The organism is Acinetobacter sp. Brlt_5 (assembly GCF_051949055.1).
Taxonomy (GTDB): Bacteria; Pseudomonadota; Gammaproteobacteria; order Pseudomonadales; family Moraxellaceae; genus Acinetobacter; species Acinetobacter indicus.
Genome location: NZ_JAYJLP010000001.1, coordinates 227,890 through 285,560, shown reverse-complemented (window position 1 = coordinate 285,560; position 57,671 = coordinate 227,890). Strand labels below are relative to the sequence as shown.

General features: G+C 45.6%; 55 protein-coding genes and 1 riboswitch (1 of these 56 running past the window's edge). Of the genes, 31 read left to right on the top strand and 24 right to left on the bottom strand.

Annotated features, from left to right (window positions below; all coding sequences use genetic code 11):
• The first annotated feature begins 211 nt into the window (after positions 1-211).
• Positions 212-1,006: a type I methionyl aminopeptidase gene (gene map, locus VF685_RS01420; protein WP_163170068.1), complete on the top strand. Its 795-nt coding sequence runs from the start codon at positions 212-214 to the stop codon at positions 1,004-1,006.
• A 222-nt stretch (positions 1,007-1,228) separates the two neighbouring features.
• Here map and VF685_RS01415 read toward each other — a convergent pair whose 3' ends face one another.
• Positions 1,229-2,128: a LysR substrate-binding domain-containing protein gene (locus tag VF685_RS01415; protein ID WP_286384791.1), complete on the bottom strand. Its 900-nt coding sequence runs from the start codon at positions 2,126-2,128 to the stop codon at positions 1,229-1,231.
• A 176-nt stretch (positions 2,129-2,304) separates the two neighbouring features.
• Here VF685_RS01415 and VF685_RS01410 point away from each other — a divergent pair, with 176 nt between their 5' ends.
• Positions 2,305-2,640, top strand: a complete 336-nt coding sequence (locus VF685_RS01410) for a hypothetical protein (RefSeq protein ID WP_005177579.1) — start codon at positions 2,305-2,307, stop codon at positions 2,638-2,640.
• Between the two features lie 51 nt (positions 2,641-2,691).
• Here VF685_RS01410 and glnG read toward each other — a convergent pair whose 3' ends face one another.
• Both glnG and glnL read right to left on the bottom strand, forming a co-directional pair.
• Entirely contained in the window at positions 2,692-4,167 is a 1,476-nt protein-coding gene (gene glnG, locus VF685_RS01405) for a nitrogen regulation protein NR(I) (protein WP_163141959.1), read from the bottom strand.
• Positions 4,154-5,263, bottom strand: a complete 1,110-nt coding sequence (gene glnL, locus VF685_RS01400) for a nitrogen regulation protein NR(II) (RefSeq protein WP_005177582.1) — start codon at positions 5,261-5,263, stop codon at positions 4,154-4,156. The genes glnG and glnL overlap by 14 nt, the downstream gene beginning before the upstream one ends.
• Before the next feature lie 350 nt (positions 5,264-5,613).
• On the opposite strand from glnL, the gene rimO reads away from it, so the two are divergent.
• The 14 genes from rimO (at position 5,614) to VF685_RS01330 (ending at position 20,710) form a co-directional block, all read left to right on the top strand.
• Positions 5,614-6,957, top strand: a complete 1,344-nt coding sequence (rimO, locus tag VF685_RS01395) for a 30S ribosomal protein S12 methylthiotransferase RimO (protein ID WP_286384792.1) — start codon at positions 5,614-5,616, stop codon at positions 6,955-6,957.
• Between the two features lie 48 nt (positions 6,958-7,005).
• Positions 7,006-7,734: a UMP kinase gene (gene pyrH, locus VF685_RS01390; RefSeq protein WP_005177594.1), complete on the top strand. Its 729-nt coding sequence runs from the start codon at positions 7,006-7,008 to the stop codon at positions 7,732-7,734.
• Positions 7,735-7,813: 79 nt separating this feature from the next.
• On the top strand, positions 7,814-8,368 hold the full coding sequence (gene frr / locus VF685_RS01385; protein ID WP_286384794.1) for a ribosome recycling factor: 555 nt from the start codon (positions 7,814-7,816) through the stop codon (positions 8,366-8,368).
• A gap of 6 nt (positions 8,369-8,374) precedes the next feature.
• Entirely contained in the window at positions 8,375-9,127 is a 753-nt protein-coding gene (gene uppS, locus VF685_RS01380; protein WP_163170071.1) for a polyprenyl diphosphate synthase, read from the top strand.
• A gap of 3 nt (positions 9,128-9,130) precedes the next feature.
• The gene (locus tag VF685_RS01375; protein WP_016658203.1) at positions 9,131-9,955 is read left to right on the top strand and encodes a phosphatidate cytidylyltransferase; all 825 of its coding nucleotides are present in this window, start codon (positions 9,131-9,133) and stop codon (positions 9,953-9,955) included.
• Positions 9,956-11,152 (top strand): 1-deoxy-D-xylulose-5-phosphate reductoisomerase, encoded by a 1,197-nt coding sequence (ispC, locus tag VF685_RS01370; protein WP_005177604.1) that lies wholly within the window; start codon positions 9,956-9,958, stop codon positions 11,150-11,152.
• Between the two features lie 3 nt (positions 11,153-11,155).
• Complete coding sequence (rseP, locus tag VF685_RS01365; protein WP_163141956.1) at positions 11,156-12,511, top strand: RIP metalloprotease RseP; 1,356 nt, start codon at positions 11,156-11,158, stop codon at positions 12,509-12,511.
• 42 nt (positions 12,512-12,553) lie between these two features.
• Positions 12,554-15,055: an outer membrane protein assembly factor BamA gene (gene bamA / locus VF685_RS01360; protein WP_286384795.1), complete on the top strand. Its 2,502-nt coding sequence runs from the start codon at positions 12,554-12,556 to the stop codon at positions 15,053-15,055.
• A 42-nt stretch (positions 15,056-15,097) separates the two neighbouring features.
• The gene (locus tag VF685_RS01355) at positions 15,098-15,595 is read left to right on the top strand and encodes an OmpH family outer membrane protein (protein ID WP_163170073.1); all 498 of its coding nucleotides are present in this window, start codon (positions 15,098-15,100) and stop codon (positions 15,593-15,595) included.
• A gap of 3 nt (positions 15,596-15,598) precedes the next feature.
• Positions 15,599-16,669: a UDP-3-O-(3-hydroxymyristoyl)glucosamine N-acyltransferase gene (gene lpxD, locus VF685_RS01350; protein WP_075174889.1), complete on the top strand. Its 1,071-nt coding sequence runs from the start codon at positions 15,599-15,601 to the stop codon at positions 16,667-16,669.
• A 5-nt stretch (positions 16,670-16,674) separates the two neighbouring features.
• Positions 16,675-17,160 (top strand): 3-hydroxyacyl-ACP dehydratase FabZ, encoded by a 486-nt coding sequence (fabZ, locus tag VF685_RS01345; RefSeq protein WP_087662207.1) that lies wholly within the window; start codon positions 16,675-16,677, stop codon positions 17,158-17,160.
• Positions 17,157-17,945, top strand: a complete 789-nt coding sequence (gene lpxA / locus VF685_RS01340) for an acyl-ACP--UDP-N-acetylglucosamine O-acyltransferase (RefSeq protein ID WP_016658197.1) — start codon at positions 17,157-17,159, stop codon at positions 17,943-17,945. Before fabZ ends, lpxA begins: the two co-directional genes overlap by 4 nt.
• 141 nt (positions 17,946-18,086) lie before the next feature.
• A riboswitch (glycine riboswitch) is annotated at positions 18,087-18,173 on the top strand.
• 132 nt (positions 18,174-18,305) lie between these two features.
• Complete coding sequence (locus VF685_RS01335) at positions 18,306-19,556, top strand: D-amino acid dehydrogenase (protein WP_286384796.1); 1,251 nt, start codon at positions 18,306-18,308, stop codon at positions 19,554-19,556.
• A 245-nt stretch (positions 19,557-19,801) separates the two neighbouring features.
• Positions 19,802-20,710: an AEC family transporter gene (locus tag VF685_RS01330; RefSeq protein WP_104488970.1), complete on the top strand. Its 909-nt coding sequence runs from the start codon at positions 19,802-19,804 to the stop codon at positions 20,708-20,710.
• A 14-nt stretch (positions 20,711-20,724) separates the two neighbouring features.
• On the opposite strand, the gene VF685_RS01325 is transcribed toward VF685_RS01330, so the two are convergent.
• Complete coding sequence (locus VF685_RS01325; protein WP_005177627.1) at positions 20,725-21,375, bottom strand: A1S_1983 family putative colistin resistance protein; 651 nt, start codon at positions 21,373-21,375, stop codon at positions 20,725-20,727.
• Positions 21,376-21,472: 97 nt separating this feature from the next.
• Here VF685_RS01325 and ispF point away from each other — a divergent pair, with 97 nt between their 5' ends.
• Complete coding sequence (gene ispF, locus VF685_RS01320) at positions 21,473-21,961, top strand: 2-C-methyl-D-erythritol 2,4-cyclodiphosphate synthase (protein ID WP_005177629.1); 489 nt, start codon at positions 21,473-21,475, stop codon at positions 21,959-21,961.
• Here the strand turns inward: ispF and VF685_RS01315 are convergent.
• The 3 genes from VF685_RS01315 to VF685_RS01305 all read right to left on the bottom strand — a co-directional run bounded on the left by VF685_RS01315 (position 21,949) and on the right by VF685_RS01305 (position 24,647).
• Positions 21,949-22,473 (bottom strand): protein tyrosine phosphatase family protein, encoded by a 525-nt coding sequence (locus VF685_RS01315; RefSeq protein ID WP_016658194.1) that lies wholly within the window; start codon positions 22,471-22,473, stop codon positions 21,949-21,951. The two genes, ispF and VF685_RS01315, sit on opposite strands and share 13 nt — an antisense overlap.
• Positions 22,474-22,537: 64 nt before the next feature.
• Entirely contained in the window at positions 22,538-23,629 is a 1,092-nt protein-coding gene (locus VF685_RS01310) for a 3-deoxy-7-phosphoheptulonate synthase (protein WP_286384798.1), read from the bottom strand.
• Positions 23,630-23,756: 127 nt separating this feature from the next.
• The gene (locus VF685_RS01305; protein WP_104490724.1) at positions 23,757-24,647 is read right to left on the bottom strand and encodes a sulfite exporter TauE/SafE family protein; all 891 of its coding nucleotides are present in this window, start codon (positions 24,645-24,647) and stop codon (positions 23,757-23,759) included.
• Between the two features lie 632 nt (positions 24,648-25,279).
• Between VF685_RS01305 and lpxB the strand changes: the two genes are divergently transcribed.
• A complete protein-coding gene (gene lpxB / locus VF685_RS01300; protein WP_016658192.1) occupies positions 25,280-26,449 on the top strand; it encodes a lipid-A-disaccharide synthase in 1,170 nt (389 codons plus the stop codon).
• On the opposite strand, the gene VF685_RS01295 is transcribed toward lpxB, so the two are convergent.
• Complete coding sequence (locus VF685_RS01295; protein ID WP_016658191.1) at positions 26,439-27,377, bottom strand: AraC family transcriptional regulator; 939 nt, start codon at positions 27,375-27,377, stop codon at positions 26,439-26,441. The two genes, lpxB and VF685_RS01295, sit on opposite strands and share 11 nt — an antisense overlap.
• A 193-nt stretch (positions 27,378-27,570) precedes the next feature.
• Here VF685_RS01295 and VF685_RS01290 point away from each other — a divergent pair, with 193 nt between their 5' ends.
• On the top strand, positions 27,571-28,776 hold the full coding sequence (locus tag VF685_RS01290) for an alkane 1-monooxygenase (RefSeq protein ID WP_168381374.1): 1,206 nt from the start codon (positions 27,571-27,573) through the stop codon (positions 28,774-28,776).
• A 91-nt stretch (positions 28,777-28,867) separates the two neighbouring features.
• On the opposite strand, the gene VF685_RS01285 is transcribed toward VF685_RS01290, so the two are convergent.
• The 5 genes from VF685_RS01285 to VF685_RS01265 all read right to left on the bottom strand — a co-directional run bounded on the left by VF685_RS01285 (position 28,868) and on the right by VF685_RS01265 (position 34,062).
• Positions 28,868-29,356 carry a GNAT family N-acetyltransferase gene (locus VF685_RS01285; protein ID WP_253096885.1) on the bottom strand — a complete coding sequence of 163 codons (489 nt, stop codon included), beginning with the start codon at positions 29,354-29,356 and terminating at the stop codon, positions 28,868-28,870.
• Positions 29,357-29,471: 115 nt separating this feature from the next.
• Positions 29,472-30,671, bottom strand: a complete 1,200-nt coding sequence (locus VF685_RS01280) for an acyl-CoA dehydrogenase family protein (protein WP_440203520.1) — start codon at positions 30,669-30,671, stop codon at positions 29,472-29,474.
• A 26-nt stretch (positions 30,672-30,697) separates the two neighbouring features.
• Entirely contained in the window at positions 30,698-31,993 is a 1,296-nt protein-coding gene (locus VF685_RS01275; RefSeq protein ID WP_286384804.1) for an acyl-CoA dehydrogenase family protein, read from the bottom strand.
• Between the two features lie 224 nt (positions 31,994-32,217).
• Positions 32,218-33,591 carry an ABC1 kinase family protein gene (locus tag VF685_RS01270; RefSeq protein ID WP_005177645.1) on the bottom strand — a complete coding sequence of 458 codons (1,374 nt, stop codon included), beginning with the start codon at positions 33,589-33,591 and terminating at the stop codon, positions 32,218-32,220.
• Positions 33,592-33,756: 165 nt separating this feature from the next.
• Positions 33,757-34,062: a hypothetical protein gene (locus VF685_RS01265; RefSeq protein WP_005177647.1), complete on the bottom strand. Its 306-nt coding sequence runs from the start codon at positions 34,060-34,062 to the stop codon at positions 33,757-33,759.
• 197 nt (positions 34,063-34,259) lie between these two features.
• On the opposite strand from VF685_RS01265, the gene VF685_RS01260 reads away from it, so the two are divergent.
• The 3 genes from VF685_RS01260 (at position 34,260) to aroC (ending at position 36,922) form a co-directional block, all read left to right on the top strand.
• Complete coding sequence (locus VF685_RS01260; RefSeq protein ID WP_286384805.1) at positions 34,260-34,637, top strand: lysozyme inhibitor LprI family protein; 378 nt, start codon at positions 34,260-34,262, stop codon at positions 34,635-34,637.
• 168 nt (positions 34,638-34,805) lie between these two features.
• Positions 34,806-35,816 carry a 50S ribosomal protein L3 N(5)-glutamine methyltransferase gene (gene prmB / locus VF685_RS01255; RefSeq protein ID WP_163141929.1) on the top strand — a complete coding sequence of 337 codons (1,011 nt, stop codon included), beginning with the start codon at positions 34,806-34,808 and terminating at the stop codon, positions 35,814-35,816.
• Positions 35,817-35,830: 14 nt separating this feature from the next.
• Positions 35,831-36,922, top strand: coding sequence for a chorismate synthase (gene aroC, locus VF685_RS01250; protein WP_016658184.1), 1,092 nt, complete (start codon positions 35,831-35,833; stop codon positions 36,920-36,922).
• Positions 36,923-37,285: 363 nt separating this feature from the next.
• Here the strand turns inward: aroC and VF685_RS01245 are convergent, their stop codons facing one another.
• The 8 genes from VF685_RS01245 to VF685_RS01210 form a co-directional block, all read right to left on the bottom strand.
• On the bottom strand, positions 37,286-37,588 hold the full coding sequence (locus VF685_RS01245) for a cyd operon YbgE family protein (protein WP_005177656.1): 303 nt from the start codon (positions 37,586-37,588) through the stop codon (positions 37,286-37,288).
• 3 nt (positions 37,589-37,591) lie between these two features.
• Entirely contained in the window at positions 37,592-37,693 is a 102-nt protein-coding gene (cydX, locus tag VF685_RS01240) for a cytochrome bd-I oxidase subunit CydX (protein ID WP_002120988.1), read from the bottom strand.
• A gap of 26 nt (positions 37,694-37,719) precedes the next feature.
• On the bottom strand, positions 37,720-38,865 hold the full coding sequence (gene cydB, locus VF685_RS01235) for a cytochrome d ubiquinol oxidase subunit II (RefSeq protein ID WP_005177659.1): 1,146 nt from the start codon (positions 38,863-38,865) through the stop codon (positions 37,720-37,722).
• Positions 38,862-40,448, bottom strand: a complete 1,587-nt coding sequence (locus VF685_RS01230) for a cytochrome ubiquinol oxidase subunit I (RefSeq protein WP_005177660.1) — start codon at positions 40,446-40,448, stop codon at positions 38,862-38,864. Before VF685_RS01230 ends, cydB begins: the two co-directional genes overlap by 4 nt.
• A complete protein-coding gene (cydP, locus tag VF685_RS01225) occupies positions 40,448-40,639 on the bottom strand; it encodes a cytochrome oxidase putative small subunit CydP (RefSeq protein WP_005177663.1) in 192 nt (63 codons plus the stop codon). Before cydP ends, VF685_RS01230 begins: the two co-directional genes overlap by 1 nt.
• Before the next feature lie 701 nt (positions 40,640-41,340).
• Positions 41,341-41,958 carry an OB-fold-containig protein gene (locus VF685_RS01220; RefSeq protein ID WP_016658183.1) on the bottom strand — a complete coding sequence of 206 codons (618 nt, stop codon included), beginning with the start codon at positions 41,956-41,958 and terminating at the stop codon, positions 41,341-41,343.
• A gap of 27 nt (positions 41,959-41,985) precedes the next feature.
• A complete protein-coding gene (locus VF685_RS01215) occupies positions 41,986-42,294 on the bottom strand; it encodes a Rieske (2Fe-2S) protein (protein ID WP_171065079.1) in 309 nt (102 codons plus the stop codon).
• 14 nt (positions 42,295-42,308) lie between these two features.
• Positions 42,309-43,313, bottom strand: coding sequence for an adenosine kinase (locus tag VF685_RS01210; protein WP_016658181.1), 1,005 nt, complete (start codon positions 43,311-43,313; stop codon positions 42,309-42,311).
• 136 nt (positions 43,314-43,449) lie between these two features.
• Here VF685_RS01210 and VF685_RS01205 point away from each other — a divergent pair, with 136 nt between their 5' ends.
• The 3 genes from VF685_RS01205 (at position 43,450) to VF685_RS01195 (ending at position 48,151) form a co-directional block, all read left to right on the top strand.
• A complete protein-coding gene (locus VF685_RS01205; protein WP_005177673.1) occupies positions 43,450-43,899 on the top strand; it encodes a GNAT family N-acetyltransferase in 450 nt (149 codons plus the stop codon).
• Between the two features lie 145 nt (positions 43,900-44,044).
• Positions 44,045-46,984 carry an insulinase family protein gene (locus tag VF685_RS01200; RefSeq protein ID WP_440203519.1) on the top strand — a complete coding sequence of 980 codons (2,940 nt, stop codon included), beginning with the start codon at positions 44,045-44,047 and terminating at the stop codon, positions 46,982-46,984.
• Positions 46,985-47,005: 21 nt separating this feature from the next.
• The gene (locus VF685_RS01195; RefSeq protein WP_005177679.1) at positions 47,006-48,151 is read left to right on the top strand and encodes a phospholipase A; all 1,146 of its coding nucleotides are present in this window, start codon (positions 47,006-47,008) and stop codon (positions 48,149-48,151) included.
• Positions 48,152-48,222: 71 nt separating this feature from the next.
• On the opposite strand, the gene VF685_RS01190 is transcribed toward VF685_RS01195, so the two are convergent.
• From VF685_RS01190 to ilvA, 3 genes are all read right to left on the bottom strand, one after another.
• Complete coding sequence (locus tag VF685_RS01190; RefSeq protein ID WP_440203518.1) at positions 48,223-49,587, bottom strand: TrkH family potassium uptake protein; 1,365 nt, start codon at positions 49,585-49,587, stop codon at positions 48,223-48,225.
• A gap of 11 nt (positions 49,588-49,598) precedes the next feature.
• Entirely contained in the window at positions 49,599-50,249 is a 651-nt protein-coding gene (locus VF685_RS01185; protein WP_005177682.1) for a potassium channel family protein, read from the bottom strand.
• A gap of 144 nt (positions 50,250-50,393) precedes the next feature.
• Positions 50,394-51,932: a threonine ammonia-lyase, biosynthetic gene (gene ilvA, locus VF685_RS01180; protein WP_005177685.1), complete on the bottom strand. Its 1,539-nt coding sequence runs from the start codon at positions 51,930-51,932 to the stop codon at positions 50,394-50,396.
• Between the two features lie 107 nt (positions 51,933-52,039).
• Here ilvA and rpiA point away from each other — a divergent pair, with 107 nt between their 5' ends.
• From rpiA to clpA, 6 genes are all read left to right on the top strand, one after another.
• A complete protein-coding gene (gene rpiA, locus VF685_RS01175) occupies positions 52,040-52,711 on the top strand; it encodes a ribose-5-phosphate isomerase RpiA (RefSeq protein WP_206862764.1) in 672 nt (223 codons plus the stop codon).
• Positions 52,712-52,821: 110 nt separating this feature from the next.
• Positions 52,822-53,502, top strand: coding sequence for a M48 family metallopeptidase (locus VF685_RS01170; RefSeq protein ID WP_168407360.1), 681 nt, complete (start codon positions 52,822-52,824; stop codon positions 53,500-53,502).
• A 183-nt stretch (positions 53,503-53,685) separates the two neighbouring features.
• On the top strand, positions 53,686-54,741 hold the full coding sequence (argC, locus tag VF685_RS01165) for an N-acetyl-gamma-glutamyl-phosphate reductase (RefSeq protein ID WP_286384808.1): 1,056 nt from the start codon (positions 53,686-53,688) through the stop codon (positions 54,739-54,741).
• Positions 54,742-54,820: 79 nt separating this feature from the next.
• On the top strand, positions 54,821-55,567 hold the full coding sequence (locus VF685_RS01160) for a DUF6776 family protein (RefSeq protein WP_075167738.1): 747 nt from the start codon (positions 54,821-54,823) through the stop codon (positions 55,565-55,567).
• A gap of 18 nt (positions 55,568-55,585) precedes the next feature.
• Entirely contained in the window at positions 55,586-56,002 is a 417-nt protein-coding gene (clpS, locus tag VF685_RS01155) for an ATP-dependent Clp protease adapter ClpS (protein WP_035363010.1), read from the top strand.
• Between the two features lie 9 nt (positions 56,003-56,011).
• Positions 56,012-57,671, top strand: partial view of an ATP-dependent Clp protease ATP-binding subunit ClpA gene (gene clpA, locus VF685_RS01150; RefSeq protein ID WP_440203517.1) — the 5' portion only. The gene runs 617 nt beyond the window's last position; the window shows 1,660 of its 2,277 coding nt (coding positions 1-1,660); the start codon lies at positions 56,012-56,014; its stop codon lies off the right edge, out of view.

Below are 57,671 nucleotides of genomic sequence, written 5' to 3'. Positions count from 1 at the left end.
AGTGAAACTATATTGTTGATTTAATTTTTAAAAGATGAAAACTGTTAAATATCAAAAGATAAATTTGAAAAAACAGTCAATAAATATAAAGGTTTTTAATTGTTGAATATTTAAGCAGTAGTGGGTTTGTGGCAGATGGAACCGCTTGTGATCAAACAAAAGTCACTGAAAAGGACTATACTAAGCAAATGTTTCATAGGGGATTTTAAGCATGAGAGCGTCTGCCGTATCGATTAAAACCGAGCAGGATTTAGAAAAATTACGTGTTTCAGGTCGTTTGGCTGCTCAGGTTTTGGCGATGATCGGGGAGCATATCAAGCCGGGTGTAACCACTGAATATCTAGATGACCTGTGCCATGACTATATTGTCAATACCTTGCAGGTGATTCCGGCCAATGTCGGCTATTGTGGTTATACCAAAACCACCTGTATTTCACCGAATGAAGTGGTTTGTCATGGTATTCCATCTGCATCGGTTGTGCTCCAAGATGGTGATATTATCAATATTGATGTCGCGGTAATTAAAGACGGCTACTACGGCGATACCAGTCGCATGTATTACGTTGGCACGATCAAGCCAGAAGCGAAAAGACTGGTGGAAACCACCTATGCGGCAATGGTCGCAGGGATTCATGCGGTGAAACCGGGTGCGACTTTAGGCGATGTTGGTCATGCAATTCAAACTGTCGCGCAGCAGGCCGGCTATAAAGTGGTGCGTGAATATTGCGGGCATGGTATTGGTAAAATTTATCATGAACAGCCAAGTGTACTGCACTATGGCCAGCCCGGTCAGGGGCTACAACTCAAGCCAGGTATGGTCTTCACGATTGAACCGATGGTGAATGCCGGCGGCTCCAGAGTCAAAGAACTCAATGATGGTTGGACCGTCGTGACCACCGACAAGTCACTTTCTGCACAGTGGGAACATATGATTGCCGTGACTGAAACCGGCTTTGAAGTGCTGTCGCCGTGGCCGGAAGGTACGGGGAGTTACCCTGAAATTTGATACGTGAATGCTTTCAAGTTAAGACTGTTAGATAAAAAAATTAGACTTTAGTTTTAAGCTCCTTGTTAAAAACTAAACAATCGCTATAATTTAAGTCAAAGATACTTGCTGTAGTTTCTTTGTTTTAACTTTCTTATTTTAGATTGTAATTTTCAAAGCTTATCTGTCTTAGATAAGCTTTTTTTTTTGCTGTTGAGTATCTGAAATCGTATGGGCGCTGTACTAAAGAATGGTCAGTTTTTCGACCAAATAGTCAATAAATACACGTACAGCAGGTAATAAACCTCTGCGTGAAGGGTAGACGGCGTGGAAAATGCCGTGAGGCGCATGCCAGTCGCATAAAACGCGAACCAATTCACCCGATGCAACATAATCTTCAACAATAGTGTCAGGCAATAGCACAATGCCGCAATTTTGTCGTGCCAATTGCGCCAACATCATTAAGTCTGAACCCATAACCATAGGATTGACCTTAATTTTTTTCGGTTGCTGTTGTTGATCATGCACAACCATGTATTGATCTAAATGCTCATCCGACATGCTTAAAATTTTATGATGACTTAAATCTTCAGGTTTTTTCAAATCACCAAATTCGTTTAAATAAGCTTGACTGGCAAATAAATGTTGTTCGATGTTGCTGAATTTGCGAATCACCAAACTTGGTTCGTCATCTAAATTTGAGCGGACACGCAGTGCAATATCAATCCCTTCGTTGACGATGTCGACACGACGGTTGCTGACAATTAGCTGTACTTTAATTTCAGGGTAGGCTTTCAAAAACTCAGGCAAGATTTTGGCAATTTCATTTTGTGCAATTGAAACAGGTAAGCTGACTTTAATTACACCACGCGGTTGAATACTTAGGTGATCGACCAAGTCGTGCGCGGCTTGGGCAGCATTCATCATTACTTGCGCATGACGATACACGTTCATGCCAATATCAGTGACGGCAAAATGGCGGGAATTACGCTGAATCAGGCGCACGCCCAAACGTTCTTCCAGATTGTGCACACGGCGGCTCAGTTTGGATTTGGGGATATCGGTTGCACGTTCTGCTGCGCTAAAACCGCCATGCTCAACCACCTGGGCAAAGCAGTAAAAATCATCGAGGTCCGAAAGCATGTGTAGTTATTCCATTTATGCAACGATAAGCAGATTAAATTATGATTGTTCTGGGCTGTCAATTTGATTTATGCGGTTTTTGCAGCGTCTCTTTTCGCCATTGTGATGTGTGGCGAGCTTAAGTTATGGCTACAAATCCTTTACACTAAGGATAAAGTCCATGAGATGATCAATACATGTCTTATCAACTGATTCAACAGCCCGATGCCGATGCCAACGTGATTTGTCCTTGCTGCCAGCAGGCGATTATTGACTGGTCACAAGAGCAGTATATTCAGCCCTGTGAGCATACGCTGTTTGTGGCGCTGGATTTGGGTTTTGAATATATTGCCGATGTATTTGAAGCAACCATGGCGCGTAGTGTCGATGAAATTCACGCACATGATGATCAGCTGAATATGTTTCAGGAACTGACCACAGCCAGCTTTCCGCATTATCTGATCATTCGCACCGATTTGGGCGTACAGGATTTATCGCGTTATATCGGCATTGCTGTACCAGAATCCAATTAAAAAAATAAGCTCCCGAAGGAGCTTATTTTTTATCATGAAGATGAGACTGGTTTAGCCTTCAACTTCTTCCTCAACATCATCATCAGCACTGTCCATGCCCAGTTCTTTCAGCTTGCGGGTCAGGGTATTACGTCCCCAGCCCAGCAGTTCAGCGGCATGGCGTTTGCGGCCACGGGTTTGTTGTAGCGCGGCATTAATCAGGGTGCGTTCAAACATCGGTGTGGCGATGTCCAGAATTTTCATTTCGCCGTTTTTCAGTTTCTGTACCGCCCATTGACCCAGCAGCTCATCCCAGTGATGGATTGAAACGCGATCTAAATGCAGATTGGCCGGTACATCGCCTGATTTTTCAATTGGAATCTGTTTCAGTTCCGAAGGTAAATCTTCCGGATAGACTTCACGGCCGGTGATCATGACGGTTAACCAGCGGCAGGTGTTTTCCAGTTGACGCACGTTGCCTTGCCAAGGCAATTGCTGCATATATTCCTGGGTTTCTGGACGCAAGATTTTCGGGCTCACGCCTAGCTCTTTACCGGCACGCGCCAGGAAGTGCTGCGCCAGCATTGGAATATCTTCACTACGATGCGCCAGTTTTGGAATGTGAATCCGGATCACGTTCAGACGGTGATACAAGTCTTCACGGAAACGGCCTTCGTGTACCAGCTTTTCCAGGTCTTGGTGCGTTGCTGCAACAATACGCACATTTACCTTCACCGGAATATGCCCACCGACCCGATAAAATTCACCATCTGCCAATACGCGCAATAAACGGGTCTGGGTTTCAAATGGCATATCGCCAATTTCATCCAGGAACAAGGTGCCGCCATTGGCCTGTTCAAAACGGCCCTGGCGCTGGGTGTTGGCACCGGTAAATGCACCTTTTTCATGACCAAATAATTCGGTTTCAATCAGGTCTTTCGGAATGGCGGCCATGTTGAGCGCAATAAACGGTTTGCTGCTACGCGGTGAATGGCGATGCAGGGCATGTGCCACCAGTTCTTTACCGGTACCCGATTCACCATTAATCAGTACGGTAATATGCGATTGTGATAAACGGCCAATGGCACGGAATACTTCCTGCATTGCCGGTGATTCACCAATAATTTCGGTCGACTGAATGGGCTGTGCGGTTTTGGCTGATTCCTGTTGCTGTAATTTGGTGATATGCAAAATGGCACGATTCACCAGCGCCAGCGCTTCATCAATATCAAACGGTTTTGGCAGATATTCAAAGGCGCCGGTCTGATAGCTCGACACTGCAGATTCCAGATCTGAATGTGCAGTCATAATAATCACTGGTAAATCCGGATAGCTGGCTTTGACTTTACCGAGGAAGGTCAGGCCATCAATACCCGGCATACGGATATCGGTCAGGATTACATCCGGTGCATCGACACCCAGTTGCTCCAGAGCAGATTGGGCTTCTTCAAAACTGGTGACGTCAAAGCCCTCTTCCTTGAAGGTTTTTTCCAGTACCCAGCGCATGGCACGATCATCATCAATTACCCAAATTTTATTTCGCGACATGGTTAGACTCCCAAGGTATATATAAGCTAAATATTGTTTTTCCTGGAACAGATTGGCACTCAATCATTCCGTTGTGTTGATGCATAATATTCTGTGCGATGCTCAGGCCCAGTCCGGTGCCTTTGGCGCGCGCCGTAACCAGCGGATAGAACACCGATTCAATAATTTCTTCCGGCACACCGGGGCCATTGTCTTCAATATCAACCCGCACCACCGAGCGGTGAATCACGCCATTAATGGTGACCAGGCGCTGAATACGGGTTCTTAAAATCAGTTCGGGTTGATGTTCTACAAAGAACTCCTTGTTTTCCATCATGGCCTGTACCGCATTGACGCTAATATTCAGCATGACCTGAATCAGCTGGTCACGATCCGCCATCACTTCCGGTAACGACAGGTCATAATCCCGGATGATTTTGACTTTTTTCTTGGTCTGGTTGGCAATTAGCGAGCGCACGCGTTCCAATGGTTCATGAATATTGACCAGTTCGTAACTCGGTAACTGACGTGAACCGAGCATGGTGTCGGCCAGATTTCTGAGCCGATCGACTTCATTAATAATAATGTCGGTAAACTCTGCATATTGAGAGTCATTCAGACTGCGCGCCAGTAGCTGGGTTGCACCGCGAATGCCGGCCAGCGGGTTTTTAATTTCATGCGCCACGCCGCGCACCAGCTGCCGCGCCACCTGATGCTGCTGAATCAGGTTTTCTTCTTTGGAAATTTTCAGCATCCGGTCAATCGGATTCAGCTCAATCAGCAATAAAGGATGATAGCTTTTGCCGGCATTCAGCTGCGAAGCGGTGTAATCGACATGAATGTCTTTAAAGTTGACATTAATGGTGGCTTCACGGCGGGTATAAGGCTGTCCGGTGCTTAAAGTATTCTGTAGTGCTTCGTAGGTATTAAATTCATCGGTCGGGAGATGCAGTAAATTCATTACCGGCTGTCCGGCAGCACGTAATAAACTGATATCAAACAGCGCCTCACAAGAGGAATTGAGGTAAAAAATATTCAGGTTGCTGTCAACCAGTAAAATGGCAGTGGTCAAATTGTCCACTAAAAGGCGATAGTCGATAGCCGGGCTTTGATCCATTAGCGGTGGCATCCTGTATTAAAATAGCGCAATGGCATCTTCATAAAGCAATAGGTTTCTGAATTAAGAACGTTAATGATGCAAATTAAGCAAAATGCACGCCAACTTTGTTCAAATTCCTGTAAATCAAGCCAATTTATGAGAAAAATGCGCTGAAATGGACGGGTTGATTCAGGTATAGCGGATAACGCCAGTGCTGTAAACCAAAAGTGAATCAAAATGGTGCAATATTGTGTATAAGCCGGCTTTAGTGGTTGTATTTTGGTGCATTATGCAAAGAGTGGGCTATTTCTCTATTTTTATGGCCAGAAAAGTCATACAATACGCGCATTCTAGTGGAGCGCAGATTCATGAAGTCCCCCAAAGTCGGTTTTGTTTCTTTAGGTTGTCCTAAGGCATTGGTAGATTCTGAACGAATTTTAACTCAGTTAAAGACTGAAGGTTATGATGTCGCATCGGATTATGACGGTGCTGATTTAGTCGTGGTTAACACCTGTGGTTTTATTGAATCTGCAGTACAAGAGTCTTTAGACGCCATTGGCGAAGCCATGAATGCCAATGGTCGCGTCATTGTGACTGGCTGTTTAGGTAAAGACGAAGACAAGATTCGTCAAATGCATCCGAATGTCTTAAAAGTGACTGGTGCAGCAGCCTATGAAGAAGTTATGGATGCCGTGCATCAGTATGTGCCGGAGCCACCAAAGCACAATCCGTTTATTGATCTGGTGCCAGAACAGGGGATCCGTTTAACCCCGAAACATTATGCTTACCTGAAAATATCAGAAGGCTGTAACCACCGTTGTACTTTTTGTATCATCCCGAGCATGCGTGGTGATTTGGTCTCCCGTCCGGTCGGTTCTGTTCTGGAAGAAGCCGCAGCGCTGAAACGTGCTGGTGTAAAAGAAGTTCTGGTCATTTCTCAAGATACTTCAGCTTATGGTGTGGATACCAAATACAAGCTGGATTTCTGGAACGGCCAGCCGGTTAAAACCAAATTCTATGACATGTGTGAAGCCCTGGGCCAGTTGGGTATCTGGGTCCGTTTGCACTATGTCTATCCTTATCCGCATGTCGATGGTGTGATTGACCTGATGGCGCAAGGTAAAATCTTGCCGTATCTGGATATTCCATTCCAGCATGCCAGTCCGAAAATCCTCAAGCTGATGAAACGTCCGGCGCACAGTGAAAATACACTAGAGCGCTTAAATGTATGGCGTGAAAAATGTCCGGATCTGGTGATTCGTTCCACCTTCGTGGTTGGCTTCCCGGGCGAAACCGAAGAAGACTTCCAGATGTTGCTGGACTGGTTGAAAGAAGCGCAGCTTGACCGTGTTGGTTGCTTCACCTATTCACCGGTTGAAGGTGCAACCGCGAATGATCTGCCAGACCATGTGCCGGAAGAAATCAAGCAGGAACGTTATGAACGTTTCATGCAGGTGCAGCAGGAAATTTCAGCCGCAAAACTGCAAAAACGTATTGGTCAGACCATGACTGTGCTGGTGGATGATCTGGAAGAAGAATTCCCGGTTGCCGTTGCGCGTTCTTATGCAGATGCACCTGAAATTGATGGTAACGTGTTTGTTGAAGATATCGACAAGTCAAAAATTAAAGCAGGCGATTTGCTTGAAGTCGAAATTACCGATGCAGATGAATACGATTTATTTGCCAAGCTGATTGCGATCAAATCTGCTTAAGTACTGGTATACAGAAAAAATTTAAATTAAATACTTTGGAGTTTGATGATGTTGGATTCTAAAAAGCCACGTTATGAACGTATTTTGCTGAAGCTTTCAGGCGAGGCACTGGCGGGTAACAAGGATATGGGGATTGATGCCCAAATCCTTGATCAGATGTCTTTGGCAATTGCGCACCTGGTCGGTCTGGGTGTGCAAGTGGGTATCGTGGTTGGTGGCGGTAACCTGTACCGTGGCAGCCAGTTACAAAAAGACGGTCTGGTCGGTCGTGTGACTGGTGACCAGATGGGTATGCTGGCGACTGTGATGAACGGTCTGGCCATGCGTGATGCTTTAGTACGCCGTAACATTAAAACACGTCTGCTTTCAGCACTACCAATTGGTACCGTTGTAGAATCTTATTCAAGCCGTGATGCAATTCGCCACCTAACTCAAGGTGAAGTGTGCGTATTCGTTGCCGGTACAGGTAACCCGTTCTTTACCACAGATACGGCAGCCTGCTTGCGTGGTATTGAAATTGAAGCCAATCTGATTCTGAAAGCCACCAAGGTAGATGGCGTTTATAACAAAGATCCAAGCAAATACGAAGATGCGGTGAAATATGACACCCTGACGTTCGATCAGGTGTTAGATGAAAAGCTCGGCGTGATGGATTTAACCGCAATCTGCTTATGCCGTGACCACAATGTACCGTTACAGGTATTCGATATGAATAAAGCCGGTGCTTTACTTTCAGTGGTTATGGGTGAAAAAGAAGGAACTCACGTTACGAACTAATGTACGTGGGCCTGAAAGCTCTTTATACTACACGCTATTTTAGTAATTACATCTTTAAGAATTAAGTAAGGAAGATCATATGATTAACGATCTTAAAAAAGACAGCGAACAGCGTATGCAAAAGACTCTGGAGTCTTTGGAGCAAGGTTTTGCCAAAGTTCGTACCGGCCGTGCCCATCCATCAATCTTGAACGGTGTGATGGTTCCTTACTATGGCTCAGATGTGCCGTTAAACCAGGTGGCGAACGTGGGTGTTGAAGATTCACGTACTCTAATCGTACAGCCATTTGAACGTACTATGGTGTCTGCAATTGATAAGGCGATTCGTGAGTCTGACCTCGGTCTGAACCCGATTACTGCTGACTCGATTCGTGTACCATTACCAGCTTTAACTGAAGAAACCCGTAAAGACATGCAGAAAGTTGCACGTTCTGAAGCGGAAAATGCCAAAGTGGCGATTCGTAACATCCGTCGTGATGTCTTAGGCGATATCAAAGCATTATTGAAAGAAAAAGAAATTTCTGAAGATGATGAACGTCGTGCAGGCGATGATATCCAGAAAATCACCGACAAATATGTTGCTGAAGTCGACAAGCGTTTGGTTGCCAAAGAAGCTGAGTTGATGAAGGTCTAATTGTCGATGACCACATCTGAAGACTGTCAGACGCTTCCAAAACATGTTGCCATCATCATGGATGGCAACAACCGTTTTGCCAAGAAAAATCAATTGCAAAAAGGCGACGGTCACCGTGAAGGTAAAAATATTCTAGATCCGATTGTTGACTATTGTCGCAGCAAACACATTCAGGCACTCACCGTTTTTGCATTTTCAAGTGAAAACTGGAATCGTCCGCAATATGAAGTTGATTTACTCATGCAATTGCTGGAAGACACGATTCATGAGCAAATGCCGCGCATGGAAAAATACCAGATTGCCTTGCGTTTTATTGGCGATCGCAGCCGTTTATCCCCACATCTTCGTGACTTGATGTTGCATGCTGAACAAAGGACTGCTAAGTTCAGTAGCATGACTTTAACCATTGCTATCAGTTATGGGGGCATGTGGGATATGGCAGAAGCAGCCAAACAGATTGCGGCTGATGTACTGGCCAATAAAGTCGTGCTGGAACAGATTGATAGCACGCTGTTCGGTCAATATGTGTGCCTGGGCGATTTACCGCCTGTGGACCTGTTGATCCGTACGGGTGGTGATTATCGGCTGTCCAATTTCTTGCTTTGGCAGGCCGCGTATGCCGAACTGTACTTTACTCCGACCTTGTGGCCAGAGTTTAGTGTGGAAGAGCTGGATGATGCGTTTCATGTGTTTGCAGGACGCGAACGTCGCTTTGGAAAAACTTCAGAGCAAATCCAACAAGAGAAACTTGAGAATTAATACATGTTAGAGCGGATAATTACCGCATTGGTATTGGTCGCTGTGGTGCTGAGCTGTATGTTTGCAACTCAGTCCCATTATCCAATGTTTGTGCTGATGATTTTTGCAGCAGGGGTTGCGGGCTATGAGTGGTTCAAACTCATGCCAAGAACAACAAAATATGTCATCAAGCCCATGGCTTGGGGTTATGGTCTGGTGACCGCCGCTCTTTCCGCGCTTGCTTTATATTTTAGTGATATTGCGTTATTGCTTTGGTCAGCCTCAATTTTAACCTGGCTGCTCAGCCTGTATTGGGTCAAATCCTATCCTGAATATGATGGCTGGTACAATCCAAGCCTGAACTTTATTGGCTTTGTGCTCATTTCTGCCGCCGTGACTGCCATTTATGTGGTCTGGACCCATTCACCGTGGTGGCTGATGTATCTGTTCCTGCTGGTTTGGGGTGCAGATTCTGGCGCTTATTTTGTCGGACGCAAGTTTGGTAAAAAGAAACTGGCACCACATGTCAGTCCAAACAAATCGGTGGAAGGTTTATATGGTGGCGTGTTTACCGCCATCCTGATTGTGCTGTTTGTAGAAATTGTCTATCTGGACTTAAGCCTGACCCAACATATTTTATTCCTGATTCTGTCCATGATAACCGTGTTTAGTTCGGTACTGGGCGATCTGTTTGAATCCATGATCAAACGCCGTGCCGGAATTAAAGACTCTGGTCGTATTCTGCCAGGACATGGTGGAGTGCTGGACCGCATTGACTCCTTGCTCGCAGCGGCTCCAATCTTTGCTGCAAGCATGTATGTACTGAAACTTATTGGCGTAGATTTATAGATGTTACAAGCTGTTTGTATATTGGGTGTTACAGGTTCAATTGGTCAAAGCACCTTAAAAATACTGCAACAACATCCTGAAAAATATTCGGTATATGCCGTAACGGCTCACAGTCGTATTGCTGAGTTGGTTGAAATATGCAAACAGTTTCATCCCAAAGTGGCCGTGGTACCTGCTGCACAGGTCGATTCCTTAAGACAGCTGTTACAGCAGGCCAATCTTGCCGATATTGAAATCCTCTGTGATGAAGCTGGTTTAATAGCTGTGGCTTCACATCCTGAAGTGGATGTGGTGATGGCGGCAATTGTTGGTGCCGCAGGTTTAATGCCAACGTTGGCCGCAGTGCAGGCCGGTAAGCGCGTGCTACTGGCCAATAAAGAAGCCCTGGTGATGTCCGGTGACCTGATGATGCAGGCAGCGCGTGATCATGGCGCTTTATTATTGCCGGTCGATTCCGAACACAATGCAATTTTCCAGTGCCTGCCGCAAAACTATTTTGAGGTCGAGCGTAATGGTCAACCAAAACTGGGTGTGCAGCAGATTCTGCTGACCGCATCGGGTGGGCCATTTTTAAATCATAGTCTGGAACAGTTACACAGTGTGACCCCGGCGCAAGCCTGTAAACATCCCAATTGGTCTATGGGTCAAAAAATTTCCGTCGATTCCGCCACCCTGATGAACAAGGGTCTGGAGCTGATTGAAGCCTGCCATTTGTTCGCAGTAAAAGAACAATTTGTTACAGTGGTGGTGCATCCACAGAGTATTATTCACTCCATGGTTCAATATGTCGATGGAACAACTTTGGCGCAAATGGGTAATCCGGATATGTGTACGCCAATTGCGCATGCGTTGGCCTGGCCGGAACGTCTGCAGACGCATGTTCCGCCGCTGGATTTATTTATCCATTCACAGCTGAATTTTCAGGCACCGGACACCACGCGTTTCCCGGCCTTAAAGCTGGCACGTCAGGCCATGCAGGCAGGTGGTATTGCACCGACCTTGCTAAATGCGGCCAATGAAATTGCAGTGGCATCTTTCTTGCAAAACCAGCTTGGGTTTACCCAGATTCCAGAAATTGTTGAACAGACCCTGAATCATCTGGCCAATCGCGCCGCAGATTCAATTGAAACCATTCTTCAGGCAGACCAGAATGCCCGTGCTTTTGCACAGCAGTGTGTGATTCAGACAGGAAGCTAAGACATGAGTGCCTTATTTATTATTGTTGCGGCCATTCTTTTGTTGGGGCCGTTAATTGCAATTCATGAATTTGGGCACTACTTTGTTGCACGCAAACTGGGGGTCAAAGTCCTGGTTTATTCTATTGGTTTTGGCCCGACAGTGCTGAAATGGACCTCGAAGAAATCAGGTATTCAGTATCAGCTCTCGGCTTTGCCTTTGGGCGGCTATGTCAAAATGCTGGATGAACGTGAGGGCAATGTGGCAGAAAAAGATCTGCCTTTTGCTTTTAACCGTCAGCATCCGTGGAAACGGATCGCGATTGTCGCGGCAGGTCCTTTAATTAATCTGGTTTTTGCGATTGTACTGTTCTGGATTCTGTTTTTACCGTCTCAGGAACAGCTGAATACCCGTGTTGGGAAAGTCTTGCCACAAACGCCTGCGGCTGAAGTGAATATGCAGCCGGGTGACCGGATTACCGCAGTCGATGGTACCCAGGTTAGCACCTGGGAAAAACTGAATTTTGCTTTGGTCGATCGTGCCGGTGAAACAGGCACCATTCATATTCAGGCCAACCGTGATGGCCAGCTCCAAAACTTTCAATTACCGATTCAAGATTTCTTGAAAGATCAATCTCAGTCACCGCTTGAGGTACTGGGTTTCACGCCATATCGTCCGAATATTCCAGCGGTGGTCAGCAAACTGAGTGAAGATGGTGCGGCCATTCGTCAAGGGATGAAAGAAGGTGACCAGATTTTGGCGATTGACGGTGTTGTCATGAAAGACTGGTACGATGTGGTACAAGTGGTACAGGCATCGCCAGAGAAACTGTTGAAGATTGACGTGTTGCGCCAAGATCAGCGGGTACAGCTGGAAATTATGCCGCAAGCCAAACGCGACAATATGGGCAACACCACCGGTATGTTAGGTGTACAAAGTGACCCTGGAAAAATAACAATTCCTGAAGAATATAAACAAACCATTCAATATAGTCCTACAGAAGCCTTAATGATGGCGGTCGATAAAACCGGTCAAATCTCTTCGATGATTTTGAACTCTATCGTCAAAATGGTGCGTGGTCTGATTGGTTTAGATAACCTGTCTGGCCCGATTACCATTGCCAAGGTGGCAGGACAAAGCGCTGAAATGGGCTGGCAAACTTTTATTTCGTTTATGGCCCTAATGAGTGTAAGCTTGGGTATTCTAAATTTACTGCCAATTCCAATGCTGGATGGTGGACATTTGGTTTATTATTTTATAGAACTAATTCGTGGTAAACCTGTTTCTGAACAAATACAATTAGTTGGTTTAAAAATTGGTATGGTATTGCTCGGTAGCATGATGCTTCTGGCATTATTTAATGATTTTATGCGTTTATAACAACGTGGATAGGCAATAAATTTAACATTGGAAAAGACTGGCATGCAGCACACACATTTATTTATGCCTCTGGCACTGGTTAGTGCTATGGCAGCAGTACAACAAGTATATGCAGCAGATGAATTTATCGTAAGAGATATACAAATTGACGGACTTGTTCGTTTAACGCCAGCCAATGTTTATGGAATGATTCCTGTAAATAGTGGTGATCGTGTCAACGATGCCACCATTGCAAATGCAATTCGCAGCCTGTATGCCACAGGTTTATTCGATGATATTAAAGCTGCCCAGCAAGGCGATACCTTGGTGTTTCAGGTGGTAGAACGTCCGATCATTTCGAAAGTCGAATTTAAAGGCAATAAATTAATTCCAAAAGAAGCCCTTGAAGAAGGCTTAAAGAAAATGGGCGTGGCTGAAGGTGAAGTGCTGAAAAAGTCTGCTTTGCAAACACTAGAATCGGAACTTGAACAGCAATACATGCAGCAAGGCCGTTATGATGCCGATGTCAAAGTCATTACCACAGCACGTCCGAATAACCGCGTCGACCTGACTATCGAGTTTATTGAAGGTAAAGCGGCCAAAGTTTTTGATATTAATATCATTGGCAATACCGTCTTTAAAGACAGCGAAATTAAACAGGCCTTTGCAGTCAAAGAAAGTGGCTGGGCTTCTGTGATTTCACGTAATGACCGTTATGCGCGTGAGAAAATGGCAGCAAGCTTGGAAGCTTTACGTGCGCTGTATTTAAACCGTGGTTATATCAACTTTAATATCAATAATTCGAGCCTGAACTTAAGTGAAGACAAACAGCACATCTTCATTGAGGTGTCGATTGATGAAGGCGAACAGTTCAAATTTGGTCAAACCAAATTCCTGGGCGATGCTTTATATGCACCAGAAGAATTAAAAGCGCTGCAAATCTATAAAGATGGTGAAACCTATTCGCAAGAAAAGGTCAATGCGGTTAAGCAGCTGCTGCTTCGCAAGTATGGTAATGCCGGTTATTACTATGCAGAAGTGAATGTGGTGCCACAAATTAATGAAGAAACCAAACAGGTTGATCTGAACTATTACATCAACCCGGGTCAGCAAGTCACAGTACGCCGGATTAACTTCAGTGGTAACACCAAAACTGCCGATGAAGTGCTACGTCGTGAAATGCGCCAGATGGAAGGTGCATTGGCCAGTAACGAAAAAATTGACCTGTCTAAAGTCCGTTTAGAACGTACTGGTTTCTTTAAAACCGTGGATATTAAACCGGTGCGTGTTCCGAATGTACCGGATCAGGTTGATCTTAACGTTGCGGTGGAAGAACAGCATTCTGGTACCAGTACCTTGGCGGTGGGTTTCTCGCAAAGTGGCGGTGTAACTTTCCAGGCCGGTTTAAGCCAGACCAACTTCTTGGGCACCGGTAATGCCGTGTCGATTGACTTGTCGCGTTCTGAAACACAGGACTACTATAACCTAAGCGTAACTGATCCGTACTTTACTATTGATGGTGTACGTCGCGGTTATAATATGTACTACCGTAAAACCAAACTGGATGATGACTATAACGTTAACAACTATGTGACCGACAGTTTTGGTGGCGGAATTAACTTTGGTTATCCAATTGATGAAAACCAGAGCATTAGTGCGGGCTTAAATATTGATAATACTGAAGTGACAACTGGTCCTTATGTATCGACTTATGTGGCAGATTATTTAGAAAGCCATGGTGGTCGAGAAACACAAAGAGGCGATCATTGTCCAGCAAATATCAATGCAGATGGGGAGTGTGTGGATGAAAATGGAACTCTAGTTCAAACCATCCCATATGGTCGAGAGTTTAAGGGTGACTTCCTGACTTATAACCTAAATTTAGGTTGGTCATATAATACCCTTAACCGTCCGATTTTCCCAACAATGGGGATGTCGCATCGGGTGAATGCAGAAATTGCTTTACCGGGCAGTGATGTGGAATATCAAAAAGTTACCTATGATGCACAGGCCTATTATCCGCTGGGCAAAGATTTTGTGCTGCGTGGCTATGGTAAGGTGGGTTATGGTAATGACTTACCATTCTATAAGAACTTCTATGCCGGTGGTTATGGTTCGGTACGTGGTTATGACAACAGTACCTTAGGACCAAAATATCCAGGTGTTTATTTCTCTGATATTAGAAAGACTGATCCATCTCCAGAAGAAGTGGGTGGTAATGCTTTAGTACAGTTTGGTACTGAACTGGCTTTGCCGGTACCATTTAAAGGGGACTGGGCACGTCAGGTTCGTCCGGTGATTTTTGCTGAAGGTGCACAAGTATTCGATACTCAATGTAATGTTTCTAATAACGATATTTTCGTAAATGGGGATTCAGTAAGTAGTAAACAGTACTGTGAAGATAACTTTGGCTTTGACTTTGGCAATATGCGTTATAGCGTCGGTGTAGGCTTTACCTGGATTACTATGATTGGCCCATTGTCCTTAAGTTATGCATATCCGCTGAATGAAAAACCAGGTGATGAAACCAAGAATATCCAGTTTGAAATTGGCCGTACGTTCTAAGTACGGTCTGTTCATGGATGCTTGAAATAGGTATAGATCAAGATGAAGAAGATACAACTGGCGGTTTTAGGTTTCACACTGTCCTGTGCCGCAGTGGCACAGGCGGCAGGTTATGGTGTGGTCAGCTTAGAGCGTGTGGTTGAAAGCAGCAGCTATTTAAAACAGCAAAATAGTGCATTGCAACAATCGCTTAAACCTCAAACCACTAAACTTGAACAGCTGGGTAAAGAGCTAGAAACGTTACAGCAACGTGCTCAGCAGTCAGCGAACTTATCTGAAGCCGATAAGCAGAAATTGTCGGCGCAGTATCAGGCCAAGCTCAAAGAATTTAATACTTTACAGCAAAGTTTGCAGACCAAAGTGCAGGCTGATCTGCAAAAAATGAATGACAGTTTTGAGCAGCGTATCAAGCAGGCAGCAGAACAATTGCGTAAAGAAAATAATTTAGATGTGGTTTTGAACAAAAACTCAGCACTTGCCTATGACCCTAAGTATGATTTAACTGATAAAATGATTCAAAAGGTTAATGCAATCAAGTAATCAATGAGTTATCAACATTATCGCTTAGAAGAACTTGCTCGTCTGGTCCAGGGCGAGCTGGTCGGTCAGGCCGATTTAGGTCTCCAGGGTTTAGCGAGCCTGGAGCTTGCTAAACCGCAGCACATTGCTTTTGTCAATGCTGACAAGTATGTGGAGCAGGCAAAAGTGTCTAAAGCGGGTGCTTTAATTGTCACGCCCGAGTTACAGCAGCAGCTTGATACGCATCAGAACTTTATTGTGGTGGCAAATCCGTATTTGGCGTTTGCGATTTTAACCCATGTCTTTGAGCGTAAGCACACCCAAACGGGTATTGAAAGTACCGCACAAATTCATCCCTCAGCGATCATTTCTGAAAGTGCTTATATTGGCCATTATGTGGTGGTGGGTGAGAATTGTGTGGTGGGTGATAAAACCATTATCCAGTCGCACAGCAAAATTGATGATTTTGTTGAAATTGGTAAAGAATGTTTTATTGATTCGCATGTCACCATTACCGGCGAAGCCAAAATTGCTGATCGGGTCCGCATTCATGCCAATACCGTAATTGGAAGTGAAGGCTTTGGTTTTGCTCCGTATCAGGGCAAATGGCACCGTATTGCACAGTTAGGTTCAGTACAGATTGGTAATGATGTACGAATTGGTTCGAATTGTAGTATTGACCGCGGTGCGCTGGATGACACCATTTTGGAACATGGTGTCATAATTGATAACCTTGTGCAAATCGCGCATAACGTGAAAGTAGGGGCCAATACTGCGATCGCTGCAAAATGCGGTATTGCCGGCAGTACTATCATTGGCAAAAACTGTATTCTGGCAGGGGCATGTGGAGTCTCTGGTCATCTTTCTATTGCTGACAACGTGACTTTAACCGGAATGTCAATGGTCACAAAGAGTATTTCTGAACCAGGAACCTATTCTTCGGGCACCGGTGCATTACCAAATGCGCAATGGAAACGCGCGGTGATTCGCTTTAGACAATTAGCAGATGTGCCATTGACCCAATTGCAGAAAAGACTCGATCATATGCAGACTCAAATTGAGTCCCTTGAATCAACTTTAAAATTGCGTAAATAATTATGATGACTGAGTCGAATACCCCAACATTTACGAAACCTGAATTGCCAATGCATATTCAAACCATCCGTGAATATTTGCCACATCGTTATCCATTCTTATTGGTAGATCGAATCGTTGATGTAACTGACAATGGGATTGTGGGTTATAAGAACGTTTCGATTAATGAAGAGTTTTTACAAGGACATTTCCCTGAATATCCAATTATGCCAGGGGTGTTAATTGTAGAAGCGCTGGCACAGGTTTCAGGCGTGCTTGGCTTTATTATGAATAATCAGAAACCGACTGCGGGTGCATTATTCCTATTTGCCGGTGCCGAAAAAGTTAGATTTAAAAAACAAGTGGTTGCAGGCGACCAACTTGTATTAAAATCTGAATTAGTAATGCAGAAACGTGGTATTTACAAATATAATTGTATCGCCACGGTCGATGGCATTGTTGCAGCAACCGCGGAAATTATGATTTCGCATCAGAAAACAGAGCAAGCATGAGCAATAACCCCCTCATTCACCCCACCGCTATAATTGACTCCTCTGCAGTCATTGCGCCTGATGTGCAAATTGGACCTTATAGTATTATTGGTCCGAATGTCAGCATTGGTGCGGGTACAAAGCTGCATTCACACGTGGTGGTGGGTGGCTATACCCGTATTGGTGAGCATAATGAGATTTTCCAGTTCGCAAGTGTAGGCGAAGTCTGTCAGGACCTGAAATATCAGGGTGAAGAAACTTGGCTGGAAATTGGTGACTATAACCTGATTCGTGAACATTCCAGCTTGCATCGCGGGACGGTTCAGGACAAAGGCATCACTAAAATTGGTAGCCACAACCTGTTGATGGTCAATACACATATTGCACATGATTGTATCGTGGGTGATCACAATATTTTTGCCAATAATGTCGGTGTCGCAGGGCACGTGCATGTCGGTGATTATGTGGTGGTGGGTGGAAACTCGGGTATTCATCAGTTCTGTAAAATTGACTCTTACAGTATGATTGGTGGCGCATCTTTAATTCTGAAAGATGTCCCGGCCTATGTGATGGTTTCGGGTAATCCTGCGCATGCTTTTGCTATGAATATTGAAGGTATGCGTCGTAAAGGCTGGTCGAAAAATGTGATTCAAGGATTACGGGACGCCTTTAAACTGATTTACAAATCAGGATTAACCACTGAAGAAGCCATTCAGAAAATCCGTGCAGAGATTCTGCCAGAAGTGCCAGAAGCACAGCGTTTAATTGATTCCTTAGAACAGTCTAAACGCGGGATTGTACGCTAACACGCTGTTTGAAGCTGATTCAAAAAACTGCTCCAATTGGGGCAGTTTTTTTATATCCAGATTTTGAGGTTTCTTGAACATCAGATACAAATTTCTACTCGTGCTTGGCCCGGATTTTGCTCATATTCAAGCTATACAATAAAAATTATTGCGGGAGAGCGGCACTTGGTGCTCGCCGAAGGAGCAACGACCCCGGAAACTCTCAGGCAAAAGGACCGTAATAATTCAAAAATCTGGAGAGAAGCACGCGCAGTGCTCACCGAAGGGGATGGTTGGGCTGAACATCAGTTCAATCGAAGCTCTCAGGTACCCTGACAGATGGGGCATCACGTCTGGAACAGCTGTTCCAAGGAGCGTTTTATGCCGCATGTTGTTGTCATTGGTGCAGGAATTACCGGGGTCACTTCAGCCTACGAGCTGATGCGTTTAGGCTATCAGGTCACGGTGATTGACCGGCATTTATACCCGGCGATGGAAACATCGTATGCCAATGGTGGCCAGTTATCGGCCAGTAATGCAGAAGTCTGGAATCAGAAAGCCACTGTACTGAAAGGCCTGAAATGGATGTCGCAAAAGTCGGCGCCGCTCTTATTAAATCCTGCATTTGATCTGCATAAGTATGGCTGGCTGATCGAGTTCTTAAGCAATATCCGCAACTATGAACACAATACCCAGGAAACAGTGCGCCTGGCACTTCTGGCACGCAAACGTTTATTTGAAATTGCAGAACAGGAACAGATTGATTTCAATCTGGAAAAACGTGGAATTTTACATTTTTATCATAATAAAGCGGATTTTGACTTTGCAATTCGGGTCAATGATTTGCTCTGTCAGGGGGGGCTGGAGCGTTATCAGGTCAGTCTGGATGAAATCCGACAGATTGAACCAAGTCTAACTGGGCAATATTATGCAGGTTTTTACTGCCCGGGAGATGCCACCGGCGACATTCATAAATTCACGGTGGGGCTGGCTCAAGTCACCATGCAGCAGGGTGTACGTTATATTTTCGGCCGGGATGTTCATGATGTTCAGCTAGACGCCCAGCAGGTACAGCTGAGTTATCGGCCAGCCATTGAAGATCCGCTGGCAGATCAGCCGATGGTGGAAACCTTACATGCCGATGCCGTGCTGATTTGCGGCGGTGTGAGGAGCTATCAATTGGCGCGACAGGTAGGTGATCGGGTCATTGTTTATCCGGTCAAAGGCTATTCCATTACCGTCAATTTACAGGATGAACAGAGCCAAAAGCAGGCACCTTGGGTCAGTCTGTTAGATGAAAGTGCCAAAATTGTGACCTCACGTTTAGGCACAGATCGGCTGCGGATTGCCGGAACGGCCGAATTTAATGGTTATAATCGCGATATTCGCCATGACCGGATTCAGCCACTGGTGCGCTGGGTGCAGCGGAATTTTGATATTTCAACCGAAAGCGTGGTGCCGTGGGCAGGTTTACGTCCGATGATGCCAAATATGATGCCGGTGATTCGGCAGGGCCAGCATCCACGGGTATTTTATAATACTGGCCATGGGCATCTGGGCTGGACCTTATCTGCGGCGACAGCATTGATGATTAGTCAGGAAATTGCGCAGCATTATCCGGTGACCGGGTAATGAGAACATTCAGTTAAGCTCTGTTTTAAAGTAACAGGGCTTTAGGAGAGATGCTGATCATCTGCCGGGTTCTGGCAAAATAAATCCATCAAAATGAAGCAAATCGCTGTCAATTCAACGGACTATTTGGCTTATACTCAGGCTTTAAATAAAATATCTTTTTGCTTTAAGATTTTGAACTGCCATTAAAAAAATGGATTGAGATGCTGCCGTCCTGGGCAGACCGCGATATGTATGGATAAACGATGGCAAATATAATTCTGGTTGCGCTATTTCCTTTAATCTTTCTGATTGCGTTGGGCTATGTACTCAAGCGCTTTAGGTTTTTAGAAGATAAATTCTGGCACGGTGCAGAAAAGCTCAACTACTATCTGCTGTTCCCGGTGATGCTGTTTTTGGGCCTGGCGCATGCTGAAATTCAGGCCAGCGAAATTCGCCACATGATGCTGGGAGCGGGTCTGACCCTGCTGATTGCGGTTTGTCTGTTATATATCCTCAAGGCGCTGTATGGCACTGCAGCGGCACGTTTTGGCGTGTATATGCAGGGCATGGTGCGTTTTAATACCTATATCGGTCTGGCGCTGTCGGCGTCTTTGTTTTATCAGCAGGGTATGGCGCTGTTTGCTATTCTGCTGGTGTTTTGCATTCCTCTGGTCAATGTGCTTTCGGTTTTGGCCCTGACCAATTCAGAAGGGATGCGCTTGCAATCCATCCTGTTATCATTATTGAAAAATCCCTTAATTTTAGGCTGTATTGCAGGCGGGGTGTTTAATCTGCTGAATTTACGCTTATGGATTGGCTTTGAAAATTATTTAAAACAGATTGCCATTTCCAGTTTGCCATTGGGCTTGATGTGTATTGGTGCAGCATTACAGTTTCAGGGGCTGCGTAAAGATCTGCGGACCTTGTTATTAAACACTTTTGGACGCTTGCTGTTGATGCCGATGATTGCGTTGGCGACCTGTCTGGCATTGAATCTGCCGGCCCTACATACCCAGATTCTGGTGATGTTTTTTGCCTTACCGACGGCCTCATCGGCTTATATTCTGACCAAAGTTTTGGGGGGAGATAGCCAGCTGATGGCTAGTGTGATTAGCCTGCAGACTGTGTGTGCGGCGTTCAGTTTACCATTGATTTTGTGGTGGGTGATGTAAAGCGCTGTCAGGTTTTAATCATACAGACGATAAATACCGCTAAAACGCTCGCAGCCTTTTTGTTCAGTACGCACGGCTAAATAAGCCTTCTGGAAGTCGAGCTGGTAATTGCAGTCATGTTCATTGTCAATAATATGCTGCTTTTGCTGCGGTGAGGTATAAGCCAGTAAGGAAATGGTTTGGGTATCTAGCTTGTTGTTTGGACTGCGATAGGCCACACCTTCAATTTTAATACTGTCTTTATTCAGTTGATGAATCTGCAAATGTACCGGTTGCTTGGCCAGTTGTCCCTGTTCAAATTTCAGATAATGCTGGGTCATGCTCTGGTTCATCGAGCTAAAGAAATTTAACTGATCCAGACGCGCTTCAAACTGTTGTTTAAAACACTCGGTGGTTTTACACTGCTGCGCACGTTTAAACCAGAGCTGATGGGTATCTTGCAGAATACGCAGCGGGGCATCGGTCACCAGAAAAGCTGTCAGAAACTGATCATTGAGCTGCTCACGAATCTCCTGTAAATCGGCATGGCAGATTTTATTGAAAGCAGGCGTGTTGGCCTGCTCGCAATTGATTTTCTGTGCATGCGACAGCGGGGTGCCCGCGGCGCCCAAAAACAACAGGGTTCCAATGATTTTTATAAGATTCATCTCGGTTTTCAACAGCATGATCGCTTATACTTTCATTAGCTTGCGTAAGCTAACTATAGCGAAAGAGAAACTGTGAATACAAGATTTCAATCGTTTATTTCTGAAGGAGTTGAATATGGTTGCACAAATACGAATTGGGCAGGGAATAGACGTACATGCCTTTGAAGAAGGCGATTTTGTGACATTGGCTGGGGTTAAAATTCCACATACCCATGCTCTGAAAGCCCACTCAGATGGGGATGTGATTTTACATGCGCTATGCGATGCCTTATTGGGTGCATTGGCACTGGGCGATATTGGACAGCATTTTCCCGACACCGATCCTGAATTTAAGGGCGCTGACAGCCGGGTGTTGCTGAAGCATGTTTATCAGCTGATTTTAGACCGCGGTTATCTATTGAATAATGCCGACATTACCGTGGCCTGTGAACGCCCGAAACTGGCTAAGCACAATCTGGAAATGCGCCAGAGTATTGCCGATGTGCTGGATGTGGATGTGACTCAAATCAGCATTAAAGCCACCACCACGGAAAAATTAGGCTTTACCGGCCGTCAGGAAGGAATTCTGGCTACAGCTACGGTGTTAATTTGTCACGCAAAGTGATCGGTTTTCATTAAGGAAATTTGCAGTTCCTGGGTTGCTTTACGGCCCTGAAGTTGTAAGGCAACAGCGTGAATCAGACCGGTCCAGGTTTCATTCGGTTCCCAGATCTGGTGCAACATTTCTTGCGCGGTTGGCATGTCCATATTCATATAATACTGACGATACAAATACATCAGGCTGCTGACATGCTGATTGGTGCCGCAGTGTAGCCAGACCATCTGATCCTGTACCAGATGATCAATCAGGTCTAAAACCAGCAGACATTGGGCGTCAGATGGGGTTTCCCAAGAGATGGGCAGTTGTACATAGTTCAGGCCCAGTTCCAGACAGATTTTATCTTCATTGGCTAGATGCTGCTCGGCATCACTCAGTGCGACATTGACCACAGTGGTAATGCCATATTCTTTAATCTGACGTAACTGTTCCGCATTCGGCTGGCCGGATGTGTACAGGTGTTCATGCACAAACTGAAAGTGATCAATTTGGCTTAAAGCGGTTTCAATTTCATTCATCAGATAAAATTTCCTGCAACTGAAATGGAAACGCCATCTTGACGATGGCGTTTTTGAGTCAGTTTTAGCGGCTGGCTAAAACCTCTTTCAATGCTTCATGCATCTCAAGCAGGGATTTTTCAGTGGTTTCCCAGTCGATGCATCCATCGGTAACAGACTTACCATACTCCAAATCGCAAAGATTTGCAGGAATATCTTGACGACCGCCTTTTAAATGACTTTCGACCATAATCCCGACAATTGATTTATTGCCATCTAAAATCTGTTCGGTGATGTTTTTTAAGACCAGTGGTTGCAGGTACGGGTCTTTGTTGGAGTTGGCATGACTGGTGTCAATCATGATTTTGGTGCTGACTTTGGCTTTAATTAAAGCTGCTTCTGCATCGGCGACTGAACCAGCATCATAGTTTGGCTTGCCATTACCACCACGCAATACCACGTGCGCATAGTTGTTACCGCTGGTACGAATTACCGACACCTGACCATGTTCGTTCAGCCCCAGGAAGCTGTGACCATGTTTTACAGACTGCATTGCGTTGGTCGCAACAGTTAAGCCGCCATCGGTACCATTTTTAAAGCCAACCGGTGAAGACAGGCCAGAAGACATTTCACGGTGAGTCTGGCTTTCTGTGGTACGCGCACCAATCGCTGACCAGGAAATCAGATCCTGATAATACTGTGGAGAGTTCGGGTCCAGTGCTTCAGTGGCACAAGGCAGACCTTTTTCATTCAGTTCCAGCAGCAGTTTACGGCCAATACGCAGACCTTTTTCAATATTGAAAGAGTCATTCATGTCCGGGTCGTTAATCAGACCTTTCCAGCCCACGGTCGTACGCGGTTTTTCAAAGTACACCCGCATTACGATGTATAAGGTATCTTTTACTTTTTCGCTCAGCACTTTCAGGCGGTCTGCATAATCATGTGCTGCCACAGGATCATGAATCGAGCAAGGCCCAATGACCACAAACAGACGTTTGTCTTTACCATCAAGAATATTGCGGATGGTTTCACGACCTTTCAGTACGGTGTAATAAGCAGAGTCAGTCAGTGGAAGTTCTGCTTTGAGTTCAGCAGGAGTCACAAGTGGCTGGATGCTTTTAATATTCACATCATCGATATCTGAAGGTGTAATAGGGTTAGACTGTAAAGTGTTCATTGCCGTCACTGGTTTAATCGTATACAAGATTGTTTAATAGCCTGAATATAACACGAATATAGCAGCCTATTGTTATAAAAAAGATCAATAGATTATTGAAAAAAAAGTGATGAATCGCAGAGATAAATTAAACTGGCGATGTTTTTTCAGCGCTCACCACCATCGCCGCTTCAACTGGTTGTGCCGGTTTGGATTTGACCGGGTTCAGCATAAAGTTCACTCCAAGCGCAAACAGGGTAATGCCCAGCACTTTACGGATAATTTTTTCAGGTAAACGTGAACTGACTAAAGTACCGACCACAATTGCTGGAATAGAACCGACCAGTAACCACATCAGCAGCTCAAAATCGACATTGCCCGAGGTCATGTGCCCCATACCGGCGACAAAGGTCAGTAAGACTGCGTGGACGACATCGGAGCCGATAATGCGGATCATCGGCAAGTTCGGGAACATAAGCACCAGCGCCATAATGCCAAACGCACCTGCACCCACCGAAGATAGGGTGACGAACACACCCAGGACAATTCCCATCACCACAATCATCACACGTTTGTTGGTGGCCTTCAGGTCGACCTTTTCCAGGTCTTGGGTCATATCTGGCAATTCATGTTTGCGATATTTGTTGAAGAATTTTTCAATCTGGCTGCGGAAAATAATAGATATGCCGGTTAGGGTCAGCATAAAGCCCAAGACCATGGTCAGCACAGCTTTATAATGCGTGGACTGGCTTAAATAGTTGTCGAGTACCCAATGCGTTGCAAAAGACGCCGGGATACTGCCGACAGACAGCCAGATCACAATTGGCCAGACGATATTCATTTTTTTGGCATGGACTAGTGAACCACAGAATTTGGAAATTGCGGCATAGAGCAGATCGGTACCAATGGCAATGTGCGGTTCAATCTTAAACAGGCTGATTAAAATCGGGGTCATTAACGAACCACCGCCTACACCGGTCACACCTACACAGAAGCCAACCAAAACACCTGCCAAAATAAACTCAACTGCACCAAACATGGGGATATGCCATACATCAAAAAACGTGCTTATCTTATGACTTTCGGATATAAGTCGTTGGCATGATTAATGATTTGCTTATTCTAAAAAATGCTAAAGATGAGAAAAAGATCAACATTTATAGTGAAACAGCGTGGAGTAGATCTATCTGAAATCTGCTGGATTTAAAGCTGAAAAAAAGGGGATTTTTTAGTAAAAAGATCAGGATGTGCAGGGCCGAATAGACGGATTTTGTGATGACAGCGCAGCAAAATGGAAAGATAAAAAGATTAAAAATAGCAGGAAATTTCACTTTAAAATTATTATTTGTGTATTCAGTGTCATTACATAGGGATGACATGTGTTGGGGTTTTGGATTTTATTTGATCAATCTTTCAGCATGATAAAAAGCAGTTAATGGTCATGAAACTGCAAGTCAGGTGGAATAGAGTGAGATAAAGCGGTGAAAGCGTGATAAATGAATGGGCCCAGCACAGCATCATCAATCAAACCTGATAGTCATGCTGTATAAAAACAAAGCAGTTAAAATATAGAAAAACCTGAATTTTTTCTCAGCTCAGGACAAACAGTCGTTACAGTCACTTCAAGCAGAATATGTTAAAATTCCACGCAGCAATTGAAGGAGCAAGGTCTTGCAAAAACGAAAACTGAAAATAGGCATTGTGGTGGGAGAAGTTTCTGGGGATACCTTGGGTGCCAGACTGATCCGCCGTTTTCGTGAGCAAGGCATTGAGGCTGAATTTGAAGGTATTGGCGGCCCGCAAATGATTGCTGAAGGCTTTAAAAGCTATTATCCGATGGATATTTTGTCGGTCATGGGCATTGTTGAAGTCTTAAAAGACATTAAAAAGCTGTTTGCCGTGCGTGATGGACTGGTTGAACAGTGGAGCAAGGAGCCGGTCGATGTTTTTATTGGGATTGATGCGCCGGATTTTAACCTGCGTTTATCGAAAAGCCTGAAGCAGAAAAGTCCAAGCATTAAAACCGTGCAGTATGTCAGTCCTTCGGTCTGGGCATGGCGTCAGGGCCGTGTCCACGGCATTAAAGCCAATATTGATCTGGTGCTGTGTTTATTTCCATTTGAAAAAGCCTTTTATCAAAAATGGCAGGTTCCGGCTGCCTTTGTCGGGCATCCATTAGCGAGTCAGTTGCCTGTCGATAATAATCTGGCCGATGCTAAACTGGAACTGGGGCTGGAAGCTTCGCAAAAGCATATTGCCTTATTGCCCGGTAGTCGTCGTGGTGAAATTGAGCGTTTAGGGCCATTGGTTCTGGCAGCCGCTGAAATTCTGGCTGCCAAATATCAAAACTATCACTTCTTAATTCCCGCCATTAACGATGCGCGTAAACAGCAGATTGAAAGTTTATTACAGCATTGTGCTGCTGATCTGAGATCACGGGTTAGTCTGCTGGAAAATACCGATACAGAATCAAAAATTGGCCGTCAGGTCATGAATGCAGCGGATATTGTTGCGCTGGCTTCAGGTACTGCAACGTTGGAAGCGATGTTATTGCATCGTCCAATGGTGACTTTTTATAAGCTCAACCGGATTACCTACTGGATTGCCAAACTGCTGGTTAAAATTCCGTATTACTCGCTACCGAATATTATTGCCGGCAAAAAAGTCATTGAAGAGCTGATTCAAGAAGAGGCTACACCAGAGCGTCTGGCGCATGAAATTGAAAAGCTGATGCATATTGAAGCTGCACAAATTCAGGTGATGCAGCATCGTACCATGCATAAACAGCTGCTATCCGGCAATTGTGAAGACCCGGTAGCGGCGATTCTGGCTATTTTATAAGAGCCTGCTGAAACTGCTGCCGGTACTGGCTTGGGGTCAGGGCAAACTGTTTTTTAAAAGTCTGGCTAAAGGCGGTTTCAGAAGAATAGCCAACTTTATAGGCAATTTGCTGGATTGAGAGCTGGCCATGACGTAAATATTGAGCCGCCAGTCTTAAGCGATGTTGCTGTAAATAGGCCAGTGGCGATTCACCAACAATCTGGGCAAACAGATTGGCAAATTTTGAGCGCGACATGCAGCATTGTTCGGCCAGGGTTTCGACGGTCCAGCTTTTTTCCGGTTGTCCATGAATGGCGGTTAAAGCATTGGACAGTTCCGGATGGGTCAGGGCACTGAGCCAGTTATTAGAATCATTCAGCTGGGCAATATAATCACGCACACATTCAATAAATAAAATACTGATCAGATGATCAAGAATTTTATCGCGGCCGGGCCGGATCTGATGGCTTTCTACTGCCAGAAACTGTAAGCCAATTTGCAACCATTCCGGCGCAGTGCTGCTCATAATATGATGAATATGCATATAGTCCGGCAAGGCATTTAACAGCGGCTTGGCCATAATGCTGTCCATTGTGCCGTGCATGGCTAAAATAAATGATTTTTCACCGGATGCTTCACCAAACTCGATGGTCTGCTGGCGTTTCTGCTGAAACAGGTCACTAATATCCAGGGCATCTAGCCACTCCAGTTGCGTGCTACTTTTGCCAACATGGCTACCGCCGGAAGGAATCAGCACAATATCACCGGCCTGCGCATAGACCTGACGCTGGGTCGATAATTCCAGATATAATTCACCACTTAGTACCACATAGGCAATAATGGCGCTGTGATCCTGATATTGAAATGCCCAGTTTCCCTGTGGATTCAAATAGATAAATTCAGATTTGTTGAGATGAATATCATCAAAAATTTTACTTAAAGCATCCATACCGGGTTGATATCTTCTTATTTCAAGCTTAGCTATTTGGTCATTAAGCCTGAATTTATCGTGTGATGAAAGGCCAATTTCAGGCAATGTGGGCCAAAGACGTTTACATAGCTTTTTTGGACGTTTGCAACTGTTCTCTGTGGCTTGTTTGCTGAAATATATAGATAAGTTAAGCAGGATGGAAGTGCAGGCAATGAATGCTCCGCTACAGCTCACAGAACAACAACAGCAATTTTTACTTGGAAAATCCGGTCTGGCTTTAGATAAAAAACGTTATTTATGGCTGATTAGCCCATTTTTACCGGTTTTGGGTATTGGGATTCTGGCCGGTTACCAGTTTGCACCGAAACCATTTAAAACTGTATTTGCCCTAGGTGGACCACTGTTAATTCATGTGATTATTCCCAGCATTGATACTCTGGTTGGTAAAGATGAGCACAATCCAAGCCCGGAAGAGGTCAAGCTCTTGGAGCAGGACCCGTATTATTCCCGTCTGGTAAAAAGTTTTATTCCTTTGCAGTATATCGCCAATATTTATGCGGCCTATCTGGTCTCACGTAAAGAGACTTCGCTGCTGGATAAAATTTTTCTGGGTGCGTCGATGGGACTGGTTAATGGGGTGGCGATTAATACTGCACATGAACTGAGCCATAAATCCTCCAAACTGGAGCATTATCTGTCGCATCTGGCACTGGTACCATCGGGTTATAACCATTTCCGGATTGAACATCCGTATGGGCATCATAAACGCGCTGCAACTCCAGAAGATCCGGCGTCTTCCCGTATGGGCGAAACCTTTTATGAATTCTGGCCACGTACGGTGAAAGGCTCGTTTAAATCGGCAATTGAAATTGAAACCCAGCGTTTAAAACGCAAAGGCAAGAATTTCTGGTCCAAAGACAATGAATTGCTACAAGGTTGGGGCATGAGTGCGCTATTTCATGCCGGAATGCTGGCCAGCTTTGGGAAAGGCATTGTGCCGTATTTAAGCACGCAGGCCTTTTATGCCATCAGCCTGTTTGAACTGGTCAATTATATTGAGCATTATGGCTTGCTTCGACAAAAAGATGCGCAGGGCAAATATGAGCGTACCCAGCCGGAACATAGCTGGAACAACAATAATATTGTCACCAATCTGTTTTTATATCAGTTACAGCGTCATTCCGATCATCATGCCTATCCGACCCGTCCATTTCAGGCCTTGCGACATTTTGATGAAGCGCCTGAATTGCCAAGCGGTTATGCCAGTATGTTGCTGCCGGCGCTGATTCCACCGCTATGGTTTAAAATGATGGATAAACGCGTGTTCAAGCATTATAAAGGTGATTTAAACAAAGCCAATATCCAGCCGAAACGCCGTTTAAGCCTATTTAAAAAGTTCGGCCTGAAGGCAGATTAAGTATAGAAAAATCCATTCGACTGTTTTAGTCAGCCCTATGGTGAGTAGGGCTTTTTTGTACGCAGGCGGTTGATGTTACCCAGATTCATGTTCATTTAACGCTCTTTTCCATCCAGATTTCACAGGCATGACTATGACCGGTCTGGCCTTGTGGGGCAGACAAATGTACAAAACCGAGCTTTTCATAGAGTTTCACTGCCTGCCACAGTGATGCTGTGGTTTCCAGATAGCAGGACTGAAAACCGGCCTGCTGGGCAAAGTCAAAAGCGTGTTCCAGAATCTGTTTGGCAAATCCGTAGCCACGTACTGCTGGCAGAAAATACATTTTCTGGATTTCCAGGCGGCTTGGATCACCCTGCAAAGGCGCAGCACCGCCACCACCAAAAATGTCGCCTTGATTATTGGTAACGACCCAATACTGTGTGTGTGGCTGTGAATACACCGCATATAAATCATCGACCGCAGCATCGGCCACGGCAAAACCGGATTCCGGCGCCAGTCCAAATTCTTTGGAAACCTCACGAATAATACGGGCCAGTGCAGGATTATCTTGGGCTTGAATCGGGCGTAAAAAATACATAAGCGCAGTGCTAAAAGATAAAGAGATGAATTTTATCACTAAATATTCATCTCTTGAGCAGATTTGAGACACATCTATTGGACTTTAAATGTCGCTTGATGCTGTACTCGGTATCTTATTTAAGTTCACTGGAACTTTTGCCCAGTTCACGTCGGGCAATAATCAGTTGCTGAATTTGCTGGGTGCCTTCAAAAATATCCAGGATTTTGGAATCGCGCGCCCATTTTTCCAGCAGTTCATCTTCGTTATAGCCCACAGCGGCGGCCAGTTCTACACACTTCAGGGTAATTTCATTCCCGACACGGCCAGCTTTGGCTTTGGCAATTGAGGCTTCTTTGGAATTAGGCTGCTTGTTATCGGCCATCCAGGCAGCTTTAAGCATTAATAAACGCGCTGCTTCCCATTCGGCTTCCATCCGATAAATCTGCGCGGCTATCTGGGAGCTGTGTAAATAGGTGGTCTGATAATGCTCATCCAGCTCGTGTTTAAAAATCTGCTTGATCCGTTCCAGGGATGCTTTGGCACAGCCAATGGCCATGGCCGCGACCAAAGGACGGGTGTTGTCAAAGGTTTCCATCACCCCGGCAAAGCCTTTGGAGACATCAATCTCGGCATTGCCAAGCAGGTTGCTGGCTGGCACCCGGCAATCGACAAAGCTGATGGCTGCAGTATCGGAGGCTTTAATCCCGAGTTTATGCTCCAATCGCTCTACGGTCATGCCGGGCGTGCCTTTCGGCACCACAAAAGACTTGATGGCAGCACGGCCGAGCTTTTTATCCAGCGTGGCCCAGACCACCACGGCATCGGCGCGTTCACCCGAGGTCACAAAGATTTTCTCGCCATTCAGGATATAATCATCGCCATTTGCGACCGCTGTGGTGCGAATTGCCGCTGAATCGGAGCCGCAGCCGGGTTCGGTAATGGCCATGGCGGCCCAGGTGCCGTGAAAACGCTGTAACTGCTCGTCATTGGCCACCGCAGCAATGGCGGAGTTCCCCAGACCCTGACGCGGCATACTCAGCAGCAGGCCGGTATCGCCATAACACATTTCGACAATACTTAAAGCGGTGGACATATTGACGCCATTTTTATTGCCACTGGCGGTATCGCCACGTTTATTCACCGCAGCGCCGGCGTTCATGCCATCGCCACCTGCATTCATGCCATCGACCACTGAGGCCAGCATATCCAGTTCTTTCGGGTAGGCATGTTCCGCCTTATCATATTTACGTGAAATTGGACGCAGGACATTCAGGGCAACCTCATGTGCCTGATCAATCAGCAGTTTAAATTTTTTCGGGTTCTGTAAATTCATGGGCTGTTCCTTATTTTTATGGTTATTTAGGCATGCAGGCCAGACTGGACAATCGCGGTCGCGCGCAGATCACGATACCAGCGCTCGACCGGATGTTCTTTGGTAAAGCCGTGACCGCCCAGAATCTGCACGCCATTTGTGCCAATTTGCATGGATTTTTCTGCACATAACAAGCGTGCCAGATAGGCTTCCCGATGAAAGTCCTGTCCAGCTTCGGCCAGACTGGCAGCATTCAGCACTAGCATGCGCATCGCATCAATTTCAATCGCCATATCGGCAATCATAAAAGCCACACTTTGACGATGTGAGATGGGCTCGCCAAAGGCCTTGCGCTGGTTGGCATAGTCAATACAATAGGCTTTCACGGCTTCGCAGCACCCAACCGCCATGGCACACCAGACTAAATTACCCAAATCAATAAAAGCACTATAGTCAAAATCATCATCGCCCAGACGTTCGGCTGGGGTATGCTGAAAACTGAGGGTGACTGTTTCTGTGGCCTTCAGCCCCATTGCCGGGCTTTTTTGTGCACGAATGCTGCTGTCGCGTTTCACCACAAATACTTCTGGCTGGCCATTGAATTCAGCACTTACCAGATACAAGTCCGCCGTTTCACCCAGCATTACCAGAGTTTTTTCACCCTGAATCCAGTACTGGCCCTGGCTAAAAGTGGCTTGTGTATTTAAACGCAGCGGATCAAAAGCCGGTGTAGCTTCCTGCACGGCAAAGCTGGCGCGCAGTTCCGAATCTTCTGCAAAACTGGTCAGATAACGTGACTGGATGCTTTCAGAACCCCAGCGGGTCAGGGCATTGATTACCCCAAAGGTCGACAATAAACCTGCGGTCAGGCTGAAATCACCCCGGGCCAAATGCTCGGCCATCAGAATATTAGTGACAATATTCTGCTCGCTGGCCACGCCACCCAAAGCCTCCGGCAGTGCATAATCATTCAGGCCCAAATCCTGACTGTGTCGCCATAACACTTCGGGAAACTGTTCCAGATGATCCGCCTGATGCGCCAGTGGATAAAGCACCTCTGTGGCAAACTGCTGCATGGTATCTACCGTCATTTGCTGTTCTTCGCTCAGGCTTAAATCAAACAGGGATTTTTGCTGATGGGGTAAACGCTGTCTGGGTACATCATCGTGCTTTTGAAAAGCTTTCTGGGTCACGCTTAAGGTTTTAAAGCCGGCTTTGGCACCCTGATATAAAGATTTTTCTACAAATTTACGCAGTTTGAGCTGGTCTAAAACCTCGCTGCTGGCAAGCCGAGTGAGCAGCGACAGTCCAAATCCTTGGGCCTTGTTTACCATATTGGTCATTGTTGTTGTTCCATCATGCGGGTGATTATTTTTATGCTGACACGCGGCCGTTTAAAAAACCATGTCAGAACTGACATACTCAATTGTCAAAGATAAACGGTTGTTGCAAGATGAAACAGGAATCTAAATAGTTGCTTCTGTTTATATTTTTAATTTTTGGAAAGAGCGGGGAAGGGAGAGGATTGACCCGAATGACATTAGCTGCATTCGGGTCGGGTGTGGCTTTACTGGAATTTTTTGATCATGTCGCGCACATTGGTTTTGGCATCAATCACGGTCATAAAGGTATAAGCCCCAATAAATTTACGGCTAATAAACATAAACTCTTTCGGCGGAACACTGAAATAACGTGAAGCCATGGATTTAGAGGCCTGTTGCATCACCCGGCTATGCAGCTGGCTTTTTTTCCAGTCATAACGATGCTGATCATCCATCACACCGGCTGGTAAATCCGGGTTGTTTTCAGGACTGCTAAAGGCTTCGGTGGCCAGTAAAAAGACTTTGGCCATATCCGGCTTAATGCTTTGCGGAATGGAGTCAAAAAACTCATAACCGGTCATGGCTTTCACCATCATCTCCGCGTCATGCTGATAGCCGGCCTGAATCAGGTTACGTGCGACCGAGAGCAGGTTGTCATCAAACTGGCGAATGGCACCGAAATCCAGCAGCACAATTTTATCCTGTACATCTGCTCCATTGCCCAGACGTACTAGATAGTTACCGAAGTTTGGGTCGGTCTGCATTTCGCCCCATTCAAAAATTTCCCGCACTGCCACTTCTAAAGAGGCTTCACCAAGCAGGTTACGACGTTCTTGTGGTAAAGACAGCATCACCGGACTGTTGATTGGTACGCCACGTTCAAAGGTCATGCACAGCACCTGATCGGTACAGTAATCTTCAATAATGGTTGGAACGATATAGCGCGGGTCCTGCTTTAAACGCTCGGCAAAACGGCGTGTGGTGGCTGCCTCAATCCGATAATTGACCTCGCGGTGCATCATTTCGCGGACTTCATCAAACCACTGATCAAATTCGCGGGTTTGCGGCACCATGCGGGTCAGTTTCAGCATGTTTTTAAACAGACTCATATCCGAATCAATGGCATCGGCCACACCCGGATACTGGATTTTTAATACCAGTTCCATACCATCAGATTTACGGGTGGCGCGGTGTACCTGAGCCAAAGAGGCGGTACCTAAAGGCTCATGGTCAATGGTGAGATCATTAAGTTTGGAACCTAACTGGTCCTGTAACTGGGTTTTAATCGCAGGCCAGGCCAGGGCAACAGTCTGGTTATTCAGGGTATTCAGGGCTTGGGTGATTTCTTCAGGCAGGAAATGTTCGCCGTAAAGCGCCATCATCTGGCCAATTTTAACGATAGAGCCTTTCAGTTTGCCAATTTCTGCGACCAGATAATCGGCCTGTTCTTTCATGGCTTTTTTGCGTTTCTTTTCTTTTTCTTCTTCACTGGAAAAGATTGAACCGGCGCTGGAGGCGGCCCAACGTGTCCCGGCCAGCAACGATGCCTTCGCGATCGATAAGCGTCGATCCATAGAGGAAGTTTTCAATTGTTTAAGCTTATCGTTCTGATCTGACATGTAAATTTAATCCTTCAATCAGCAATTCGCAGAAAGGTCATAGTTTAACGAATATTAACGGGTCTTAACGTATTAAAAAAGTTCAAGTTGCTGAATGTCGAGTTAAGTTTTGCATTCTCTATGAAATAGCCTAAGCAAAATCTATAAAGATGCAATTTCGCTCACTCACATCCGGAATTTAATCTTGAGGGTACTTTTTTGTTGCAGCATCTGCTTGTTTTCATCAATGTATTTTAAAATCAGGCTTTGTACCGATTCATGCAGAAAACCATGCGCATAGCCTTTGACAATAATAATGCTGGGCAGGTTAAAAAATAGATATTTGGCATCATCCAAAGTCGCATCCTGAAAAATGCCGCGTTCCACCAGCATTTGCTGTAAAAACTGTTTTTCCTGCAAGACACGCGGTGAATCGTTGTCATTCCAGTAGTTTTGACGCATGGCCAGCAGGTTATTGTGTTTGTAACTCATATCAACAGGTTCACGGGAGTCTCATAGTCAATATAAGGTCTATTTTTGCAGATTCAATCGCAAAATGGCAGGAAATTGTGAAGATCTGGAAATTTTATCCTGTTCATCGCTATAGGTTTTTTGCCTGAAGTTTAGTAATATGCTTTACATAAATTAAAACAAAGATAATCGCTGTGTTTGGCAGCAAGGGGAATATGATGCGTTTAGCATTCATCGGGGGAATAGTCTGGGCGCTGCTGGCAGGTTCGGCCTATGCGCAGGAAAGTTATTCAAATCAGTATATTCAATGTAGCAATCATGCCTATGGGCAAACATCAGTCTTGCAAAAATGTGTCAATAAAGAACTGAAACAGCAGCAAAAACGCTTAAAGAAAAGCTATAAGTCCTATTATCGGGCCAGTGGGGTGCATCAGGCCAATATTGCCCAGCAACATGCATTGTGGGAGCAGCGTTTAAAGCAGCAATGCTATCGGGGCATGAACGGTGATGTTGCCAAATTGCAGCAATCGCGTTGTACGCTGGCACAGGTGATTGATCAGGCCAATTATTATCAGAGCAAATTTATTGCCCGTTAATCCTGTACTTACCATTTCAGGGCTTTATTCCAAATCTGGCTAAGGCCGTGAAAGTTGAGATCAATTTATCAGATTGAAATCCGGCTTTTACGCACAGAGACATTATAAAAGCGCACAAAACAAGGTATCATAAGGCGTTTTAAAAAATTGACACTGGAGAGACCTTAGGTGGATCGACCGACTATTAGCCCTGAACATTTGCAGGAAGCTGCTGAAACATTAGTCACCATTCGTGATTTTATCCGTTTTGGTGTAACAGCATTACGTCAATATGATGCACATCTAGGTCAAGGTACAGAAGATTATTTTGCTGAAAGTTCCGCGCTGGTATTACAAACCCTGTCGCTGGACTGGAATGCCGATGCAGAAATTCTGGATGCCAAATTACTGCCGAGCGAAAAGCAGGAGTTTTTAAGTCTGCTGGAGCGTCGTATTAATGAACGCACGCCGACCTCTTATCTGCTCAATCTGGCCTATTTCTATGGCAAACCGTTTTATGTCGATGAGCGTGTGTTGATTCCACGTTCGCCAATAGCTGAACTTATTGAAAACTGTTTTGCGCCATATTGTCTGGATGAAAATGGCCAGATGGGTGAAGCCAATAATAACTTGCCAGCCAACCCAAATCCGCAAATGCCACGTCGTATTCTGGATATGTGTACCGGTTCAGGCTGTATCGCAATTGCATTGGCTTATGCTTTCCCGGATGCAGAAGTGGATGCGACCGATATTTCTAAAGATGCTTTAGAAGTTGCGGCCATTAACACCGAACATCACAACATGCAGTATCAGGTGGCGCTGCTTGAGTCGGATTTGTTCTCTAAAATTCCAGCAGAAAATCAGTATGATCTGATTGTATCGAATCCACCGTATGTCGATGCCGAAGACATGGCCGACCTGCCAGATGAATTCCGTCATGAGCCAGAGCTGGCGTTGGCTGCCGGTCAGGATGGTCTGGACTTGGTGCGTAAAATGCTGGCCCAAGCCGCAGACTATTTAACCGAAGATGGTCTGATTGTGATTGAAGTCGGTAACTCTGAATGGGCCATGAAACAGAACTTTAATACCGTCGATTTCCACTGGCTACAATTCCAGAAAGGTGGTTCAGGCATTTTTGCCCTAACTGCAGCACAGTGCCGTCAATACCGCGATTTATTCATTCAATCTGTTAATTCATAAAGGAGTCGTTGCACATGGCAGGTAATAGTATTGGACAACTCTTCCGTGTCACGACTTGTGGTGAATCGCATGGTGTAGGCCTGATGGCCATTGTTGATGGTGTACCGCCGGGCCTGGAACTGACAGAAGCCGATTTACAGCACGATTTGGACCGCCGTAAGCCGGGGACTTCCAAATTTGCAACCCAGCGTAAAGAGCCAGATCAGGTTGAAATTATTTCTGGGGTATTTGAGGGTAAAACCACCGGTACGCCAATTGGCTTGCTGATTCGCAATACCGACCAGAAATCCAAGGATTATGGCAACATTGCCCAGACTTTCCGTCCGGGTCATGCCGACTATACTTATACGCAAAAGTACGGTTTCCGTGATTATCGTGGTGGTGGTCGTTCCAGTGCCCGTGAAACTGCGATGCGTGTAGCTGCCGGTGCGATTGCCAAAAAATATCTGGCAGAAAAATTCGGGATTCTGATTCGTGGTCATGTGACCCAAATTGGTACAGAAAAAGCGGAAAAGCTGGACTGGAATGAAGTGCCGAATAACCCGTTTTTCTGTGGCGATGCCGATGCTGTGCCACGTTTTGAAGCGTTGGTGACTTCATTACGTGAACAAGGCACCAGCTGTGGCGCCAAACTGGAAATTCTGGCCGAAAAAGTGCCTGTGGGCTGGGGCGAGCCGGTATTTGACCGTTTAGATGCTGATATTGCCCATGCCATGATGTCGATTAACGCGGTTAAAGGCGTAGAAATTGGCGATGGTTTTGCCGTGGCGGAACAGTTCGGTCATGAAACCCGTGATGAACTGACCACACAAGGCTTCCTGGCCAATCATGCTGGCGGTATTTTGGGTGGTATTTCCAGTGGTCAAACCATTCGTGTGGCGATTGCGCTTAAACCAACGGCGTCTATTACCACACCGGGTAAAACCATTACCATTGACCGTGAAGATACCGATGTACTGACCAAAGGCCGTCACGATCCATGTGTGGGTGTGCGTGCTGCACCAATTGCGGAAGCGATGCTGGCGATTGTGCTGATGGATCATTTCTTACGTCACCGTGCACAAAATGCCGATGTGGTGGCGCCATTTGCACCGATTGAGCCTTAATTATTCCAGATTAAAGAAGCCGGACTGAATGTCCGGCTTTTTTTATGGCGATAGGTTGTATCCGTTTGAAATTTCCTAAGAAAATACCACGATCAATGAGATAAATACAGAAGTTGATTGAGCTTGAATCTAAATATTAGTTGCTTTATCACCACCTTAAATTAAGCATCCACATAGACATCAATTCAGATATAAATAAAAAGCGGGGTTGGATAAAAATAGATTTTAATTTTTAAAAGAGATCGGGCTGATCTTTTTTAAAGGATGTGGGAAATCATCTTGTGATGAAATTGTGCTGATCCCATTTTGTATCAGAATGGATCTCCCAGAAATTAAAAAGCTCCCCGAAGGGAGCTTGTTTCATCAAGAAAAGAACCAGGTGTAATAGCCCCAGATCATTAATGGCCAGGCCACAAATGGACTAAACAGCCATTTCCACAGCCAGAAACGTGGGACAAAACCAACACCATGGATAAATCCGCCGGAAATGCCAATCATGATGTACATCATGGCACTGTGGCTGTAATTGCCATCGGCATCCAACATGGCAGCTGGATGAAGTAATAACACGGCTGCCAATGGAAAGGCCAATAAGCAAGAAATGACCATCGCAAGTTTATTCGGTTTTTTTTCGATTACTGGAGTTTCCATTACAACCTCTGTCATGACTTATTCCTCATCCAGGTCTTGATGATGCTCGATATAGAGCGCACTCAGTACACCTGCAAAACAGGCCATCAAAATACCGAGAATCCAAGCAAAATACCACATAATCTTTACTCCTTTAGAGCATAGCCTTAGTACAGGCTATGCGAATTCTCTTTGATGTGTTTGTTGGTAATCACGCCCCACATCTTGTAGTAACACCAGGTGGTGTACAGCAAAATGATTGGCACAAAAATACAGGCTGCAACAGTCATTACCGTTAAAGTATTTTGACTAGATACCGCATCCCACATGGTCAAGCTAGATACAGGATCTATGCTCGATGGCATCAGGAATGGGAACAGGGCAAAACCTGCAGTCAGAATCGCACCTGTTACTGCCAGTGCAGAACCAGTGAAGCTTAAACCTGCTTTACCTTTAGAGGCTGCCAGAATCACAATGATACCGCCTAGAATACCCATAATTGGCGCAATCATGGTGATCGGGTAAGCCGAGTAGTTGTTCATCCAGCCCGGGTTGGCATTAGTCATCACTTCTTTGGCTAACGGGTTTGCAGCGCTACCGGTGTCATATGGTGTAACCAGGGTATAACCTTGGATGCCACCGAAGTATAACCATGCACCTGCCAGCAGGAAGCAGACCAGGAACACGATACCGCTGATTTTGGTGGCTTTGGCAGAACGCTCGCGTAAAGCACCATCGGTACGTAACATTAACCATGCACCACCATGCGCACACAGCATGGCCAGACTCACGATACCGCAGACCAAAGCAAACGGGTTAAGCAGGGCAAAGAAGCTGCCGGTGTAGTTGGATCGTACAGTCTCATCCAGTTCAAAAGGTACACCTAAGAACATGTTACCGAACGCTACGCCAAATACCAGCGCAGGTACTGCACCACCGATACATAGACCCCAGTCCCAGGCAGTACGCCATTTAGTGTTTTCCAGCTTGGAGCGGTAGTCAAAGCCGACCGGACGCAGGAATAGCGCAAACAGGACTAAAAGCAGCGCCCAGTACATGCCCGAGAAGGCAGTTGCATACACCATTGGCCATGCAGCAAATAGTGCACCACCAGCAGTAATGAACCAGACCTGGTTACCGTCCCAGTGTGGGGCAATCGTATTGATTGCCGCACGACGTTCTTCATCATTTTTTCCAACGAATGGCATGATCGCCATAGAGCCCATATCGAAACCATCGGTGAGGGCGAAACCGATGAGCAGTACGCCCACCAGTACCCACCAGATGATTTTGAGTAATTCATATTCGATCATGCTTGAGTCTCCTCAGATGCTTTTTTGGCAGCTTCCAATTTTTCGAAATGGTATTTGCCGGTATGTAACGAGCTTGGACCAAGACGAGAGAATTTAATCATCAGGTACATTTCAATGATCAGCAGTACGGTATAGAACGATGCTAATGCAATGATTGAACCCCATACATCGCCAGTACTTAAGCTAGATGCAGAGAGATATGTTGGTAGAACTTCACCAATAGTCCAAGGTTGACGACCTACTTCAGCCACATACCAGCCAGTTTGCGCAGCAATCCATGGCAATGGTAGGGCAATCAGGGCGAATTTTAATAACCAAGGTTTGTTTTCTGCATTACGTTTTGCTACAGCCAGTGTTGCCAGAACGAACAGGAGTAGCATTAAGAAGCCAGAAGCCACCATGGCACGGAAGGCCCAGAACAAGCTTGGAACGTGTGGAATAGTGTCTGCTGCAGCAAGTTTGATTTGCTCATCAGTCGCATCTACCACGTTAGGTGTATATTTTTTCAGTAACAGGCCATAACCCAGGTCTTTTTGAGATTCATCAAATGCCGCTTTGAGTTCTGGTGAGGTGTCACCTGCACGCAGTTGTTCAAGTTGCTGATAAGCCACCATACCGTTACGGATACGCACTTCATGCTGGGCAATCAGGTCTTTGATCCCGGTCACTTCTTCAGTGGTTGAACGTGTTGCAATCAGACCCATCACATACGGAATTTTAATCGCATAATCGGTGGTCTGGGTTTCCTGATTTGGAATACCAAACAGAGTAAATGCAGCCGGTGCCGGGTGAGTTTCCCATTCCGCTTCAATTGCAGCCAGTTTGGTTTTTTGGACATCGCCCAGTTCATAACCAGATTCATCACCCAGTAAGATTACAGACAGGGTAGATGCCAGACCGAAGATAGCCGCAATCGCGAACGAACGACGCGCAAATGGCAGGTCACGTTTTTTCAGCAGGTAGTAGCTCGAAATCGCCAGAACGAAAATCGCACCTGTAACATAACCGGCAGAAACGGTATGGACGAATTTAACCTGTGCCACCGGGTTGAAAATTAGCGCACCGAAATCAATCATTTCCATACGCATGGTTTCATAGTTAAACGCAGAACCGACCGGGTTTTGCATCCAGCCGTTAGCCACCAGAATCCACAGCGCCGACATGTTTGAGCCCAAGGCCACCAGCCAGGTTACACACAAGTGTTGTACCTTGGACAGACGATCCCAGCCGAAGAAGAACAGACCAATAAAGGTCGATTCAAGGAAGAAAGCCATCAAGCCTTCAATGGCCAGCGGAGCACCAAAAATATCACCCACGTAGTGCGAGTAATACGCCCAGTTTGTACCGAACTGGAACTCCATGGTCAGGCCGGTAGTTACCCCTAAAGCAAAGTTAATACCGAACAGTTTTCCCCAGAATTTGGTCATGTCCTTATAAATTTCTTTGCCGGAAATCACATAGGTGGTTTCCATAATGGCCAGAATAAAAGCAAGACCAAGTGTCAGTGGAACAAAAATAAAATGATACATCGCGGTCATTGCGAACTGGAACCGCGAGAGATCGACCACGCTTTCAGAAATCATCAACGTGTCTCCTTGATTTGGGAAGGATTGCTGGCAATACGCTCAGCAACTTGAGAGTCAAAATTTTCAGGAATGGTAGGGGCATCGAACCAGATATTTTTAATCGCCATTAAAATAACAACCTTAATTATTAAAATGGCTGCTATTTCTCGGGTTACACGACGGTTCAAATCTTTCGGGACTAAGCTCATAGAAACAAGCCTGTTTTTAAACTGTGTCTTATATTATTAAACAAAATAATACAAAAAATAAATAGCCTGCACAGTTAAAATAAAAATATATTGTTTATGTATTAAAATACAATAACTTATAAAAAGTTTTTTTAATTTTTAATCAAAAAAATTCCAGTTAAAAACCTGACTAAAACGCTTGTATTTATAATAATGATTATTCTGACTAAAATGGTGTGAATTAAAATTTAATTCTGACTAAAATAGTTATATTTGAAAATTTTGACGATTTTATTAAAAATTCCAGCTTTTAATTTTTAACTTTTATTCAATAGTTGGGTGTTAAAAAATGGCTGTAAGGCTTGGGGTGTAAGCATTTGCGCGGAAAACAATCAAGCACCAAAATGGAGCAATTTGTAGCAAATATGCACAATGAAGTGCGATAAAAGTGCAATAAGCAGCGACACGGAAAATTTCTTTTTTAGTCTTCAACGTGGAGGGCAGAGTGAACAATCACAACGAACAACCACAGCGATGGTCATAATGTGCAGAACAGCTGATCTTGAGGCCAAGAGAAAGTGAATCGAGCAGCTTAAACGGAAAGAACGAACGTACACGGCAAGGATGGAGGAAAAGCTGAGAGATACAGGGCGTTGTAGCTTTATCTTGGACAAAGTGAGGATGTGTCTCTGACTCGTGGCTGAAAGATGAGCGAGCTTAAATCAGCTGCTAGTTTCGCCATAGAACAGATTGTTCGAGGCGGAAATTTTCTTGGCAATGTAATAGGATTTTTTTTGCCGGATTAAAATCACTTGTGCCTGAAATTCCAGTTCACCAAATTCCGGCTCGACCTGCACGTAATGCAGCTGGCCGTATTCATCCCGAACCCGGGCCTGAGCCGAAAAACCGGGACGGGCGTTGCCACTGGAAATGGTGGCCAGGCGGCCCAGCAAATTGACATGCTGAATGGTTTTTTGCGGTTTAATCACCTGATCCAGACAGTGAATCATAAACACGGTAAAAAACAGGGCAATGATAAGCGCTGGTAAAATCAGATAATACGATGGAACAAAACTTTGCTGCTGCGAATAGAGCGCAAACTGCAGGAAATAGCCCGCCACACTAAAATTCAGGAGCAGAAACACGAAAATCAGCAGCTTGGAGAATTTAACATTGAGTAAGGGCGAGTCCAGCAGCCGCTGCGGAAACAGCTGCTTGAATATCGCGCTGGGCTTGAGATTAAAATAATGCCCCACAATTTCCGCCAGGCTGAGCAAGACAAGTGCAATCAGACTTAAATGAAAAGGAATTAAGTCGATGTCTAATACAAACTCAAGCATGGCGTAACCTGCAGATGGGGCTTAAAATTATTCTGTTAAGTAAATTCCGCCATCAGAATGCACGGTAATCTCTACTTTTTCAAGTGCTTGACCTTGGCATGGGCCAGAAATACATTCCCCGGTTTCAACCACAAACAGCGCACCGTGGGTCGAACATTCAATAAATTCCTGATCCCGGTCTAAAAACTGGTTTTCCAGAAATTCAAGCTCGACCTGTAAATGCGGGCACAGGTTCTGATAGGCATAGAACATGCCATCGCGCTGGGTAATAAAAATGGTATCGCCATCTGGAAGCTCGAACGAGCGTGCTTCACGTTCAGGGATATCTTCGGTCATGCAGATTTTATGCATTAGGCACATTCCTTGTTATAGCTCTGAAGAAGGGTTGCGTACTGTTCAACCTCTAGACGTGGACCAAATTGTGACACCACTTCACTGGAAATTAAAATGGCCAGCTCGGCAGCGGCTTTAAAGCCAAGGTTGGCATTCAAGGCATACAGGAACGCACCGGCAAAAGCATCACCCGCACCATTGGCATCAATGGCATGCACCTGACGGCCTGCAACGCTAAAGGTATGTTGACCATCAAAAATCATTGCGCCTTGTGCGCTCATTGTAATGACAACGTATTTGCTTTTTTGCTTCAGCTGTTCCAAAGCGGCTTCTGCCGTTTCGGTGCCGGTATACATCATGGCCTCCTGCTGGTTACAGAACAGCAGGTCCACGCCATCATCGAGTAATTCATCTAAACCTTGACGCGCATATTGCACCATTGCCGGGTCAGATAAGGTTAAGGCAATTTGGGTCTGGTGAGCTTTGGCAATTTCGCGCGCTTGTTTTACCGCCTGACGTGCGCTGTCCGAAGTCGATAAATAACCTTCGATATACAGCCATTTCGCGGTTTTTAAGGGTTCAAAATCAATTTGTGCATCGGTGAGTTCTGCAGTAATACCCAAATAGGTATGCATGGTGCGCTCAGAATCCGGGCTGACTAATACCATACAGGTTCCGGTTACGCCTTCACTGACCGATTTTGCGGTGGTGCGAATGCCCGCATCATTCAGGCCATTCAGGTAAATTTCACCCAAGTCATCATTGCCCACGCGGCAGGCATAAAAGGCAGAACCGCCCAATGCGCTAAAGGCAACTGTTGTATTTGCAGCCGAACCGCCTGAAGCTTGACCTTTATAGCTTTGCGTTTGCTGTAAGTTGTTGTATAAATTTGCTTGGGTTTCGCCATCGGTCAGCTGCATGGTGCCTTTTTGCAAATTTTGTTGAGTAAGGAAGTCATCAGAGACTTGAAATTCCTGGTCAATGAGTGCATTACCAATTGCAAAGAGGTCAACAGTTGCCATGTCGTTCAATCACATCAAAAAATAAATGCTAAGTTTACACCAATGCTCAGGATTGCTGTAGATTTGTGAATAAAATTCATTTTTTAGACGGTTTTATTCATTGAGGAAAGTTAGTAAAGCAGATCAGGATAGTGAAATGAATATCGAGATAAAAGAAGCGCAAGGATTACCAGAGCAAATTGTCGAGCTTGAAAAACAGGCATCGAAAGAGGGTTTTGCTTTTGTACAGCGTTTAATTGATGAGTATCAGAGTGCCAAGAATCGTTTCGATCAGCCTGGGGAATTTTTACTTTTTGCTTATGATCAGGACAAGCTGATTGCCTGTGGCGGCCTGAACCAGCAGTGGAATGATCAGGAAGTGGAACAGGGAATTGGCCGGGTGCGCCGTTTCTATGTATTGCCTGAATATCGTAAACATGGCGTGGGCAAGCTGTTATTGCAATACTTAGAGAAAAAGGCACGTCCTCATTTTTCGGCCCTATGTCTGGATACCGAAACCAAATCTGCGGCGCATTTTTACCAGAAGCAGAATTATGTCTATGTCGAAAACCATCCCAATTATAATTATTTTAAATATTTGGTTTAAACGGCAGCATGAGCTTCGGACTGGGGTTTGAAAATTGCCTGGGTTGCAAATTTCTATAATTTTAGTCGGGATTTAAGCGTGAATTATATCAAGAACTAAAGCTATAATGGCTTTAGTTTTTTTATTTTGATGATTAGGAGATCGCATGACTGTAGATGTCACTGAAACCATTTCTCAAACCGTTCATCCTGCGTTTCAGTTGGTACGTCAACACCATGTTGAAGCCTTAGACATTTTAGTGTCTGAATATAAGCATCGGGTTACCGGTGCGGTGCATTATCATTTGGCCACCAATCATGATGAAAATGTATTTCTGGTGGCATTTCGTACCCAGCCTATGGATTCCAAGGGCGAAGCGCATATTCTGGAACATACTGCACTGTGTGGCTCTGAAAAATTCCCGGTACGTGACCCGTTTTTCCTGATGATTCGCCGTTCATTAAACACCTTTATGAACGCCTTTACTGCAGCTGACTGGACAGCGTATCCATTTGCCACCCAAAACCAGAAAGATTTCCAGAACCTGCTGGAGGTGTATCTGGATGCAGCCTTTGCAGCCAACCTGAATCCACTGGATTTTGCCCAGGAAGGGATTCGTATCGAGCTGGAAAATGGTGAGCCTGTATATAAAGGCGTGGTCTTTAATGAAATGAAAGGCGCGATGAGTTCGCCTTCAGATCAGCTGTATCACCAGTTGGCACATCATTTGTTCCCGGAAACCACCTACCATTACAATTCCGGTGGTGACCCGAAAGATATTCCAGACTTAACTTACCAAGAGTTAGTGGATTTCTATAAATCCCATTATCACCCAAGTAATGCGGTATTTATGACTTTTGGTAATCAGTCAGCGTATGACTTGCAAGAACAGTTCCAGAGCTTGGCTTTAGCCAAGTTTGAACAGGGCGAAACCCTGTATTCAAAACCTGAGCGCCGTTTGGCTGCGCCAGTGACCGTAACTGAAAGCTATGCGGTCGATGCTGAAGATTTAAAAGACAAAACTTACCATGTTCTAAGCTGGTTATTGCCAGAAGCCAGTGATATTAAACTGCGTTTGGGCATGCGTCTGGTCGAAGGTGTGTTACTGGAAAACTCGGCTTCACCACTGCGTCATTATTTAGAAACCTGTGGTTATGCGCAATCAACCGGGCCATTTATGGGCGTGGATGATTCCAACTTTGAAATGACTTTCTTCTGTGCCATTCAAGGTTCTAATCCTGAGCATGCAGCAACCTTTAAAGAGGGCGTCTTCAAGGTACTGCAAGAAGTGGCGTCTAAACCGGTCGACAGCGATACCGTCAATGCTATTTTACACCAGATCGAGCTGCATCAGCGTGAAATTAACGGCGATGGTATGCCATACGGTTTAAGCCTGATTCTAAACGGCTTGAGCAGCGCGATTCACCATAGTGATCCGGTGCATGTCTGGGATGTTGACAGTGCCATTGAACAGGTTAAAGAAGAACTGAAAGATCCAATGTGGCTGTCTCAGTTGATTCAGCAGCACTTGATTGATAATCCGCATCGCGTCCAAATGACCCTGGTCCCAGATGCCAGCAAATCAGCCAAAGATGCCGAAGCTGAAAAAGCCCGTCTGGCTGAAATTGGTGCGCAGCTGACCGAAGCACAAAAAGCAGAAATTATCGCCCAGACCGAAGCGCTAAAAGTGCGTCAGGATACCCCGGATGATTTAAACCTGCTGCCAAAAGTCGGCCTCGAAGATGTGCCGGCAGAATTGCAAATTGTACAGGGGCAGCTACGTGAGATTATCTGCAACCGCATTGATACACCATTAAACCTGTATCATGCCGGTACCAACGGTATTTATTACCAGCAGGTCTTGGTGCGTATTCCCGATGAGATCGTGAAATCGCCTTATTTTAATCTGCTGTCGATTTTAATGGGTGAAGTCGGTGCCGGTGAATATGATTATCTGGAACTGCAACAGCTGCAAACTGCAGTGAGTGGCGGTCTGGGTATGGGGGCATCCTTACGCTCTAAGGTCGATGACAAAAACCGGATTAGTGCCTGGCTGACCTTAACCACCAAATCACTGGTAAATAATTTTGATGCTATCCGCCTACTAAAAATTGCCTTTGAGCAACTGCGTTTTGATGAAAAAGACCGGATTATCGAGCTATTACAGCAACGTAAAACGCGCTGGCAGTCCCGGGTATCGGGTGCAGGACATAGCTATGCCATGCAGGCCGCTTCACGTAACCACAGTGCTTTAGCGCTGCGTGATTATCATAATACTGGTCTGGGCGCATTGAACTGGTTAAGCGAGCTGGTCAGCAAAATTGAACAGGATGATGCTGCTTTTGATGCGCTGATGGATGAGCTTAAGCTGATTCACAGTATGTTGCTGCAAGCGCCAAAACAGTTCCTGCTGGTCTGTGAAGAGCCACAATCAGACCGTTTGATTGAAGAAATCCAGACCGTGTGGGACAAGCTGGCAATTGAACCGCACGAGGCAGCTTTAACTCAAGTGCCTGTTGAAAATAACAATGCAGATGAAGCCTGGCTGATTCAGGCCAATGTACAGTTCTGTGCGGCAGCGTATCCTGCGGTGGAAGTATCGCATCCAGATGCAGCACCATTGATGGTCTTGGCGGCGTATTTGCGCAATGGCTTCCTGCACAGTGCCATCCGTGAAAAAGGCGGCGCCTATGGTGGCGGTGCCAGCTATGATGGCAATGCCTGCTCGTTCCGTTTCTATAGCTACCGTGACCCGCGTCTGGCTGAAACCTTTAAGGATTTTGAGGCCAGTGTGGACTGGTTGCTGAATGCCGAGCAGTTACCGTATCAGCTGGAAGAAGCCATTCTAGGTTTGATTGCCAGTATGGATAAACCAGGCTCTCCAGCCGGTGAAGCAATTACCGCATGTTATGCCTTATTACATGTGCGCACCCCGGCCTTTAGAACCAAACTGCGTGAGCGTTTACTGGCGGTTACTTTAGATGATCTGAAACGTGTGGCCGACGTTTATTTGCGTCAGCAAACCCCGGTGAAATCGGTGGTAGCACCGGTGGCGAAACGTGAAGCGCTGCAGGAGCTGGGTTTCCAGATCAAACAAGTCAATTAAAAAAACAATAGAGGAAGTTCTATGGCGTTCAATCCTGTTGAGCGCACAAGCTGGTCGCTGAGTGTTACTGCACTCAGCGCTTTGTTTGTGACACATGTACAGGCGCTGGAAGCAACGGTGGTCACCATTCCACCGACACCGGAAGCCTGTGTGGCGCTGGAGTCCAATGCCGAGCGTTTAGCCTGTTATGATGCTTTATTCAAGCTGCCGGAAGCGGAAAAGGCAGATCTGGTTTCCGAGCGTCAGGCAGCGCAGCAATTGGCCCCTCCACCAGAAACCGTTAAAGAAAAAATTGTGGCCGGGGTGAACAACCTGTTTTCACTGGAAGGTTCACATATTGATCCGAACGTGTCATTGCTGGATAAACGCTGGGAACTGGCACCCGAAAGCAAGCTGGGCACCTGGAATATCCGGGCTTATCAACCGGTGTATCTGATGCCGGGCTTCTGGACCTCCGATAAAAACGAACGTCCATCCAGTCCGAATGAAAACAATACCGTTACTGAAGCGCAGCAGCAGAATCTGACATCAACCGAAGCCAAATTCCAGTTGTCACTAAAAACCAAAGCGGTTGAAAACCTGCTGGGCGATAATGGCGATCTCTGGCTCGGCTATACCCAGTCCTCACGCTGGCAGGTTTATAATGGTGAAGAATCACGCCCATTTCGTGAAACCAATTATGAACCTGAAGCCAGTTTAATGTTCAGAACCAATTATGAGATTCTGGGCTTGAATGGGCGCTTGTTAGGCCTGACCTTGAACCATCAGTCCAATGGCCGTTCCGATCCGCTGTCACGGAGCTGGAACCGGGTCATTTTGAATCTGGGCTTTGAAAAGAACAATTTTGCGCTGATGTTGCGTCCGTGGTATCGCATTGAAGAAGACCGCAGTGATGACAACAACCCGGATATTAAAAACTATATTGGCCGTGGCGATATGCTGGCATTCTACCGCTGGAAAGATCATGATTTCTCGCTGATGTTACGGCATAGCCTAAAAGGTGGAGATGATGCGCATGGCGCTGCCCAGTTTGACTGGGTATTCCCGATTAGCGGCAAATTAAGAGGGCATTTCCAGCTGTTTGATGGCTATGGAGAAAGCCTGATTGATTATAACCACCGCGCGACCTATGTCGGCCTAGGTGTATCGTTAATGAACTGGTTCTAAATTCATGCACCCGCAAAAAGCCACTGTAGACAGTGGCTTTTTTAATTTCAGTTGATAACGGAACTCGCGCATCAACCAATCTGAATATCGGTGGTGGGATGTTGCAGGCGGCTGCGTTTAGGCGTGGCAATTAAATAGGCTAAGGTCAGTGGGCCTAAACGGCCGGCAAACATCAGCAGCATTAAGGCCACCAGACTTAAGGGTTGTAATTCCCCGGTAATCCCGCGAGATAAACCCACGGTACAGGCCGCAGAAACCGCCTCAAACAGCAAGTCCATAAACTCATGTTCAGGTTCCAGCAGCAACAGGCTGAAAATCCCGGCAAAGACTAAAAATGCAGTAATTGACACCACAGCCAAGGCTTTAAAGGTGGTTTTTTCCGGTACCGAATAATTAAACACCCGCACTTCATCGGCGCGTCTTAAAAAGCTGATCACGCTTAACACCACAATAATAAAGGTGCCGACTTTAATGCCACCGGCGGTACTTAAAGAGCCTCCGCCAATAAACATCAGAAACATGGTTAGCAAATTGGAAGCATCACTCATGCTGGCAATATCCAGACTGTTAAAGCCGGAAGAACGGGGGGCGGTGGCATGGAACCAGGCATTCCAGGCCTGATCGGTCAGGCTCATGGCGGCCAGCGTCGCAGGATTGCTGGCTTCGAGCAGCCAGATGGTGATAAAAGCAAACAGGTTTAAACCCAGAATAGTGGAAAGGATCAGCTTGCTGTTGGCGCTGAGTTTATGCCAGCGCCGGGTTTTTTTAATGTCCATTAGCACCACAAAGCCCACACCGCCAATAATGTAAAGCATGCTGATGGTAAAGGTAATCAGGTACTGGTCGGCAAAGCTCATTAAACTGTTGGGAAATAATGAAAATCCGCCATTATTGAAAGCCGAGACACTGTAAAAGGCGGCATAGAAAAAGGCTTCCAGAAAATCATAATCCTGCAGCCAGGCCAAGGTCAGAATAAAGGTGCCGATGCCTTCAAAAAACAGTGAATAGAGTAATACGCCTTTAATGGTAAAGCCCACCGTCGCCAGACTGGTCTGACCAATGGTTTCCTGGGCCATCATCTGCTGTTTTAAGCCAATTTTCGGTGACAGGCTCATGGCGGCCAGAATTGCGAAAGTCATAAAGCCCAGCCCGCCACATTGCAGCAACAGCATAATCACAATCTGGCCAAATACGGTATAGGCCTCGCCGACATTGACCACCGACAAGCCGGTAATGGTCACCGCAGAGGTGGCAGTAAATAAAGCCTGTAACCAGCTCAGGTCCCCCTCATGGGCAAAGGGCAGTTTAAGTAGCAAGGTCCCAATCACAATAAAGCTTAAAAATCCCAGTGCGAGCAGACTCGGCGGGCTTAAATTGACCGTGGTTGCTGTGCTGGGCTTCGCCGTATTTTTATAGGCAGTCTTATTCTTCGTCATGTGGTTCATGGCTATTTAAAATGCTTGGATAAGCGTTTCAGCTGTTCAACCTGGCCTTCAAGCACCAGAATATCGCCTTGCTGCATAATTAACTGCGGATCGAGGCTGAACTGAATCTCGCTGCCGCGTTTATGCAGCAGGGTTTTCACTTCTGGCGCATGACCGATAAACTCATGATAGCGCGTACCGTTTAAGGCTTCAGTGACTTCCACTTTGACAATAAAGTGGTCATCTTCCAGCGCCATATAGCGGCTGACCATCGGATAACTCAGTGACTGGGCAATGCGGACACCCATATCTTCTTCCGGATGAATAATTTTGCTGACCTGCAGATGGGTCAGAATCATGTGATGGGCTTTGGACTTGGCTTTGACATAAATTTTTTCCAGCCCCATATTTTTCAGATGCAGCACACATAAAATACTGGCTTCAATATCTTCACCAATGGCCACCACCACCGCATCACAGTTCTGGATATTCAGCTCCTGTAGCACGTGTTCGTCGGTGGCATCGGCAATCACGGCATGGGTAATTTCCTCGGCAATATTTTCCACATACTTTTTATTAATATCGATGCCAATCACATCATGTTTCAGGCTGACCAGTTGCGTGGCAACGGTGGCACCAAAACTGCCTAAGCCAATGACTGCAAATTGCGCCATAGTGTGTTCCTAATTACATTTTTATGGTTAGCGTGAATATAAATTTATTTTAAAGATCAGGTGGATATTTACATCATTTTTCTTAGGGTGTTTGTGTAAACCAATAAAAAACCGCCAGCAAATGGCGGTTTTTTAAACTGGATTTTATTTCAGGAAGCGCTGATAACCTAAGTTATTGCTAATTTCCGCATATGGATAGCTAATGCTTTCCAGGGTTTCAATCAGCCCGTCCGGGTTCTGTTTGGCATCGCTGGCTTCCAGACCCACCAGCACACGGCCTTCGGCGGCGCCGTGGTTACGGTAATGGAACAGGGTGATGTTATGGGTCGGGCCTAAACGCTCCAGGAAGGTCAGCAGGGCGCCTGGACGCTCCGGAAATTCCACCCGGAACAGACGTTCATTTTCAATATCGGCATGACCGCCAATTAAATAGCGGATGTGCAGTTTGGCCACTTCATCATCGGACAGATCATCAACATCATATTGCACTTTCAAGGCCTCAAAGATGTCATGACGTTCTTTTTCACCGCCTTTTAAGCTAATGCCGACAAAGACCTGTGCGGCCGATGCATCACTGGCACGATAGTTAAACTCGGTAATATTACGGCCTTGCAGGGCGCGGCAGAAGTTCAGGAAAGAGCCTTTCTGTTCTGGAATAGTCACCGCAAAAATCGCTTCTTTGCGCTCACCGAGTTCAGTGCGCTCGGCGATATAACGCAGGCGGTCAAAGTTCATGTTTGCGCCGCAAACAATTGACACGATATTTTTGCCAATCAGCTCATGCTGCTCGACATATTTTTTGATGCCGGCCAAGGCCATAGCACCTGATGGTTCCACAATGCTGCGGTTTTCATCAAAAGTATCTTTAATTGCAGCGCAGATTTCATCAGTATTCACCAGCACCACATCCGGTTCGACAATCGGGCCAGAGTTGTCTGATTTTTGCAGGCGAATCACATCAAATGGTTTTTCACCAATCTGTGCCACGGCGGTTCCATCGGCAAACAGACCAACCGAAGGCAGAACAATACGCTCACCGGCTTCTAAGGCTGCTTTCAGACAGGCTGATTCATCATATTCCACTGGAATGACTTTGACATGCGGAGCGACATCACCCAAGTACGCTGCTACACCGGCAATCAGGCCACCGCCACCTACGGCAACAAAGACATAATCGACATCGCGCCATTGACGTAAAATTTCATTGGCGATGGTGCCTTGGCCGGCCATGACCAGTTCATCATCATAAGGTGGAATGAAGGTCATGCCATCATCCTGGGCACGCTGAATGGCATATTTGTTGGCCACATCAAACGAATCGCCGTGTAGTACTACTTCGCCACCTAAACGTTTTACCGCCTGTACTTTAATATCTGGCGTGGTTTTAGGCATCACGATAATGGCACGAATCCCCAGTTTTTTTCCTGAAAGAGCCACGCCTTGAGCATGGTTGCCGGCTGAAGCTGTGATCACGCCACGTTCTAACTGCGCTTTAGGTAGTTGGCTAATACGGTTATAGGCACCGCGTAGTTTGAAAGAAAAGACCGGTTGTAAATCTTCCCGCTTGAAGCGGATGTTGTTATTCAGTCGTTCACTAATTCGTGGCGCTGCTTCGAGTGGGGTTTCGATTGCAACATCGTAGACTGTTGCTTGTAAAATTTGTCGAACCAAACGAGACAGCATGTTAATCTTCCATCTAACAGTTTAAAATAGGGGTTTATTGTAACAAACCCCTGTACATTTGGGCTGTAAAATCAGCATCAAATGTCAAAAAATAGTTGAGCGAAGTCATGAGTCTGTATGCAACCCAAGATGAGAAGAAACAAGCTGCGGCAAAAGCAGCCTTAAAACATTTGCCTAAAGGCGGGATTCTGGGTGTAGGCACAGGCAGTACCGTCAATTTCCTCATCGATTTATTGCCTGAATTGCAATTGGAAGCGGCTGTAGCCAGTTCTGAAGCAACGGCAGAGCGCCTGAAAAAGCTGGGTATTGAAGTCGTGGATATGAACAGCGTGGGCGGTTTAGATGCCTATGTCGATGGCGCAGATGAAATTGATCGTCATATGCACATGATTAAAGGTGGCGGTGCGGCGTTAACCCGTGAAAAAATTGTCGCGTCGATTGCGAAAAAATTTGTTTGTATCGTCGATGATTCAAAATGGGTTGAACAGTTGGGCCGTGAATTCCCGCTACCGGTTGAAGTAATTCCAATGGCGCGTTCTGCTGTGGCGCGCAAGCTGGTCGCACTTGGGGGTGATCCGGCGTACCGTGAAGGTGTGGTAACCGATAACGGCAATGTGATTTTAGATGTTTATAACCTGAATATCTTAAATGCACTGGAACTGGAAAAAACCATCAATGATATTCCGGGTGTGGTGTGTAACGGTATTTTTGCTGTAAACAAAGCTGATATTGCTATTGTTGCAACCAATAACGGTATCGAAGAGCGTACTGCAATTTAAACTTAACAGCTTTAAGAGTTAATCTCCCCAAACCCCTCTTTAAAAAAGAGGGGCTTTTCTCCCTCCTTTATTAAAGGAGGGTCGGGGAGGACTCTCTAAAAAGAACAATAATGACATTATCCGACCTTCCTGAAATTCAAATCACCCGTAATGTTCGTGCGACGCGACTGCGTTTACGTGTCGATGGTCAGCAGATTAAAGTCACGGCGCCTGTTTTTTGTAGCAATCGTCAAATCCAGAAATTTATTGCCGATGCCGAAAGCTGGCTGTTAAAAACCTGGCAAGCGCAACAGGCCCAGTTGCAGCGGGTTGATCAGAGCCTGCCTGCTGAATTACAACTGTTTAATCTCAATACGCCTATTCAGATTAGTTATCAGAGCCAGAAACAGAATTTTATCTGGGATGAATCTGCTTTACAGCTGTGGATTAGTGATCGGCATCCTGAAGCTTATTTAAAAACTTTTATTATTGCCTATGCCAAGCAGCATTTGCCGCTGTATTTAGAACAGTTGAGTCTGGATACTGGGCTGAACTTTAACGGCTGTAATATCCGCCAGCCGAAAACCCGTTGGGGCAGTTGCTCGGCCCGCCACGATATTATGCTGAATAGTGCGCTGGTATTAATGCCAGAAGCGATTTGTCGTTATGTCTGTGTGCATGAGTTGGCGCATACCCGCCATTTTGATCATAGCCCGCGCTTTTGGGCAGAGGTGGCGCGGCATGATCCTGAGTTTCAGCAGCATCGACAATTTTTAAAACGCTTTCAGTTGCCATATTGGTGGTTGGGGTGAGGGTGCCGGGTCATCCTTGTTGAACTCACCCATTCCTCGTTCATTTTCTTGAAAAATCAGTACTCTGATCGATCCAATAGGCACATAAGACAAAAAACCATCAATACCGAGTAAAAAGGTTTAGAAAGCACAAACTTCCTGTCATACTACTGCTTTATTGAACATAGCACACTTGATTGAGGTATGAACGTGATTTCAGTAGGTATTGTCGGCGGTACAGGTTATACAGGCGTTGAACTTTTACGTCTTTTACTACGACATCCAGAGGTACAGGTCACTGTATTAACCTCACGTACTGAAGCTGGTCGCCGTGTCGATGATATGTTCCCAAGTCTGCGTGGTCATACCGATTTATGCTATTCAGATTTAAATATTGAAGATTTAAAACAGTGTGATGTGGTGTTCTTTGCCACGCCGCACGGTGTTGCCATGAAACACGCGGCCGATCTGGTTGCTGCCAATGCCAAAGTGATTGATCTGGCGGCAGATTTCCGTTTACAGGATTTGGCCCAATTCGAAAAATGGTACGGCATGGAACATGCGTGTCCGGACATTCTTAAAGATTCAGTTTATGGTTTATCTGAACTGAACCGTGAGCAGATTAAAACAGCACAGGTGATTGGCAACCCGGGCTGTTATCCAACTACCGTGCAATTAGGTTTGGCGCCATTATTAAAATCTGCTGAAACCTTGATTAAACCTAAAAGCATTATTATTGATGCCAAATCAGGCGTATCTGGTGCCGGCCGTAAAGCCAGCCTGGGCATGATTTACTCTGAAAATGCCGATAATTTCAAGGCTTATGGGGTGGCAGGTCACCGTCATCATCCGGAAATTGTGGAAGCATTGGAAAACATTTCTGGTCAAAAAGATGTGTTTAACCACATTGTGTTTGTGCCGCATTTAGTACCGATGATTCGTGGCATGCTCAGCACCATGTATATTGACCTGACCGATGCAGGGGATGCGGCAGATGTACAGGCGCTGTATGAACAGTTTTATGCGCAAGAGCAGTTTGTAGATGTAATGCCAGTAGGTAGCTCACCGGAAACGCGTTCAGTACGCGGCGCCAACCAGTTACGTATTGCGCTGTACAAGCCGCAACCGAAGAAACTGGTGGTGCTGGTGGCACAGGACAATCTGGTGAAAGGGGCAGCCGGTCAGGCGGTACAAAACATGAACCTGATGTTTGGCTTTGCAGAGCAGGCTGGCCTAGAGGTGATTGGTCTATTACCATAAGAAACGCTTTTCGACTTCACACACATTTAGATTTCGATTTAAATGTGTGGTTTGAATGCAATCAAAACAAGAGATGACGATGCAGAATACGGATACCAATACCACGTCACAACCGACGCCACCGAAAAAACCTTTTATGCAAAGCAATTTACCTCTCGTACTCGGTGCAGCTGTATTAATGTTAGGCAGCGGCTTTTTGGGCTATTCGGTGGGGCATCGTCAGGGTTTGACTGTGGTCGGTTATGATGCCGATGCAGAGCAGCTGGTTGAAGTCGTACAGGAACAGAAAGTTCGTCTGGAAAGCCTGAATAAAACCCTGAATGCAGCGGTTCAGGAGCGTGATGTAGCGGTCAGCAATGCCAATGACCTGTATGCGGCCCTGAATCAGGCACGTAATGATAAAATCCAGGCCGATGGCATGGGCAATTTATACCGTGAAGTGCTGCGTGATCGGGGTGGTTTAAGTCTGACCATCCAGAATATTGGGATTAAACCTTTACCCGATAATGCCTATGAATATCAGCTCGATCTGGTGCAGATCAGCCCGAATAAGCGCCGTGCTTCAGGCAATGTTGAACTGCGTCTGATTCAGGGCACCGAGGTGCTGGTGGTGCCCATGGAAGACAATAATTTCAATTTTGATAATTATGAGCGCCTGACCGGCCGCTGGACCATGCCAAAAGGCTTTAGTCCGCAATTTATTGAAGTGCGTTTAACTGGTAGTACCCCTGTGACCAAACGATTCAGCTGGGCACGTGGAAAAGCCACGGAAGCGCCTTCTGCCTTTATCTCTGAAATACCGCAAGCAGAAGCCACTGCGCAATAACTGTGAAATAAATCTCTTATGCGAAGTAACAAACGACCAATTTGTTTAAACGAAATCAAACAGTCTTTTCAGCAGTCTGGCATGGTGGACTGGCATTTTAATCCGCGTTTAAGTACGGATGAGCCGAATGAGCATGAGGACGGAGACATTGCCGTACAGACGGCACCGCCTGAATTAAAGCGTCCACCACTATACGCTGTCGTTTTATTGAACGATGACTATACCCCAATGGACTTTGTAATTGAAATTTTACAACAATACTTTGCAATGAATCTTGACCAAGCGACTCAAGTAATGCTAACTGTACATTACGAAGGAAAAGGTATTGCAGGGGTTTATCCGCGAGACATCGCAGAGACCAAAGCAAACCAAGTCAATAATTACGCTCGATCTCAAGGTCATCCATTACTTTGTCAGATTGAGCCTAAAAACTAAGGGGGTTACATGCTCAGTCGTCAATTAGAAGTATCATTACGTTTGGCTGTTAGCATGGCTCGTCAAAAGAGACATGAGTTTCTGACGGTAGAACATTTATTATTGGCTTTGCTCGACAATGATTCTGCAGTAAATGCGCTAAAAGCATGCGGGGCAGATATTATTGTGCTGCGCAAAGAACTTGAAGAATATGTAGAACAACATACCCCTAAACTCGGTGAAAACAGCGATCAGGCACCGCATCCAACGGAAAGCTTTGACCGTATTTTGCAACGAGCAATTTTCCATGTGCAATCCAGTGGTGGTGATCGCACAGTCGAAGGCGCAGATATTCTGGTTGCGATGTATTCGGAACGGGATTCTTTTGCCGTATATCTATTAAAACGCCATCAAATTAACCGTTTAACCTTAACTCAGTATCTTTCTCATGGTACGCGTAAAGAAGAATCGCAAGCCGAAGAAGAAATTGAAGAACTCGATGGGGAAAGCTCAACTTCGGCCAATAGCGGTCCGCTGGAGCTATACACCACCAACCTCAACAATGAAGCGGTGAAGGGTAAAACTGACCCACTGATTGGCCGTGAAAAAGAAATTGAACGCGCCGCGCAAATTTTATGTCGCCGTCGCAAAAACAACCCGCTGCTGGTCGGTGATCCGGGGGTGGGTAAAACCTCAATTGCCGAAGGTCTGGCCTGGTTAATCGTGAATGGTAAAGCGCCAAAACCATTGCTCAATTCAGAAATTTACAGTCTGGATATTGGTGCCTTGGTGGCCGGAACCAAATATCGCGGTGATTTTGAAAAACGCCTGAAACAGCTGTTAAACGCGCTAAAGAAAAAGCCGGAAGCGATTTTATTTATTGATGAAATCCACATGATTATTGGTGCCGGTTCCAGCATGGGCAGCACCATGGATGCCTCGAACCTGATTAAACCGGCGCTAGCCAATGGTACTTTGCGTTGTATCGGTTCGACCACGTTCCAGGAATATCGTCAGGTCTTTGAGAAAGACCATGCCTTGTCGCGCCGTTTCCAGAAAATTGATGTCAATGAGCCATCAATTCCTGAAACTATTGATATTTTACGTGGCCTGAAATCGAAATTTGAAGATTTCCACCATGTGCAATATGACGATAAAGCGCTGGTTTCTGCGGTTGAGTTGTCATCTAAATACATCAATGACCGTTTCTTGCCAGACAAAGCCATTGATGTGATTGATGAAGCAGGTGCGCAGCGCCGTTTAAGAGCTGAGCAAGATGATACTTTAATCACAGTAGAAAACATTGAAGATATCGTCTCTAAAATTGCACGTATTCCACCTAAAACCGTATCGAAAGATGACAAGACTGTACTTGAACATCTTGAGCGTGATTTAAAACGTGTGGTCTTTGGTCAAGATGAAGCTATTGAAGCGTTAGCATCAGCAATTAAACTGTCACGTGCTGGTTTAAAAACACCAGACAAACCAGTGGGTAGTTTTGTATTTGCTGGCCCGACAGGCGTTGGTAAAACCGAAGTTACCAAGCAGTTGGCAAAACTGTTGGGTGTGGAATTGGTTCGCTTTGATATGTCTGAGTACATGGAGCGCCATGCCGTTTCACGTTTAATTGGTGCACCTCCAGGCTATGTCGGTTTTGATCAGGGTGGCTTACTCACCGATGCGATTCATA

Excerpts from the sequence above, each read along its gene's own strand:
- VF685_RS01410 (WP_005177579.1), top strand. The coding sequence starts at position 2,305 with ATGTCTTATCAACTGATTCAACAGCCCGATGCCGATGCCAACGTGATT.
- cydB (WP_005177659.1), bottom strand. The coding sequence starts at position 38,865 with ATGATCGAATATGAATTACTCAAAATCATCTGGTGGGTACTGGTGGGC.
- VF685_RS01230 (WP_005177660.1), bottom strand. The coding sequence starts at position 40,448 with ATGATTTCTGAAAGCGTGGTCGATCTCTCGCGGTTCCAGTTCGCAATG.
- uppS (WP_163170071.1), top strand. The coding sequence starts at position 8,375 with ATGACCACATCTGAAGACTGTCAGACGCTTCCAAAACATGTTGCCATC.
- argC (WP_286384808.1), top strand. The coding sequence starts at position 53,686 with ATGAACGTGATTTCAGTAGGTATTGTCGGCGGTACAGGTTATACAGGC.
- rimO (WP_286384792.1), top strand. The coding sequence starts at position 5,614 with ATGAAGTCCCCCAAAGTCGGTTTTGTTTCTTTAGGTTGTCCTAAGGCA.
- ispF (WP_005177629.1), top strand. The coding sequence starts at position 21,473 with ATGGTTGCACAAATACGAATTGGGCAGGGAATAGACGTACATGCCTTT.
- VF685_RS01280 (WP_440203520.1), bottom strand. The coding sequence starts at position 30,671 with ATGAATTTACAGAACCCGAAAAAATTTAAACTGCTGATTGATCAGGCA.
- ilvA (WP_005177685.1), bottom strand. The coding sequence starts at position 51,932 with ATGCTGTCTCGTTTGGTTCGACAAATTTTACAAGCAACAGTCTACGAT.
- VF685_RS01310 (WP_286384798.1), bottom strand. The coding sequence starts at position 23,629 with ATGAACACTTTACAGTCTAACCCTATTACACCTTCAGATATCGATGAT.
- VF685_RS01270 (WP_005177645.1), bottom strand. The coding sequence starts at position 33,591 with ATGTCAGATCAGAACGATAAGCTTAAACAATTGAAAACTTCCTCTATG.
- VF685_RS01190 (WP_440203518.1), bottom strand. The coding sequence starts at position 49,587 with ATGACGAAGAATAAGACTGCCTATAAAAATACGGCGAAGCCCAGCACA.
- cydP (WP_005177663.1), bottom strand. The coding sequence starts at position 40,639 with ATGAGCTTAGTCCCGAAAGATTTGAACCGTCGTGTAACCCGAGAAATA.
- lpxD (WP_075174889.1), top strand. The coding sequence starts at position 15,599 with ATGAGTTATCAACATTATCGCTTAGAAGAACTTGCTCGTCTGGTCCAG.
- VF685_RS01415 (WP_286384791.1), bottom strand. The coding sequence starts at position 2,128 with ATGCTTTCGGACCTCGATGATTTTTACTGCTTTGCCCAGGTGGTTGAG.
- VF685_RS01265 (WP_005177647.1), bottom strand. The coding sequence starts at position 34,062 with ATGAGTTACAAACACAATAACCTGCTGGCCATGCGTCAAAACTACTGG.
- VF685_RS01315 (WP_016658194.1), bottom strand. The coding sequence starts at position 22,473 with ATGAATGAAATTGAAACCGCTTTAAGCCAAATTGATCACTTTCAGTTT.
- bamA (WP_286384795.1), top strand. The coding sequence starts at position 12,554 with ATGCAGCACACACATTTATTTATGCCTCTGGCACTGGTTAGTGCTATG.
- frr (WP_286384794.1), top strand. The coding sequence starts at position 7,814 with ATGATTAACGATCTTAAAAAAGACAGCGAACAGCGTATGCAAAAGACT.
- lpxA (WP_016658197.1), top strand. The coding sequence starts at position 17,157 with ATGAGCAATAACCCCCTCATTCACCCCACCGCTATAATTGACTCCTCT.
- VF685_RS01205 (WP_005177673.1), top strand. The coding sequence starts at position 43,450 with ATGAATATCGAGATAAAAGAAGCGCAAGGATTACCAGAGCAAATTGTC.
- VF685_RS01285 (WP_253096885.1), bottom strand. The coding sequence starts at position 29,356 with ATGTATTTTTTACGCCCGATTCAAGCCCAAGATAATCCTGCACTGGCC.
- VF685_RS01215 (WP_171065079.1), bottom strand. The coding sequence starts at position 42,294 with ATGACCGAAGATATCCCTGAACGTGAAGCACGCTCGTTCGAGCTTCCA.
- VF685_RS01220 (WP_016658183.1), bottom strand. The coding sequence starts at position 41,958 with ATGCTTGAGTTTGTATTAGACATCGACTTAATTCCTTTTCATTTAAGT.
- VF685_RS01245 (WP_005177656.1), bottom strand. The coding sequence starts at position 37,588 with ATGACAGAGGTTGTAATGGAAACTCCAGTAATCGAAAAAAAACCGAAT.
- fabZ (WP_087662207.1), top strand. The coding sequence starts at position 16,675 with ATGACTGAGTCGAATACCCCAACATTTACGAAACCTGAATTGCCAATG.
- glnG (WP_163141959.1), bottom strand. The coding sequence starts at position 4,167 with ATGTCGCGAAATAAAATTTGGGTAATTGATGATGATCGTGCCATGCGC.
- VF685_RS01170 (WP_168407360.1), top strand. The coding sequence starts at position 52,822 with ATGACATTATCCGACCTTCCTGAAATTCAAATCACCCGTAATGTTCGT.
- VF685_RS01275 (WP_286384804.1), bottom strand. The coding sequence starts at position 31,993 with ATGACCAATATGGTAAACAAGGCCCAAGGATTTGGACTGTCGCTGCTC.
- VF685_RS01305 (WP_104490724.1), bottom strand. The coding sequence starts at position 24,647 with ATGTTTGGTGCAGTTGAGTTTATTTTGGCAGGTGTTTTGGTTGGCTTC.
- VF685_RS01200 (WP_440203519.1), top strand. The coding sequence starts at position 44,045 with ATGACTGTAGATGTCACTGAAACCATTTCTCAAACCGTTCATCCTGCG.
- VF685_RS01210 (WP_016658181.1), bottom strand. The coding sequence starts at position 43,313 with ATGGCAACTGTTGACCTCTTTGCAATTGGTAATGCACTCATTGACCAG.
- VF685_RS01330 (WP_104488970.1), top strand. The coding sequence starts at position 19,802 with ATGGCAAATATAATTCTGGTTGCGCTATTTCCTTTAATCTTTCTGATT.
- map (WP_163170068.1), top strand. The coding sequence starts at position 212 with ATGAGAGCGTCTGCCGTATCGATTAAAACCGAGCAGGATTTAGAAAAA.
- VF685_RS01260 (WP_286384805.1), top strand. The coding sequence starts at position 34,260 with ATGCGTTTAGCATTCATCGGGGGAATAGTCTGGGCGCTGCTGGCAGGT.
- VF685_RS01375 (WP_016658203.1), top strand. The coding sequence starts at position 9,131 with ATGTTAGAGCGGATAATTACCGCATTGGTATTGGTCGCTGTGGTGCTG.
- VF685_RS01290 (WP_168381374.1), top strand. The coding sequence starts at position 27,571 with ATGAATGCTCCGCTACAGCTCACAGAACAACAACAGCAATTTTTACTT.
- VF685_RS01325 (WP_005177627.1), bottom strand. The coding sequence starts at position 21,375 with ATGCTGTTGAAAACCGAGATGAATCTTATAAAAATCATTGGAACCCTG.
- rseP (WP_163141956.1), top strand. The coding sequence starts at position 11,156 with ATGAGTGCCTTATTTATTATTGTTGCGGCCATTCTTTTGTTGGGGCCG.
- cydX (WP_002120988.1), bottom strand. The coding sequence starts at position 37,693 with ATGTGGTATTTTGCTTGGATTCTCGGTATTTTGATGGCCTGTTTTGCA.
- VF685_RS01160 (WP_075167738.1), top strand. The coding sequence starts at position 54,821 with ATGCAGAATACGGATACCAATACCACGTCACAACCGACGCCACCGAAA.
- clpS (WP_035363010.1), top strand. The coding sequence starts at position 55,586 with ATGCGAAGTAACAAACGACCAATTTGTTTAAACGAAATCAAACAGTCT.
- VF685_RS01195 (WP_005177679.1), top strand. The coding sequence starts at position 47,006 with ATGGCGTTCAATCCTGTTGAGCGCACAAGCTGGTCGCTGAGTGTTACT.
- glnL (WP_005177582.1), bottom strand. The coding sequence starts at position 5,263 with ATGGATCAAAGCCCGGCTATCGACTATCGCCTTTTAGTGGACAATTTG.
- pyrH (WP_005177594.1), top strand. The coding sequence starts at position 7,006 with ATGTTGGATTCTAAAAAGCCACGTTATGAACGTATTTTGCTGAAGCTT.
- aroC (WP_016658184.1), top strand. The coding sequence starts at position 35,831 with ATGGCAGGTAATAGTATTGGACAACTCTTCCGTGTCACGACTTGTGGT.
- ispC (WP_005177604.1), top strand. The coding sequence starts at position 9,956 with ATGTTACAAGCTGTTTGTATATTGGGTGTTACAGGTTCAATTGGTCAA.
- VF685_RS01355 (WP_163170073.1), top strand. The coding sequence starts at position 15,098 with ATGAAGAAGATACAACTGGCGGTTTTAGGTTTCACACTGTCCTGTGCC.
- VF685_RS01335 (WP_286384796.1), top strand. The coding sequence starts at position 18,306 with ATGCCGCATGTTGTTGTCATTGGTGCAGGAATTACCGGGGTCACTTCA.
- VF685_RS01185 (WP_005177682.1), bottom strand. The coding sequence starts at position 50,249 with ATGGCGCAATTTGCAGTCATTGGCTTAGGCAGTTTTGGTGCCACCGTT.
- VF685_RS01295 (WP_016658191.1), bottom strand. The coding sequence starts at position 27,377 with ATGGATGCTTTAAGTAAAATTTTTGATGATATTCATCTCAACAAATCT.
- rpiA (WP_206862764.1), top strand. The coding sequence starts at position 52,040 with ATGAGTCTGTATGCAACCCAAGATGAGAAGAAACAAGCTGCGGCAAAA.